Source organism: Bradyrhizobium sp. WBOS07, assembly GCF_024585165.1.
Taxonomy (GTDB): domain Bacteria; phylum Pseudomonadota; class Alphaproteobacteria; order Rhizobiales; family Xanthobacteraceae; genus Bradyrhizobium; species Bradyrhizobium japonicum_B.
In genome coordinates this window covers 4777383-4833717 of record NZ_CP029008.1, presented here as the reverse complement: position 1 = coordinate 4833717, position 56335 = coordinate 4777383, and the positions used below count along the sequence as shown (strand labels likewise).

Genomic DNA, 56335 nt, shown 5'->3' with positions numbered 1-56335 from the left:
GACGAGGACGACGACATGACCTTCGAAGAGAAGCTCATCGACAATCTGATGTCCGGCCTCGGCGCCAAGAGCATGGAGAAGCCCGGCATCGAATACCGTGAGCGTTCGCCGCTGGTCGTGCCGCCCAAGCTCGACCTGCCGCCGCCGGCCGCGGCGGAGGCCGCGGTTGCGCCGAACTGGCCGAAGGACCCCGACGAGAAGCGTCGCAAGGACGCCATTGCCGCGCGGAAGAAGGGGGGCGGCGACAAGGCAGCGGAGTATCTGAAGAATGCCCGGCCGCTCTCGCCCGCCGAGATGAACGCCCACAAGACGGCCGCCGCCGAGAAGACCAGCAATGATCCGGTTCAGCCGGGCACCACCGCCAATCCGACTCTCAGCCCCGCCCAGCTCGGATACACCGGTGGACTGTTCAAATTGTTCAAAGGCAACGAGCCCGAGTCGAAGCAGTTTACGTCGGAGCCGCCGCGCCAATCGCTGGTGGAGCCGCCGCCGGGATATCAGACGCCCTCGCCGAACTACGCCTACGGCTCCGGGCCGGACAACTCGAAGCGAACTTATTTCGACATCCTGTCCGGCAAGGAGAAGGTGCAATAGCACTCCTGTCCGAGCCCGAGCATTTTGGGCCGCGGAGCTGGCTGCCGGCCGTCGGCTTGGCTGCTCCCGCATTGATGGCGTTCTCTGCTTCGTGACGCGAAGCCTCAGCCGCACGGTGTAGCATGCGGTGCCTCCGAGCCGGCAATCCGGACCTCGGCGTTCCAGAAGGATCATGATGTCCGCTTCCCGATCGGCTGCCTGCCTCCTTGCCGCGCTGCTCTCGACCAGTGTCCTGACATCAGGTGCGGCCCCCGCCCAGACCACGGTCACATCGGCCCCGCCCGCCAGCTTCACGCTCAGCAACGGCATGCAGGTCGTGGTGATCCCGGATCACCGCACGCCCGTGGTCACGGAGATGATCTGGTACAAGGTCGGCTCGGCCGACGAGACGCCGGGAAAATCCGGGCTCGCGCATTTCCTCGAGCACCTGATGTTCAAGGGCACCTCGAAGCATCCCGCCGGCGAATTCTCCCAGACCGTGCTCCGCGTCGGCGGCAACGAGAACGCCTCGACCTCGGTCGACTACACCAATTACTACCAGCGTGTGCCGAAAGAGCAGCTGCCGACCATGATGGAGTTCGAGGCCGACCGCATGACCGGCCTGATCCTCAAGGACGAGAACGTGCTGCCCGAGCGCGACGTCGTGCTCGAAGAATACAACATGCGCGTCGCCAACAATCCCGACGCGCGGTTGAACGAGCAGATCATGGCAGCGCTCTATCTCAATCATCCCTACGGCCGGCCTGTGATCGGCTGGCATCAGGAGATTGAGAAGCTCGATCGCGAGGACGCGCTGGCCTTCTATCGCCGCTTCTACGCCCCGAACAACGCGATCCTGGTGATCGCCGGCGACGTCGACGCCGCCGAAATCCGCCCGCTGGTCGAGCGCAATTTCGGCTCGATCCCGGCGCAGCCTGCCATCCCAGCACGGCGCGTCCGTCCGCAGGAGCCAGAGCCCGCCGCCCCGCGCACGGTGACGCTGGCCGATCCGCGCGTCGAGCAGCCGAATATGCGGCGCTATTATCTCGTGCCCTCGGCAACCACCGCTGCGGCCGGCGAGAGCGCGGCCCTCGACGTGCTGGCGCAGCTGATGGGCAGCGGCAGCAATTCCTATCTCTACCGCGCCCTCGTCGTCGACAAGCCGCTCGCGGTCTCAGCCAACGCCAGCTATTCCAGCATCGCGCTCGACCCGACCCAGTTCGCGATCTCGGCCGCGCCGAAAGCCGGCGTCAGCTTCGCGGAGATCGAGCAGGCGGTCGACGGCGTCATCGCCAACGTGGCGCAGAACCCGATCCGCGCCGAGGATCTGGAGCGCGTGAAGACCCAGCTCATCGCGGAAGCGATCTACGCCCAGGACAACCAGGCAGTGCTGGCACGCTGGTATGGCGGCGCGCTGACCACCGGCCTGTCGATCGAGGACATCAGGAGCTGGCCCGACCGCATCCGCGCGGTCACCGCCGAGCAGGTCCGCGCCGTCGCGCAGAAATGGCTCGAGAAGAAGCGCTCGGTCACGGGCTATCTGATCAAGGACACCAGTGCTGCCAAGCGCGAGGAGAAGCGTTCGTGACCTATCCCTTCCTTCGACGCGTTGCAGTCTCGTTCGTCGCCGGGGCCGCACTCGCACTGGCTGCGGTGTCGCCATCGCTGGCCGCAGCAAAAATCCAGCGCCTAGTCTCGCCCGGCGGCATCGAGGCCTGGTTCGTGCAGGACGCGACCGTGCCGCTGATCGCCATGGAATATTCCTTTGCCGGCGGCTCGGCCCAGGATCCCAAGGACAAGCCTGGCGTCGCCAATCTGGTCGGCGACCTGCTCGACGAAGGCTCCGCCGATCTCGATTCCAAGACCTTCCACGAGCGGCTCGACCGCCGCGCCATCGAGCTGTCCTTCAACGCCACCCGCGACACCTTCCGCGGCAGCCTGCGCATGCTGCGCGACAACAAGGACGAGGCCTTCGATCTCTTGCGGGGCGCGCTGACCTCGCCGCATTTCAACCCCGCCGACGTCGAACGCATCCGCTCCCAGGTCATCTCGGGCCTGCGCCGCGAGACCACCAACCCGACCTCGCTGGCGAGCCGCAAATTCCTGGAGGTCGCCTTCGGCGATCATCCCTACGGGCGGCAGACCAACGGCAACCTCGACAGCGTGCCGACCATCACGGTCGACGACATGAAGGACTATGTCGGCCGCGTGCTGGCCAGGGATGGGCTGAAGATCGCAGTCGTCGGCGACGTCGATCCGGTGGCCCTCGGCAAGCTGCTCGATCACACCTTCGGCGCCCTGCCCGCCAAGGCCAACCTGACGCCGGTCCCCGACGTCGAGGCCGCAAAGCCGCCGCAACGCGCCTTCGTCACCCTCGACGTGCCGCAGACCGTGATCACCTTCGGCGGACCCGGGGTGAAGCGCAGCGATCCCAACTTCATGGCGGCCTATGTCGTCAACCACATCCTCGGCGGCGGCGGATTATCCTCGCGCCTCTATCGCGAGGTCCGCGAGAAGCGAGGCCTCGCTTATTCGGTGTTCGAATCGCTGCTCTGGATGGAGCATTCGGCGATCTTCATCGGCAATACCGGCACGCGCGCCGACCGCGCCGGCGACACCATCGATGCCATCGAGAAGGAAGTGCGCCGGATCGCCGAGGAGGGCCCGACGCAGAAGGAGCTCGACGAGGCCAAGTCCTACCTCAAAGGCTCGCAGATGCTGGCGCTCGACACCTCCTCCAAGCTGGCGCAAGCGCTGCTGCAGTACCAGCAGGACAAGCTGCCGATCGACTATATCGAGAAGCGCAACGCCATCGTCGATGCCGTGACGCTGGACGACGCCAAGGCGGCCGCCAGGCGGCTCTGGGGCCAGGGCCTGCTGACCGTCGTCGTCGGCCGCGCCCCGCAGGCCGCGGCGCAACCGGCGGCGGCACCGGCGACGAAGTCGAACTGACGTTGCTCTCCTGCCTTCCCAAGATGGCCGGGCCCGCCCGGCCATTTTGCGTTTCCGCAAGCACCATTGCCGAACGTAGACGTCCGCGATATGTCCGGACATCACGAATGGTGCCATCATGCTGCGGATATCCCGCGATCTCGTCATCGACGAGGACGACATCGAGATCGGCTTTGTCCGCGCCTCCGGCCCGGGCGGGCAAAACGTCAACAAGGTCGCGACCTCGGCCCAGCTCCGTTTCGACACGCGCAAGCTGACCTTGCCGGAGGATGCGGCGATTCGGCTCGCCCGCATCGCCGGCCAGCGCATGACCAAGGACGGCGTGATCGTGATCCACGCGCAGCGCTTCCGCACCCAGGAGCGCAACCGCCAGGATGCCATTGACCGGCTGGTCGAAATCCTCAGCGAGGCGATGGTGCGGCCAAAGCCGCGGCGCGCGACAAAACCGACCTTCGGCTCGAAGCAGCGCCGTCTCGAAGGCAAGAAGCGCCGCAGCGACATCAAGGCCGGACGGGGCCGGAGCTTCGACGATTAAAACGAACAGGCTGGTTTGATTGCTACGGCGCAGGTGCGCTCCCTCCCCCGCTCGCGGGGGAGGGTTGGGGAGAGGGTGTCTCCGCGACGGGACAATCCCGACGCGGAGAAAGCCCTCACCCCGCGCTCCGCGCCGTCCTCTCCCGCAAGCGGAAGAGGTGTACGATCCGCCGTGATGTCAGTAACGCTTGGACGGGGCGGCGCCGGTCGCGGCATCGTCGGCCGTCCCCTTGTGCGTCGCGCTGCCCGTGGTGCCGGCCGTGCCTCGGGTGCCCTTGGTCGACTTCATGCCGGTCTTCTCGCCCGCTGCGCCCGGCTGCGCATTCATCTCCTCGTCGCCGCTGCCCATCGTGCTGCCTTGCATGGGTTTGCTTTGCACGGTGCCGCCCGGCTTGGCGGTGGGGGTCGCGCTTTGCGCGAGAACGGGCGTCGCAATGAAAGCCGACAGCGCGCATGCGATCATCGAGGTCTTGACCAACTTCATCCATTTCTCCTGGATTTTCCGCGATGACAGTCCAATGGTTCCCAGCGCCGTTCGCCTGGATCGGACCGTGACATCGCGTCAAGCGTGCGAACGGCGCGGTGCTCATCCAAGCCGTATCGTGTGTTGATGGTTTAGGGATTTCGCGGCGGTTTCGCGGAATTGCACTCCTCATATGCGGCAACGCGCGAGCCCGCGCCGCATTCGCCAACGACCGGTAAATGCTGGAGATTCCCACATCTGGTATGTGGGAAGCGCAACCTTCCCCATGCATTTGTTGCGAGGTGGCGTTAGATTGGGACATTCGCCGAGTAAGCTCATGCCCGTCCGCCAACTTCCAGAGCAGATCGTCAACCGCATCGCCGCCGGCGAGGTGGTCGAGCGCCCCGCGAGCGTGGTCAAGGAGCTGGTCGAGAACGCGATCGATGCCGGCGCGAGCCGGATCGACGTCTTCACCGATGGTGGCGGGCGGCGGCGGATCGGCATCACCGATGACGGCGGCGGCATGACCGCGAAGGATCTCGCGCTCGCGGTCGAGCGCCATGCCACCTCCAAGCTCGACGACGAGGACCTGCTCCAGATTCGGACCCTCGGCTTCCGCGGCGAGGCGCTGCCCTCGATCGGCTCCGTCGCGCGGCTCTCCATCACCACGCGCCACGCCAGCGAGCCGCATGCCTGGGCACTGACGGTCGAAGGCGGCGAGAAATCCGAGATCATGCCGGCGGCGCTGGCGCACGGCACGCGCGTCGAGGTCGGCGACCTCTTCTATGCGACGCCGGCGCGGCTGAAATTCCTCAAGACCGACCGCACCGAAGCCGAGGCGATCCGCGAGGTGGTGCGGCGTCTCGCCATGGCGCGACCCGATATCGCCTTCACGCTGGCCGGCGAGGAGCGCGCGCCGGTGACCTGGGCCGCCGCGCTGCCCGGCGCGGCCGGACGGCTGACCCGGCTCGGCGACATCCTGGGCGCGGAGTTTCGCAGCCACGCCATCGAGGTGCATGCCGAGCGCGAGGGCATCGTCGTCGCCGGCTATGCGGCGGCGCCGGCGCTGACCAAGGCCAACGCACTCGGGCAATATCTCTTCGTCAACGGCCGTCCGGTGCGGGACAAGCTGATTCTCGGCGCGGTGCGCGCGGCCTATTCCGACTATCTGCCGCGTGACCGCCATCCGGTGCTGGCGCTGTTCGTCACGCTCGATCCGCGCGAGGTCGACGCCAACGTGCATCCGGCCAAGACCGAGGTGCGGTTCCGCAATGCCGGCCTCGTCCGCGCGCTGATCGTGCACGGATTGAAGGAGGCGCTGGCGCGCGAGGGACGCCGCACCGCCGCCAACAGCGGCGAGAGCGCCCTGTCCGCGTTCCGGCCCGCTTTCACGCCGCAGCGTCCGGCAAGCTGGGATTGGCGCGCCTCGCCCGCCGCCCCTGTCGCGCCGATGCCGCCGTTCGAGGGCTCCGCGGCGCCCGCTTTCGCCGAGCGCGCGCAGGCCGCGTTCGATGTCGGTGCGCCCAGCGCGGATGTGCGGTTCGAGACGCAGCCGGTGGCGGACCTCGTCGACCGGCCGCTCGGCGCGGCGCGCACGCAGATCCACGAGACCTATATCGTCTCGCAGACCCGCGACGGCCTCATCATCGTCGACCAGCACGCCGCGCATGAGCGCATCGTCTATGAGCGGTTGAAGGCCTCGCTGGCCGCCAACGGCGTGCAGCGGCAGATCCTGCTCATTCCCGAGATCGTCGAGATGGACGAGGCCACGGTCGAGCGCCTCCTTGAGCGCAGCGAGGAGCTCGCCTCGTTCGGCCTCGCCATCGAATCCTTCGGCCCCGGCGCGGTCGCGGTGCGCGAGACGCCCTCGCTGCTCGGCAAGACCAATGCCGGCGGCCTGTTGCGCGATCTCGCCGAGCACATGGCCGAGTGGGGCGAAGCGCTGCCGCTGGAGCGCCGCCTGATGCACGTCGCGGCGACCATGGCCTGCCACGGCTCGGTGCGCGCCGGCCGAAGGCTGCGGCCGGAAGAGATGAATGCCCTGCTGCGCGAGATGGAGGCGACGCCGAACTCCGGCCAGTGCAATCACGGAAGACCGACCTATGTCGAGCTGAAGCTGAGCGACGTGGAGAAGCTGTTCGGGCGGAGATGAAGGTGCCGTAGTCGAGCCGCCGTAGGGTGGGCAAAGCGAAGCGTGCCCACCACCTGTCTCAATCATGCAGAGATCGTGGGCACGGCGCGTTGCGCCTTTGCCCACCCTACGACAGCGGCGCTACGGCTTCCGCAAGAACACGAACTCGGTGTCGTCATACGCCCGCCGCTCTAGTTCTTCGAAGCCCTCCGGCGTCACGAACTGCGCGGCCTTGGCTTCCTCCACCACCAGCAGCGCGCCCGCCGTCAGCCAGCCGCCGTCGCGCAAGGACGCCAGTGCCTTCTCCGCAAAGCCCTTGCCGTAGGGCGGATCGAGGAACACCAGCGAGAACGGCTCGACGGGATGCGCGGGGCCCAGATCGGTCGCGTCGCGCCGATAGACCTTGGTGACGCCACCCAGGCCCAGCGTCTCGACATTGTTGCGCAGCAGCGCCCGCGCTTCGGCGCCATTGTCGACGAACAGCGTGAACTTCGCCCCGCGCGAGACCGCTTCGATGCCGAGCGCGCCGGTGCCGGCAAACAGATCGAGCACGCGCGCATCGGCAATCGGATCGTCATAGGCGTGCACGAGGATGTTGAACACGGACTCGCGCAAGCGGTCCGCCGTCGGGCGGATGTCGCGCGAGGACGGCGAGGCCAGATTGCGCCCCTTCAAGCGACCGCCGACGACGCGCAACCTCAATCCTCCCGCGGCGTCAGGTCGCGCTTGCCGTGATAGCCGCGCTTGGGACGGCGCGGCGGGCCGTAGCCGCTGGCCTGTTCCTCGTTGCGCTCGCGCGCCTCCTCGCTGCCGGTGCGCTGCACCAGCACGCGGCGGCCCTTGCGGTCGTTGATCACGGCGCGCTTGCTGGCGGGCTTCGTTTCGCGCGGCGCATCGTCCTCGCGCGCGGCCGGCTTCGCGGGCACGTCGAACTGCGCGCCCGACTTCTCGATCACCTTGTCGCCGAGCTGCTCGCGCAGCACCCGCGACTTGATCTCCTCGACCTGGCCTTCGGGGACCTCACCGAGTTGGAACGGGCCGTAGGAGACGCGGATCAGCCGGTTCACCTCGAGCCCGAGATGGGCGCAGACGTTGCGCACCTCGCGGTTCTTGCCTTCGCGGATCGCGAACACCAACCAGACATTGGCGCCCTGATCGCGCTCCAGCGTCGCCTCGATCGGACCGTATTTGACGCCCTCGATCTCGATGCCGTTCTTGAGCTCGTCAAGCTGCGCCTGGGTGACGTCGCCATGGGCGCGAACGCGGTAGCGGCGCAGCCAGCCGGTGTCGGGCAGCTCCAGCGTGCGGGCGAGGCCGCCGTCGTTGGTGAGCAGCAAGAGGCCCTCGGTATTGAAATCGAGCCGGCCGACGCTGATCAGCCGCGGCAGACCTTCCGGCAGATTGTCGAACACGGTGGGACGCCCCTCAGGATCGTCATGCGTGGTCATCAGCCCGCGCGGCTTGTGGTAGAGGAACAGCCGGGTGCGCTCGCGTTCCGGCAACGGCTTGCCGTCGACCATGACGACGTCGTTCTTGGTGATGTCCAGCGCGGGCGAGTTGATGACGCGGCCATTGACGGTGACGCGGCCCTGCGTGACCATCTCCTCGGCGTCGCGGCGCGAGGCGAGGCCCGCACGCGCCAGCACCTTGGCGATCCGCTCGCCGGCCTTCTTCGGCTTCGGCTCTTCGTCCCGGCGCGGCCGCCGGTCGGCATCACGATCGCGCTCGCGATAGGCACCGCGGCCGCCGAAGGCGGGACGTCTCTCGAAGATCCTGCTGTCGTCCTCGTTTTCGCGGCGCGGACGATCGCCGAAACGGCCTTCGCTGCGCGGATGCTCGTGCCAATCGGAACGGCCTTCCGACCGCTCGCGCGGACGATTGAATTTCGGCCGGTCGCCACCGCGCCCTCCGCGGTCGCCATCGCCGTCACGACGGGGCCGGTCGAACTTTGGACGATCCTCGCGCGGACGGTCGAATTTGGGCCGCTCGCGGAACGGGCGATCGCCCGAGGCGCGCTCGTCGCGTGAGCGCGAGAACCGCGGGCGATCCTCGCCGCGGCCGCCGTCGCGGCTTTCGTCGCGCTTCTGCCAGGGCTTGTCGTCGCTGCGGTCACGGCCGCCGAAATCCTTGCGCGGACCCTTGCTAAAATCCTTGCCAAAATCCTTGCGCGGCGGCCGATCGCCGCGCGGACGGTCGTCGCGCTTCTGCCAGGGCTTTGACTCGCCGCGATCGCCACGGTCGCGATCCGGACCGCCCCGCGAAAACTTCCGCTCGCCGTCGAACGAACGCTCCGGACGGTCGCCGCGCGGCGAATACGGCCGCTTGTCGCCGAACTTCTTGTCGCCGAACCGGCCGGCGGGACGCGACTCGTCGCGATCGCGGCTGCGCGGCGGACGGTCGTCACGGCCTTGGGACGGACGGTCGCCGCGCGGCTTAAAGGAGCGCTTGTCGCCATCGCGCGATCCACGATCGGAGAATGGCCGGTCGCCACGCGGCTTGAAGCTGCGCTCGCCGCGGCCCTCGCTGCTGCGATCGTCGCGCTTGAAGCGCGGACGGTCGGACGAATCCCGGCGCGGGGCGTCGCCCTCCTCGCGGCGGCGGAATGGACGGCTGTCGCGATCGCCACGGGGCGGGCGGCTGTCGCGGTCGCCCCTTCCTCCGCCTTTGCCCTCGCTCTTGCCCTCGAAGCCGCGCTTGGCGAACTTCTTCTCGGGGCCGCGCGCCTTGCCGCTGCGGCCGCCTTTGGGCGGGCCTCGCCGGCCGCGGGAATCGTTGTCTTTGTCGCTGTCGCGAGGCATGAATGATCTCACTTGGGGGTAGCGCGATGAGCATTGCGCGCGCTCGTTCCGAGCCGCATGCTCAGGCAAAATCGGTATCCACTCTTGCTGAAGGCGGAGCTACTAGCAGGTTTCTGGCGATGATACGAGGCTTGAAAGCCCCCTCTTTCATGGATTTGGCGCTCAAAACGGCCGAAAACGCCGGAAAGGCGGGCGAAGTTCCGATCGGATGCGTGGTGGTCCGCAATGACGAGGTCATTGCCACCGCGGCCAACCGGACGCTGACCGACCATGATCCGACCGCCCACGCCGAGATCGTCGCGCTGCGCGAAGCCGCCGCGAAGATCGGCAGCGAGCGCCTCGTCGACTGCGACCTCTACGTGACGCTGGAGCCCTGCACCATGTGTGCGGGCGCGATCTCGTTTGCAAGGGTCAGGCGGCTCTACTACGGCGCCGCCGACCCCAAGGGCGGCGCGGTGGAATCAGGCGTGCGATTCTTTGCCTCCCCGACCTGCCATCACGCGCCGGACGTCTATTCCGGCGTCGGCGAGACCGAAGCGGCGCGGCTGCTCAAGGAGTTCTTCCGGGAGCGGCGGTAGCGGCTCCACCCTCCGCTGTCATGCCCCGCGAAGGCGGGGCATCCAGTACGCCATGGCTTCTCGGATCAACCATTGCCGTCTCGGAGTACTGGATCGTCCGCCTTCGCGGACGATGACAGTTGAGTGCTTGGCGCGCGGTGTGGCTCAACCCGCGAAAAACTCGCGCAGCGTCTTTGCGGTCACCTCGGGATTCTCCTCGGTGAGGAAGTGGCCGGAATCCACCGGCATGCCCTCAACGTTGGTCGCCCATTGCTTCCACGTGTCCAGCGGCGTCGCGGCGGCTTGCGCCACGCCGGCATTGCCCCACAGTGCCAGCATGGGAATGGTGATCTTCTTGCCGGCCTCGAAATCCGCCTTGTCGAGGTCGTAGTCGAAATAGGCGCCGGCGCGATAATCCTCGCACATCGCGTGGATGCGGGCGGGATCGCGGAACGGGGCGAGGTAATGTTCGAGCGCGCGCTCATCGATCGCGTCGAGCGTTTTCGACTTGGTCTGGCTCGCCATCTTGAAGCGCAGGAAGAACTCGCCCTGGCCTGAGATCAGCGTCTCCGGCAGCGGATAGGGCTGCGCCAGGAAGGTCCAGTGATAGATCTTCAGCGCGTAGGCGCGGTTCATCCGCTCCCAGTAATTATAGGTCGGCAGGATATCGAGCACCGCGAGCTTCGACAGCCGGCCCGGGTGATCGAGCGCCAGCCGATACGACACCCGGCCGCCGCGGTCGTGGCCGGCGAGCGCGAAGTGCACGTGGCCGAGCCGCTCCATCATTTCGACCATGGCCTTCGCCATCGCGCGCTTGCTGTAGGGGATGTGCAGCGCGTCGCTCTCGGGCATGTCGGACCAGCCGTAGCCCGGCAGGTCGGCGATGATCAGCGTGAAGTGCTCGGCCAGCTCGGGCGCCACCTGGTGCCACATCACGTGGGTCTCGGAGAAGCCGTGCAGCAAGAGCAGCGGCGGTCCCTTGCCGCCGACGCGGGCGAAGACGCGGCCGAAGGAGGTATCGATCCATTCGGCGGCAAAGCCCGGATAGAGATCGGCGAGATCGGACATCTTGTTGCATCCTTGAGGGGTCAGTCGGGGTCGGCCCCCGACGCCAAAAAGTGCGAAAACAACCCCATGCACAGTACCGGTATCATCATCGGGGCCACTAAGCCCAATGACTGATTACACATTCTGGAGTGCGCATGTGGCGATCCGGTGACGGAGAGCCCGCAAAGCCAGGCCTTGGCGGCCCCTGTCAGCCGATTCTCAGCCTTTGGCCTTCTCCGCCTCCACCGCCTGCCAGCCGATGTCGCGGCGGCAGAAGCCCTCCGGCCAGCGGATGCGGTCGACGGCCTGGTAGGCGCGCGCCTGCGCTTCCGTCACGGTCGCTCCCAGCGCGCAGACATTGAGCACGCGGCCGCCATTGGCGAGGATCGCACCGTCCTTCGCCACCGTACCGGCGTGGAAGATCTCGACCTTGTCCACCTTGGCGGCGTCCTCGAGCCCCTCGATGCGCGTGCCCTTCCGGTAGTCGCCGGGATAGCCTTGTGCGGCCATCACCACGGTGAGCGCGCTTTCCTTGTGCCAGCGCAGGTCGAAATTCTTCAGCTGGCCATCACATGACGCAAGGAGCGCCGGCACGAGGTCGCTCATCATGCGCAGCATCAGCACCTGGCATTCAGGGTCGCCGAAGCGGACGTTGAACTCGAACAGCTTTGGCCCCTGCGTCGTCAGCATGATGCCGGCATAGAGCACGCCGCGGAACGGCGTGCCGCGCTGCTTCATGCCTGAGACCGTCGGCAGGATGATCTTGGCCATGATCGCGTCGTGGACGGCAGGCGTCACCAGCGGCGTCGGCGAATAGGCGCCCATGCCGCCGGTGTTCGGGCCGACGTCGTGGTCGAACACGCGCTTGTGGTCCTGCGCCGAGGCCAGCGGGATCGCGGTCTCGCCGTCGCACAGCGCGAAGAAGCTGATCTCGCGGCCGGGCAGGAATTCCTCGATCACGACCTCCGCGCCGGCCTCGCCAAAGGCGCCCTCGAACATCATTGCGATGGCATCCTCGGCCTCAGCCACGGTCTTGGCGACGACGACGCCCTTGCCGGCGGCGAGCCCGTCCGCCTTCACCACGATCGGCGCGCCCTGGCTCTGCACATAGGCGCGCGCGTCGGCGGCATTGGTGAATCGCTTGTAGGCGCCGGTGGGAATGCCGAACTCGGTGCACAGCGCCTTGGTGAACCCCTTGGAGCTTTCGAGCTGCGCCGCCGCCTTGCTCGGCCCGAACGCCTTGATGCCGCTAGCTGTGAGATCATCGACGATGCCGGCCGCCAGCGGCGTCTCCGGCCCGACCACCACCAGCTCGACATTGTTCTGCTTGCAGAAGTCGATCACCGCGGCGTGGTCCGCCACATCCAGCGCCACGCATTCGGCCTCCTTCGCGATCCCGGCATTGCCGGGCGCGCACCAGAATTTGGTCACCAGGGGAGAGGCCGCGATCTTCCACGCCAGAGCATGTTCGCGGCCGCCGGAACCGAGCAAGAGAATGTGCATAAGGGGCTCAGGTATGAGGGGGTTGGCTGGGGCGGAGGTCGCATGAATCGGGGTGTCGCATGAATCGGGGTGGGTGTGAAGGGGGCTTGCCCACGAATTTCCAGTCGTTCTGCGCTGCCCCTCGGGGCTGCGAACTTCGGATTTATCGCGCCGCGTCGCGCGCGCCGGTTGGCGGCACTCACGAATTATTCCGCTTTCGACGGAACGAACATTTCCGAAGCTGCTATAGCTGCCCGATCCTCAAAGCCTCTGGCCGTGCGGTGGCCGCAATGACCGTTCCACTGGTCAGGCAGGATCAAATCCCCGCCGCGGAAGCCTGCACCATCGCCGCCGAGTTGCGCAGGGCGGCCAGGTTGGGATCAGGCTCCAGCTCTACAACGATCGAGGTGCCCCCTCTCCCGCTGCGGACAAGGGCTGGAGAGAGGGTGCATCCTCAAAGAATCAATCCCCAATAGGAGGAAGCCCTTCCATCAAGGGTATACGCGTGTGGCGGCGTCGGGCGCCACCACAGTTGCGATCGCTTCGGTATGCACCGCCTATCGTGCGATCTTCAGCTGAAACCAACGGCTTTCTTGAGCGCCCCAGTAACGATATGTGAGCTTGTATCGTCCCTCCGACGCAAACTTCTTACCGTGGATCTTGACGCCGTGAGATTCAGGGCCTTCGCTTGGGTGGTGCGCACCCCGACGAAGCTCAAGATGCTCCATCCTGTTGATGACCATGTCATGAACTTCGTCGACCAACTCGCCGTCAGAGTTGTAGATCCACCAACGGTGAACCTCTCCTGCGGTCATGTCCGCATCCATGTTCTCCAGTCCGCGGTTATGTAGCCGAAGCTTGGCGGTCGCGAGAAGGACATCGTCCACTTCTGGTGGCATCCGAACCAATGTTACTTCTTCGGGGAAGTCTAAGGTAAATTCGATATCTGGCAAAATGGGCATCGGAAACTCCCTAAATAAGGAGCTCTTACTCCACCTTTGGTAGTTGTGGTTGTCAATAGAGTTCTTGGCAACTCGGTGCTCGCTCGCTTCAAGAGAGCGCCAAGGCAGCAGCAAAGTCCGCTTTCGGTCCAGGGGACTAAACCGCTCGCGGGGTAGGCTGCTGCGGCAAGCGGCGTTGCCAAGCCGATAGCGCCAAGGGGCGCCCTGTCTTGAGATTGAGGGGTTACCATCACCCGTGTCTCGGCACTAGAAAGCCCGTAGGATGGGTTGAGCCCTTGCGAAACCCATCACACAATAGCTAGCTGACCGAGCGCCACGAGCGATTAATCGTCACTTCAGATCGGATGATAGTCCCGAAGGCGGGAGCAAGATTGGGAAAGTGATGGGTTTCGCAAAGGCTCAACCCATCCTACGAGCTTGGTCGTGCAACTCGGCGTGCCGACTAAGAAGTTGAGCGCTGCCACCCCAATGACATTGTAAGTTCACATACATTTTGCGAGGCCGTTGACATATGTCCCAAAACGAAAAGAGCGAGGGCCGGGTCGCTGCCCTGATTGAGGTGAAAGACCTGTTTGGATTGTCCGGAGCCGCAAAGATCGTTGCGGAAGGCATTATCCGGGGTGTGGGCGAATGGGCACGGCCTTGGCAGACAAGCAGAATGGCCAAGTCGGAAGTGGCCGTCTACCAAAAATGGTCCGAAGCACTCGGACAAAACGGACTGCCAACAAACGTCGCTGATCTAACACTCGGAGAGCGGACTACACTTCGCCTGTCTGCGCAGCACGAAAGACACCAGCTTAATCGGGAGAGTGTAGCTCTCCAAATCATCGAGGATGTTCGCGCAAAGCCGGAGGACGTCAGTTCGACGGGCAAGCCCATGGACCCTGATTGGCTGGATCGGTTTTGGACACTGGCAGAGAACGTGAGCGACGTTGATTTCCAATCGATTTGGGCGCGAATTTTGGTTCGGCAGGCCACTGGGAAAGCATCATACAGTCCACGTACGCTGAACACTTTAAGCATGCTCACCCGAGATGAAGCTGAGGCTCTATCTCGACTAGCCCCGTTTTCGATCACGACCTTACTAGGAGGAGTCTCCACCTCGCTAGCCATTTGGTCTACGGTCGGATCGAGCCTCGGCTCCCACTACACGGCAAAGCCAAAAATGTCTCCGGATAGCTTAGATGCAGCTTTGAGAGAGGTGGTTGGGCCGGTTAGATCCGATGTCTTCGGCCCTGCGGGGATAATGGTCGAGGATGGCTGGGCTTACGAGGCTTATGCTAGCGTCCAAGAAGGAGTGGCGAAGATCAGGATTGCAAATAAGCCATACGACATCTCCGGCTTCCCCAACCCTCTGCCCCACAGCAGGTCCAAAAACGGTGAGGTGGTCATATTGGCCGCCGGAGTTCGCTTTAGTGCTGTCGGAGCCGAGATCATCGACCTTATAGCAGCGCAGCCTTCTGCGGATTATGTACACCTCCTCCAGCGAACATTTCAGTTATGGGGTCTCAGCCTTGCTGAAGGTATTGAAGCATAGCCCGTAGGATGGGTTGAGCCCTTGCGAAACCCATCGCACCTGTTTCGTGATAAGATCGCGTCATGACCGCGTACCGCCGCAACTTCGTTCCGGGTGGATGTTTCTTCTTCACCGTCAATCTGGCGAAGCGGAGACTGGCGCTGCTGACGGATCATATCGAGGTGTTGCGCGGAGCGTTTCGCGAAACGCATCGGCGCCATCCATTCACGATCGATGCCATCGTGGTTCTGCCTGACCACCTTCACACGGTGTGGACGTTACCGGAAGGTGATGCCGATTTTGCAATGCGCTGGCAGTTGATCAAATCCACCTTTTCGCGCGGTCTGGCGCGCAATGAGAGGATATCCCAAAGCCGCTCGGCCAAAGGTGAGAGGGGCATCTGGCAGCGCAGATATTGGGAGCATACCATTCGTGACAACGTCGATTTCGCGCGGCATGTCGACTATGTTCACATCAACCCAGTCAAGCACGGGCTCGTCGATCGGGTGCGTGACTGGGCGCCCTCCTCGTTTCATCGCCACGTCAGGCTTGGCAATTACCCCGTGGATTGGGCCGGCGATCAGTCGGATGACGGCCGCGATTACGGTGAGCGGGGATAGAGCAGTGATGGGTTTCGCAAGGGCTCAACCCATCCTACGAGCTTTCACCCTTTTTGTTTCTCTTCCGCGCTTTTTCCATCGGAGCTTTTCGAGCGCTCTTCGAAACGATCAGCCCCCTTGGCCAGATCGTGGCCCATCTTGCTCTCGTTCTTCGCTTCGTCCTTGGACGTTGCTTCACGCAAGCCTTCAGCGGCCCGCGCGCCCTTTGATGATTTTCGTTCGTCATCCATTGGTGGCTCCTCCCTGATAAAAGACGCCTCCCAGGAAATTCGCTGGTTGATCCCGGATTGGACGTACCAACGTTCCAATCAGATCGCCTGGACATTGTTCCAGCCCGTAGGATGGGTTGAGTCCTGGCGAAACCCATCACACTTGTTTGTCGAAACATCAAAAGGCTGGCCGGCGGACGCCATCGAAGCTTCGCCATCGCTTGCCGTCGGGACGACGGTCGTGATGACAAGAGCCCGAAGAGGAAGGTGATGGATTTCGCCAGGGCTCAACCCATCCTACGAACCGTCATTCCGGGGGGCGCAGCGCGCGAGCCCGAAATCCCATTGGGCCACAGCGTCGGCGGAGGGATGGATTCTCAGGTGCGCAAGTGCGCCCCATAGCTCGCGCCCAGGAGGGCGCGCCCCGGAATGACGGCGGAGGCTGGCGCTGGCTGGCGAAAATCCCTAACGTCGGGCCTGATCCCAAAAGACCCCGAATCGTTTGCTCAATGCCGCCTGCGGAACAACTGAACAACGCCTTTGAATTCACCGTCTCCGAGCTCTCCCAGTCCCTGAAGCGGACGGTGGAGGACACCTTTGGCCATGTCCGGGTTCGCGGCGAGATCTCCGGATTCCGCGGCGCCCACTCTTCCGGCCATTGCTATTTCGCGCTCAAGGACGAGAGCGCCAAGATCGAGGCGGTGATCTGGAAGGGCGTGCACGGCCGCATGCGCTTCAAGCCCCAGGAGGGGCTCGAGGTCATCGCCACCGGCAAGCTCACGACCTATCCGGGCTCCTCGAAATACCAGATCGTGATCGAGGCGCTGGAGCCGGCCGGCATCGGCGCGCTGATGGCGCTGATGGAGGAGCGCAAGAAGAAGCTCGCCGCCGAGGGCCTGTTCGACGAGGCGCGCAAGCAGCTCTTGCCCTGGCTGCCGGAGGTGATCGGCGTCGTGACCTCGCCGACCGGCGCCGTGATCCGCGACATCCTGCATCGGCTGGAGGACCGCTTCCCCCGCCGCGTGCTGGTGTGGCCGGTCAAGGTGCAGGGCGAGGGCTCGGCCGAGCAGGTCGCGGCCGCGATCCGCGGCTTCAACGCGCTGCCGGAGGGCGGCAGGATTCCGCGGCCCGACGTGCTGATCGTCGCGCGCGGCGGCGGCTCGCTGGAGGATCTCTGGTCGTTCAACGAGGAGATCGTGGTGCGCGCCGCAGCCGAGAGCATGATCCCGCTGATCTCGGCGGTGGGGCACGAGACCGACATCACGCTGATCGACTTCGTCGCCGACAAGCGCGCGCCGACGCCGACGGCCGCGGCCGAAATGGCGGTGCCGGTGCGCAGCGATCTGTTCGTCGAGGTCGCCGATCTCGGCCGCCGCACCCGCGCCCATTGGCAGCGCGCCCAGGAAAGCCGCCGCAGCGAGCTGCGCGCCGCCGCGCGCGCGCTGCCGGCGGCCGGCGATCTGCTCGCCATTCCCCGGCAGCGGCTGGATTCGGCCGGCGCCTCCCTGCCCCGCTGCCTCAAGGCCAACACGCACGCGCATTTCCGCAGGTTCACCGCGGCCAGCTCAAAGCTGACGCTGCGGGTGCTGCACGGCCAGATCGCGCAGGCCGATCATCGCCTGACGGTGTGCGGCGAACGGCTCGGCCTGTCCGCGCGCTCGCTGCTGCGGCAGCGGCGCGACCGCTTCGCCGGGCTCGAGATCCGCCTGCGCGCCTCGAAGCTTTCGAACGCGCAGGCGCAGCGCAACGCCATTGCCCGCCAGCGCGAGCGCACGCATCGCCTTAGCGAGCGGGCACAGCGCGCGCTCGCGACGCTGCTGCACCGGTTAGAGGCCCGCGTCGAGAACAGCGGCAAGCTGCTGTCGGCGCTGTCCTATCGCAGCGTGCTCGCGCGCGGCTTTGCGCTGGTGCGCGACGAGGCCGGCCATCCCGTGCATGCGGCGGATGCGATCGGTCCCGGCGCGCGCGTCGAGATCGAGTTCGCCGACGGCCGCGTCGGCGCGACCGCGGATGCGGACCGGCCGGCGCCGGCGGCAAAGCGCGCGCAGGCGCCGCCAAAGCAAACCGCGCAGGAGACCAAGCCCGCGCCGAAGCGCGCGGCCAAGCCGGTGGATCAGGGCAGCCTGTTCTGAGGACGTAAGCCGAGCAACGACTGGCGACGTGTTGCGGCCCTATAGCACAAACTCGTCATTGCGAGCGCAGCGAAGCAATCCAGAATCCCTCCGCGGAAAGATTCTGGATTGCTTCGTCGCAAGAGCTCCTCGCAATGACGGAGTCCGCGGAGACGGCGTGCCCTACCGGCAGGACAATCCCGCGTCGATCGTGGTCCAGAAGCCGCAATGGTCCGGCGCGCGCAAGGGAGCGCCGGCGTGGGCTTCGTAGAGGCAGAGCGCGACGGTGAAGACGGCGAATGCCGAGAGCAGGGTGATGCGGTTGCGCATGGGATTGCGTTGAATCGATATCGTGGCCGAACCAAGGCGCCGTCGCGGGCTGAAGCCGGTTTGGCGCGCGCCCCGTGGATTCACGGGCGGCCCCGATTCATGTGGGACGTGTAGCCCGGATGGAGCGCAGCGTAATCCGGGATCGTGCCACACGCTGCGACCTTCCCGGATTGCGCTGCGCTCCATCCGGGCTACGGGACCATCATCACCGCGCCAGCCACTTCACGACGTCCTTCTGCGACTCCGCGCGCGCCTGCGCATCCATGCCGGGATGGCCGCGCCCGATTGCTTCGGCATCGTTGCTGGCGTGCAGCGGCGTGGTGGCGCGGTCGAAATCGTGATCGGCGCCGGGATAGACCACGATGCGCGCGAGCGCGCTGCGGCCGTGCGCGCCTTCGACCATCTGGCGGCAGGCGGGCGGGGACGAGACGTCGTCATCGGCGCCGATCAGCACCAGGGTGGGCACCCGCGTGCTCCAGCCGAGGCCGGCGGAAATCCGGCAGTCGGGATAGAACGCGATCGCGGCGCGGAAATCCGGACCCAAATCCGGACCCAGGTCCCGCGCGGCACTCTGCGGACGCACGGCCCAGAGCAGCGCGCTGGCGCCATTGGCCCAGCCCATCAGGCTGACGCGGTCGCGCGCCACCCAGCTCTGCTTCATCAGCCAGGCCCGCGCCGCCGCGATGTCGCCGACGCGCTCGCGTCGCGCCTTGACGTGGATCTCCTTGACGCGGCATTGCGGCCCGAGCTCGCGCGAGCCGTAGCTGTCGGGCCACAGCACGGCATTACCGGCCTTGAGCAGGCGCTCGGCCCAGTCGCGATAGTGCGGCAGGATGGAATCGGAATGGCCGCCGAGCCCGCCACAGCCATGCAGCGCGATCACGGTCGGAAACGGGCCTGTGCCGTCGGGCTTGTAGAGCTGCGCATGGAGGACGCCCGACGCCAGCGGAATCTCGACTGCTAGCGGCGCCGGCGCGGCACGTGCGGCCGACACCAGTAGCATCGCGAACAGGGCGGTCAATCGAAGGCGCATCGGACTCTGCCGTCGGAGGTGCCGGAACCAGCGATGCTTCGCGGAAGGCATGATCACGCGGGAGCGGCGGCAAAACATCACAAGCCGGTGGGTTTACCGGGCGGACAAGCCGCCCTATCTATGCTACATCCCGGCCAACACATCGTGCCCTCCAGGGGTTTCCTTGCGAGCGGCCTTCCACGGAGACTTTCGACCGTGCTGAACAAGTTCGGCCCCTCGGGCCATGGCGAAGCGCAGGTGCAATATCTCGACGGCGATTTCCGCGTGATCTCGCCGGGGACCTTCGTGCGCTGCGCGATCACGGACGTCCGGATCCCGCTCGACGAGCTGAAGTACTGGAGCGTGGACCTGCAGGAGGCCTACGCCACACCCGCCGCCGTCCTGCAGCGGCATTTTCCCGGCGCGCCGAAACCGCAGGAATGATCCCGCAGGGTGGGCAAAGGCGCAACGCGCCGTGCCCACCATCTCTGCACGATCGCGACGAAGCACGTGGGCACGCTTCGCTTTGCCCACCCTACAAGATCGAGCTCTTGGCATGGTTCGGCTATTGCGGCTCGGGAGCATCGCGCGCGGACTGCAATTTCATCTGACCTCTCCTGGACGCAGCTCTATCGATAGGAGCCTGGCCATGAATGCCGGCTGAATGTCCGTTCGGCGTCGCCATCTACCTGCCAACGGCCAACCTCAGCTCCGGCGGCGGCAACGGCACGAGCACATCCTGCACCAAGATCATCTCCGCCACGCCGCTCCGCGTTGCATCGAACAGTGCGTGCACTCAGTGGTCATTCATTTCGCGCTGTGGTTGGATTCTTCGTTGCGATTCGGCGCCCTTAAGTTGTTCGACGAAGTCTTGGTGAAACAGAGGGCTGCTATAGTACATGTTAGGTAACTGGCCCTGCTCCTTTTATCGCGCAGACAATCAAGCCAACCAAACGACCATCGAGCTTTGGAATTGGCGCAGTCTGTGAACGGGCTCATATCGAAGAGTCATCTGGACGGCTACGTTCACCAGGAAAGTTCGCGGCGGAATATAAAGCCAAACGATGGGGGTGATCATGCCCGCCATATTAGAGTTGCTCTATCGAGAATATTGTCGCGCCCGTCTTGCTGAAATGCGGAAACAGCTTCTGATCGCGACTGAACGCGCTCAGGCGCTGGACGCGGATCATCATCCTGCGGATCGGGGTGACGACGACAAGACGGACATACATCGCCAACCCGATTACCGCGCGCCGCATTGAAGCGGCCCGACGACGGACAACCTCTCCCGCGTAGCAATGACCAAGCAACTGGCAACAGTTTGGGAGCCTGCAATGAATACACCCGAATATTATGCTGTCATGGTGGCCTGCCTCTCGTGCCTGACCATTGTCGGAATGATGGCCGCTGGGACGTGGTGAGCATAACTGACTGCTGAAGCACGATCGCCGCGGGGAACCGAGGCTGCTGGCAAGCACGTCCATCCGACCCATGGCACCGGACGCAGCACGCACCGCATTGCATCGTCCGTCGACGGACGCGAGACCTTCGGCTCGCCTCGGCTTGCAGAATTGATTGTTCTGCGATGTGAGCGTTGCCGCCGCCTGCAACGCCTGCGGCGGCAACGCTCGAGATCCGGATGTCAGCCTCCGGGCGGAGTATATGAGGAGCGCAGCTTCGCCGCGTTCTGGCGGACCTGCTTGATCTCGTCCTGCGTGAACAACCGGGTCAGCTTCACGTTCTGCAGGGTGCCTGCCGTAACGGTCAGTCCGGAAATGGCCGGAGCCGCACTGGGATCAGGCACATCGAAAATCACCAGGACGCCTGGGCCGTCGGCCGCAACGCTGTACATCGACATCAGCTTTCCGCCGGCCGCCTCGATGAGTTTCCTGGCCGCTTCCTGGCGATTGGTCGTGGGATTTTCCAAGATCGCGTTGAGCGCGCGTGGTGTGTATTGTCCGGTGAGGCAAAAATGCATGGCATGTTCTCCTCTGAACTCTTAGCAATACCTCTTCGTGCCGTTCCGAGCTGGTCGTTACGGCCATCGCACCTGAAATGATGAAGATACACTGCCCGCCGTGGGCATAAACGCCGCCGATAATTTCCGGGAGTTCGGCACGTCCCGGTGACGGCTCTCATGAAAGGCTACATCAACTCCCGGACGTGCGGAAGAGATTTTGCCGCTCGCGACATGACAGCTCGGTTCACACATCGCATCGCGCCAATCAATTCGCCATCGCACGTTGCGTTCGCGCAGGAAAGCGCGAGGCGCAATTTTCGCGGAATAGCCTTGCCTCTCTACGAGATCATCGCCTGCCGAATCTTCGCTCGCGCGCCTTGTAGAGCTGATCGCTGATCAGCTGACGCAGCTTGGCGGGATCGTCGAACTCGAGATGGACGGCGAACGGCACGATGTCGTCGGGCACGCCCTCGCTGCCGCACAGGCGTGCGAGGTCCTTCTCCGTCGTCACCAGCGTGAGCTGCTCGCGCAGGGCCTCCGCCGCGAGGGCTGCGATCTCCTCGCGCGAGAACATGTGATGATCGGCGAAGGCGCGGGTGCGCACGACCTCGATGCCGCAGGCGCGGAGGGTGCGGAAGAAGCGTTCGGGATCGCCGATGCCGGCGAAGGCGAACACCTTGCGGCCGACCAGCCGCGCGAGGGAAGCCGCATCCGGCTTCAGCCGCGCGCGCAGCTCGGGCTTGTTGCGCTTGGCGAGCTCGGCGGCGACGTCGTTGGCGGCGCGGCCGTCGCCGATCAGCACCAGCGCGTCGGTGCGCGCAAGCTGGGCCTGCAGCGGCGCGCGCAAGGGACCGGCGGGAAACACCTCGCCATTGCCGAGGCCGCGCTCGCTGTCGATCACGATCAGCGAGGCGTCCTTGAGCAGGCGCGGATTCTGAAAACCGTCGTCCATCACGATCATGGTGGCGCCTTGCGACTTCGCCAGCGCGACGCCGTCGAGACGGTCGCGCGCCACCGCGACCGGGACGTCGCGCGCCATCATCAGGGGCTCGTCGCCGACATCGGCCGCGGTATGGCGTGCGCAGTCGACCATGACCGGGCCTTTCAGGCGCCCGCCATAGCCGCGGCTGAGCACCACCGGCGTCTCGCCGAGCGCGCGCAGCAGCTTCGTCAGCGCCAGCACGGTCGGGGTCTTGCCGGCGCCGCCGACATGGTAATTGCCGACGCAGATCACGGGAATGCCGGCGTCGGTGCCCTGGCGCAGCATGCGCCATTCGGCAATCGCGCCGTAGAGCGCTCCGAGCGGCCATAACGCATATGAGGCAAGAGAACGTGGCCGGTACCAGAAGGCCGGCTCACGCATTGGCGGCCCCCATCTCGATCCGCAATTGCAGCAGATAGGGCTCGAGCGCCGTCATGGTGCGATCCAGCGCGCCGCCGAGCTGTTCGACCACACCGGCACCTGCGCGCTGCATCTTCTCGCGGACGGTCGGTTCGGCCAGCAGCAGGCCGAGCTGCTTGACCAGCGCCTCCTGTGTATCGGCCTGCCGCGCCGCGCCGCTCGCATCGAGCGCCTCGAACACTTCGGCGAAGTTGAAGACGTGCGGCCCGTGGACGATGGCGGCACCGAGCTTGATCGCCTCGATCGGATTCTGGCCGCCGTGGCGGATCAGCGATCCGCCCATGAACACGATTCCCGAGAGGCGGTAGAACAGGCCGAGCTCGCCCATGGTGTCGGCGACATAGATGTCGGTGGTCGCGGTCGGCAGCTCCTCGCGCGAGCGCAACGCCGGCGTCAGGCCCGAGGCCGTGATCAGGCCGGCGATCGAAGAGCCGCGATCGGGATGCCGCGGCACGATCACGGTGAGGAGCTGCGGGAAGAAGCCGACCAGGCTGCGATGCGCCGCGACCAGCATCTCGTCCTCGCCCGGATGGGTCGAGGCCGCGACGATGATCGGCCGGCCGCGCGTCATCGCCATCAGCCGCTCGAGCCTGGCGGGATCGGCCGGCGGCGCCGGCACGTCGAGCTTGAGATTGCCCGTGGTGACGACATCGCGGCCGCCCAGCGCGGAGAAGCGCTCGGCATCGATCTTCGACTGCGCCAGGCAAATGTCGAACCGCGACAGCAGCGCCGAGATGGTGCCGTGCATGCGCTGCCAGCGCGGGAAGGAGCGCGGCGACATTCGCCCGTTGATCAGCACCATCGGCACGCGGCGCGCCGCTCCGGCCAGGATCAGGTTCGGCCACAGATCGGATTCGATGAACAAAGCCAGCGAGGGCTCCCAATGGTCGAGGAAGCGCGCGACGTAGCGCGGCGAATCGTACGGCACGTATTGATGGATGACGTCGGGCGGAAAGCGCTTTGCGACCACCGCGGCCGAGGTGACGGTGCCCGAGGTGAGCAGGATGCGCAGGTTGAGATCGCGCAAGCGCTCGATCAGCGCCGCCGCGGCCAGCACCTCGCCGACGCTGGCACCGTGGATCCAGACCAGCGGGCCATGCGGCCGCACGTCGCGTGAGATGCCGCGCCGCTCGCCGACGCGCGCGGGGTCTTCCTTGCCCTGCCTCAGCCGCCGCTTGATCAGCGCAGGCGCAAGCGGCACCAGGCCCGCGGCCAGGCGCCGATACATCCGCAACGTGATCGGCAGCGCAATGGGCAGCGATTTAGCCATCTTGCGGCCCCGGACGGCCGAGCTGCGCGTAGGCGCGGCGGGTCGCCTCGTTCAACGTCTCTTCCAGCTCCAGCCGCAACGCTTCCATCGTGGCGGCGTCGGCATCTGCGGGAACGTGGATTTCCTTGATGCCGACCAGGGCGCCCCGCCCGAACGGCAGATTGATGGTGGTGCGGTCCCAATTCTTCAGCCGGATGAAGCGGCTGGTCGCCATCGCGAAAGGCATGATCGGCCGCCCGGATTCCCGTGCCAACATGATGATGCCGAGCCCGGCCACGCGCGCGCGCTTGGGGACATCGGCAGTCAGCGCGACATTACAACCGTCCTGAAGCGTCCGCACCATTTCCTTGAAGGCGCCGACTCCGCCCTTGCGGTGGAAGGCGCCGCCATGATCGCCGGAACCGCGGATCAGGCCGATGCCGAGCCGCTCCACCGCGATGGCGTTGAACTCGCCGTCGCGGTGACGGGAGATCAGGACCTTGGCCCGATAGGAGGGCTTGTTCTGGTTCTTGATGAAGGGCGTGAGGAAATGCTGGCCGTGCCAGAAGGCGAAGATCGCCGGGAGCTGCGGCTCGACGCGTTCATAGACGTCGGGCGGATCGAGCGTGAACTTGTTGGTCCGCCAGACCAGGCGCAGATATTCGGCCGCCAGAACCCCGACGGCACGCTGAAACCAGCTGCTCCGCAGCGTATTGCGAAGCAGTCTCTTCAACGTGCCGGTTCTTGATTCGGGTCGAGCAGCCGATGGAGATGGACGATGAAATAGCGCATCTGCGCGTTGTCGACCGTCGACTGCGCCTTGGCCCGCCAGGCGGCGTGGGCGGTGGCGTAATTCGGATAGAGGCCGACGATCTCGACGTCGTCGAGATTCTTGAAGACATTCTGCTCGAGATCGACGAGCTCGCCGCCAATGACGAGGTGAAGCAATTGTTGCGGGGCACTATCTGGCATCAGTTCTGTTCCTAACGGGCTGCCCGGCAAAGCAGTGTTCGACAAGCACAGTGTTTGACAGGCACGACGACGAGCGCTTCAGGCCAGGGGACGGTTTCGAAAATGCGCGACAATGCCCGCATGACGATCGCGTCCCGCTGCCACCAGCACCCCGTGCGCCACTTCCCGGCGGTTATAGAGGATGGGTTCTCCGGAGAGGTCGCTCATCCTACCATCGGCTTCCTGCACGATCAAATCGGCCGCCGCAAGGTCCCAATCGTGGCTGTTGCCCCCCGCAAAAGCCGCATCCAGCGCGCCATGGGCGACCCGGCACAGCCGCAGCGCCAGCGAGCCGATTCGCGGATGCAGCTTGATGTCGCCGAGTGACGGCTTCAGGCGCTCGACCAGCGGCTTCGGCCCGGCGACGCGGGCGAAATCCAGCTCGGCCCCGGAGGTCGCCCGCACCGGCTTGTCGTTGAGCGTGGTGCCCTGACCTCGCACGGCGAAGAAGAACTCGTCGGTCGTCGGCGCGAACACCGCGGCCAGCACCGGCGCGGCATCCGCGACCAGTGCGACGCTGACGCACCATTCGTCATGGCCGCCGAGATAGTTGCGGGTGCCGTCGATGGGATCGACGATCCAGGTCAGCCGTCGCGACAGCCGGTCAGCGTCATCGGCGCTCTCCTCGGACAGCCAGCCATAGTCCGGCGTCGCGCTGCGCAAGCGCGTTTCAAGCAGATCGTTGACGGCGATGTCGGCTTCCGACACCGGCGAGGAGGCGCCCTTGGTCCACTTCTTCAGCTCGGTCCGGAACATCGACTGCGCCAGCGCGCCCGCCTCCCGCACCGTGTCCTGCAGCAGCGCCGCGTCGCGCGCCAGGATCGTGTCGTTCGCGTCAGCGTCCGCCAAGCGTCAAACCCTCGATGCGCACCGTCGGCGCATTGATGCCGTAGCGGAATTCGAGATTGTTCGCGGGCTGCATCGACTTGAAGATCTCGAACAGATGGCCGGCGATGGTGACTTCGCTGACGGGATAGGTGATCTCGCCGTTCTCGATCCAGAAGCCGGAGGCGCCGCGGCTGTAATCGCCGGTCACGCCGTTGACGCCGGAGCCGATCAGATCGGTGACGTAGAAACCTTGGCTGATGTCGGAGATCAGCTCAGCCGGGCTCGGCGTGCCGGGCTCCAGATGCAGATTGTACGGCCCCGGCGAGGGCGAGGAGGACACGCCGCGATGGGCGTGGCCGGTGGTGATGAGGCCGAGTTCGCGCGCGGTGGCGCAATCGAGCAGCCAGGTCGTCAGCACGCCCTCGTCGACCAGCGCGGTTCTCTTCACCGCGACGCCCTCGGCATCGAAGGTCTGCGAGCGCAGGCCGCGCTTGCGCAGGGGATCGTCAACGATGCGGATGTTGTTCGCGAACAGCTGCTGGCCGAGCTTGTCCTTCAGGAAGCTGGTCTTGCGCGCGATCGAGGCGCCGTTGATGGCGCCGACGAGATGACCGACCAGCGAGCCGGCAACGCGCGGATCGAACACGACGGGGACCTTGCAGGTTTCGACCTTGCGCGGATTGGAGCGCGCCACGGTGCGCTCGCCGGCGGAACGGCCGACGGCTTCCGGCGACAACAGATCGGCGGCATGCGGCGCCGAGGTGAAGTCGTAGTCGCGCTCCATGCCGGTGCCCTCGCCCGAGATGGCGGTGGCCGAGATGCCCTGGCTGGAGCGCAGGTAGGAGCCGTGGAAGCCGGTCGAGGTGACGAGCACCATGCCGCCGATGCCGGCGGAAGCCGAGGCGCCGCCGGATTTTGTCACGCCCTTCACCGCGAGCGCCGCGGCTTCGGCCTCGAGCGCGCGGCGCTCGAGCTCGCTGGTTGCGGGCACGCCGGGATCGAGCAGGTCGAGATCGGGGAAATCGCGCGCGAGCAGCGCGGGATCGGCGAGGCCGACATATTTGTCGTCGGGCGCGACGCGCGCCATCGCGACCGCGCGTTCGGCAAGCTTGGTCACGGCATCGCCGCTGACGTCGTTGGTCGAGACCACCGCCTGGCGCTGGCCGACCAGCACCCGCAGGCCGACATCGTCGCCCTCCGACCGCTCGGATTCCTCGACGCGTCCGTCGCGCACCTCGACACCTTGCGAGACGCCGCGCACCGCGACCGCATCGGCCGCGTCCGCGCCCGCGCGCCTGGCCGCCTCGACCAGCCGCTGCGCGAGATCGGAGAGCGCGGACTGATCGAACAGGTCGCGATTGGCTGTGGTCGAGCTTGTGGACGGTGAAGAGTTCACGAACGAAATCCTGTTGGGGCGGGGTGCGGGGACCGGAACCCACAGATGTGCCCTGATCGCGCGGACTTCAAGCATTTTCAGCCCGCCAAAAGCTCAGATTCGCACCGTCGGCGCAACGTCTCGTCAATCATGCGCGCCAAGGTCTTGTCAATCATGAGGAGCAGTGACGGTGGGTTAACCAGCCTTTTTAAGCGGTTTCGGAAGGGCGCGCGCTAAGGTCCTCGCATCGACCGGGAACATAATCCCGGCGGGGAGAACGAAAGCCGTGAGGCGTCAAACAGCAACATGCGGGGCCCACCCCGCCGGGTCGAGCCGCTCGCTGCGGCTCGACCCTCTTTCCCTTCCGGTCCGCTTCGATGCGCACGATCCGCGCGCCGACGGATATACGAGGCAGATCGAGCTTCATCGCGAACGTGTCGTGCTGCGCCGTGCCGTCCGCGGCATGCAGATGGCGATCAACGTCCGCGTCAGCGACTTCACCGGCGTCGCGCTGCGCGGCAATGACGAGGCCCAAGCCCTCGTGCTGGTGCATCGCGACCCCTCGCTGTCCGTGCCGCTGCTGGTCGGCGCCGATAGCGAAGAACTCGCGGAAGCCTGGGCGGTCTGGAGCGAGCTCTTCGCACTGCCGCAGCTCGACGAGGGTGCGCGCAAGCCCGCAGCCCGCCGCCGCCGCGCCAACGCGATCCGCGCCCGCCGCCCGAAATTCCTGATGCGCCGCCGTGTTGCGATGGCGCGCGAGCTGCCCGTGCACCGCGAAGAACGTGAGATTATCGCGAGGAACTAGAGGTGGCGTAGGGTGGGTTAGCCGTAGGCGTAACCCACCTCTTATATTTCCACGGCAACAGAAGTGGTGGATTACGCTTCGCTAATCCACCCTACGAGAGCTACGCCGACCGCATCACGGCGTCCGCGAGCAATCCCGCAAACAGCAGCAACCCCGCATGCTTGTTCGACTTGAACAGGCGCAGGCACAGCTCGGGATCGTCGATCCGCAGGCGCACGATCTGCCACGCCAGATGGGCGGCGAAGGCGGCGAGGCCGAGCCAGGCCGGCCAGAGCGCATCGGCCGAGGCGAGCGCGACGCCGATCAGCATCACCGACAGCCCGTAGAACAGGATCAGCGCCTGGTGCGTATGCGCGCCGAACAGGCGTGCGGTCGACTTGATGCCGATCAGCGCGTCGTCTTCGGCGTCCTGATGCGCGTAGACCGTGTCATAGCCGATCACCCAGGAAATCGCGGCGGCATAGAGCACCAGCGCAGTGACGTCGATGCGGCCGAAGGTGACGGCAAACCCCATCAGCGCGCCCCAGGAGAAGGCAAGCCCGAGCACGATCTGCGGCCACCAGGTGATCCGCTTCATGAAGGGATAGATCGCGACGATCAGGAGCGATGCGATGCCGGTCGCGATCGCGAAGCGGTTGAACTGCAGCAGCACCACGAGACCGACCAGCGCCTGCGCGACCATGAAGGCCAGCGCCTGCTTCGTGCTCACCTGCCCCGACGGCAGCGGCCGCGAGCGGGTGCGCTCGACCTTGTCGTCGAGATCGCGGTCGGTGATGTCATTCCAGGTGCAGCCCGCGCCGCGCATCACGAAGGCGCCGATGAAGAACAGCACGATGGTGAGCGGCAGTCCGCGGACGTCATGCGCCATGCCGCTCGCGAGCGCCGCCGACCACCAGCATGGCATCAGCAGCAGCCAGGAGCCGATCGGACGATCGAAGCGGGACAAGCGGAGGTAAGGCCGTGCCCATGGCGGCGCGAGCGTATCGACCCAGTTGCCGGTGGAATCGGCAACGCGGGCGGACGCGTCGCTCATCGGGTGAGGACGTTGCCGTTGAGCGTGTCGAAGGTGCTGCCGCCCTTCTTGCCGGCATTGGCCTCAGGCGCCGAGGCCGACCCCAGCACCTCGCTCAGCGACGGGCCTGAGGGGCGCGCCTGCTGTTGCTGCGCGACGTTGCAGACCTTGTTGGCCATGGCCTCGGTGTTCTTGTGGCCGTCCTTCATCTGCGCGCCGACCTGCGCCGGAATTCCGCATTTGGCGGCGTGAGTCTCGATGTACTTGATCATCTTGCTCTCGGCCTGGCTGAAATTGCGGATCAGCTTGCAGGCCTCGTCAGGCGGCGCGTGACGGTCGCTCGCGGCCTTGATCAGCTTGCCGCGCTTCTCGGCTTCTTCGCGCAGGGGCATGAACGCCTTCATGCAATCCTCGCCGGGACCGGCTTGCGTGGGGGGAGCCGCGCCGAAGGCACCGGCCCCACCGATCGGCGCCGCGCCGTTCACGGGAAATGACGATTGCGGAGTCGTACCGACCGACGCGGTCGGCGCCGCACCGTTCACCGGCGGAAACGGCGAACTGGCGGGGGCCTGATTGGGCAGGGGAGCCGGGAACGCGCTTTGCGCATAGGCACAAGAGGCGCCCATGGTGACCATGGCGGCTGCGATCGGAACCATCAAATGACGGATCATCAAGAAAATCTCTCCGGCAGGAGCTTACGGGGTCCAGCGTCTTCCAATCGAAGCGCAACCAGCGTGCTCGCGATTTTACGATTCCCGCCGGCGCTTAACAACCCGCCGAATAGGGCAAGAGCGCGGCGCACCGACGCGGCGGCTTGGCAATATTTACCCCCGAAATGGCCGCTTTCGGTTAATAACGGCGCCAAATTGGACTTTTGACCGATGCCCTCCCACGACTTTCGTGCCCCCCGCCTGTTCGTCGATGCCCCCCTTGCCCAGGACGCCAGGGTCGCGCTCGACCGCGACCAGAGCAACTATCTCGGCAACGTGCTGCGGCTTTCCGCCGGGGCCGAGGTCTTGGCGTTCAACGGCCGGGACGGCGAGTGGCAGGCCGCCATTGAAGGCCGCAAGCGGCCGGACGGCCTCGTCGTCCTCCAGCAGACCCGGCCCCAGGACCGGCTTGCCGACCTCGCCTACGTCTTCGCCCCGCTGAAGCATGCCCGGCTCGACTACATGGTCCAGAAGGCCATCGAGATGGGCGCCGCCGCGCTGCATCCGGTTCTGACCCGGTTCACCCAAGCCTCCCGCGTCAATACCGAGCGGATGCGGGCCAATGTCGTCGAGGCAGCCGAGCAGTGCGGCATCTTGAGCATCGCCAGCGTCGCCGAACCGGTGGCCCTGGAGCGCTTCCTCAGCCAGCGCCCGGCCGACCGGCTGCTGATCTTCTGCGACGAGGCAGCGGAGGTCGAAAACCCGATTCAGAGCCTGCAAGCCGCGCGCGCGGCCGGACAAGGTATCGACGTCCTGATCGGCCCCGAAGGCGGTTTTGCCGAGGACGAGCGGGCCCTGCTGCTGCGGCAGCCCAAGATCCTCCGGCTCGCCCTGGGCCCCCGGATCATGCGGGCCGACACCGCCGCCGTGGCGGCGCTGGCGCTGGTCCAGGCGGTATTGGGCGATTGGGGCAGTAAAGGGGGTTAACCTAGATCGTGTCCCGCACGGCGCGGCGCAGGGTCTCGGATGGCAGCTCTCCGAAGGCCGCCTTGTAGCTCGCCGCGAACTCGCCCAGATGCCCGAAGCCGTGCGCAATCGCGCAGGCCTTCACACTGCGGTGCCCCCCGCCGTTGCCCAGCTGCTTGCGCACCGACCAGAGGCGCAGAACCCGGCTATAGCGATGCGGGCTGAGGCCACAGATGGCCTGGGTCGCGCTCTGGAGCGTGCGGACGGAGACGCCCACCTGCTCCGCGAGCTCGGGCGTCTTGTGCCAGATCGTCAGATCCTGCCGGATCAGCCGTTCCATGTCTGCGACGATGCGCCGATAGCCATCCATTGTGGACGAAACGGGTCTGTCCTTTGCGCTGCTGCCCAGCGCAGCTTCCAACGTGCTGAGCAGAGATTGCTCGACGGCGGTCAGCGACATCGGCTCGTTGAGAAAGTCCGGATCATGCGCTGCGATCTCGAGCGTGACGCAGACCAGACGGCGCAACGAGGCAAGGACGTCCGAGGCCGGGTTCACCAGATGGTAGCCGTCACCCAGTTGCGTCCAGGGCTCGCGCCGGGGCGGGGTAAAAGACACGACGGCTATCAGCCGGCCCTCCGGCTCGTGCACCAGGCAATCGGAGACGCCTCTCAGAACCACGACGGAATGCCCTATCGATTGCCCGTTGATGCGGGCCGAGGTGACGTGATCCATCGGCACCACGACGACGGCGGCATTCGTCAATTGATAGCCGCGAATGATCCGCGGAAAGGTCCTCACCAGGGACAGGGTCAGGCTCGGCAGGTCGAGCCGCGCACGCATGATGGCCGTCGCTCCCGGCGACAAGGGCATGCTGGACGCGCCGGCATATCTCTCCGTCTCGCCGAAATGGTCGATGTCATAGGCTCGGAGCTCGAGCGCCGACGAGGGCTTGAGACGCTGGAAGGATGTCGAGCGGCTGTCCGCCGGCGTTTCCGCTCCTTTGCGCGCGATATCGATATCGCCCTGATTCATGTTGTGCCGCTTACTTTGCTTTCCTTGCCGCGGCCGCCTTGGAAGCGCGCAGATCATCCGGCCCGTTGATGCCGGCACGCCTGAGATCGCGCAGCAGCTTGGTCAGCAGCAGCATGTTGGTCTTCTGCAGTTCGTGGTTGTTTCCGAACCTGAACGCGTTCTGCTCGGTCACGATGAGTCCGGCCTTGGTCTCTTCGAGGATCTTTCGCCGCTTCAATCCCGTCACGCGGCGGCGAACCGTCTCGAGCGGCAGGCTGAGGAAGCGAGACAGTGCCGCCCGGGAGACGCCCTGCTTGATCACGTCCGGCTCGACCGCGTGGATGCTGGAGAACCTCTCGTCCAGCACCGGATCGTTCATCACATGAATGACGTTCGCGTTCAGGACCGCATGAATGATCAGAAGGTCGAGCGGATCGAATTCGTCATAGTGCCGGAACAGCTCGCTCATCGAGAACAGCATGTAGGCCAGCGTGTGTCGCGAGACCGTCCGGATGATATCTGAAGTATTGCGCATGAATCGGAAACCAGCATTTGTCTTGTAAACGATGGCCGGAGCGAGCGGATCACCCGCCATACCCAAAATGAGTATGCGGCGGCTTGCCAGCGGTTCTCAGTTTCTCAATGTGACGCCGGAGCGTCGGCCGCATCGACCCGTCGTGCGTCGATGCGTTCGCGAAGAGCGCGGGTCACATCGAGGTGACGATCGCGATGGAAGAGAGATGGCGATGAATGACGATGTCGTGCCGGATGCGAGCCGGTACGAGGAGCTCCGCCTCATCAGGGCCTTTCTCCGCCTCACCGACCCCGGCCGACGACAGAAGGTACTCGAATGCGCAGAGCGGCTGGCTCAGGAAGCCGCGTCCGCCGCGGCCACGCCGGCCCTTGTCGCGACCGATGCCTCGGAGCCGGTCAGAGACGTCGCTCGGCCGACCGAATGACGCCGGCTCGCCAGCCGCAACAAAGAAACCACGGTATTATATTACTCAAGCCGAGTTGTAGGCCGACCTTCGTTGCGAACCTGACCGACCGGCCTGCTTCGCGCCAAACTCGTTAAGCGATTGATCCTTTGGAGGTCGAAACCGTGCATCGGCCATGCTAAGGGCTGCGCAATTCCTGTCCTTACCTGCCCTGCCCGGTTCCACCGGGACGATGGACCTCCGTCATGACCGCGACTGCCACCTCGAATGCTGCCGGCTCCGCCGCCTGGGCGGATACGCTGCTCTTGTCGTTCGCGCAGGCCGGCTATGTCAGGGCCGAGCCGGCGATCCTGCAACCGGCCGAGCCGTTCCTCGACCTCTCCGGCGAGGACATTCGCAAGAGCCTGTACCTGACCACCGACCTCACGGGCGAGGAGCTGTGCCTGCGTCCGGACCTGACCATTCCGGTCGCCCGCGACTACCTCGCCTCCAGCCGCGCCGGCCAGCCGGCCGGGTTCAGCTATCTCGGCCCGGTGTTTCGCTACCGCAGCGGCCAGGCCAGCGAATTCCTGCAGGCCGGCATCGAATCGTTCGGCCGCCAGGACCGTGCCGCGGCCGACGCCGAGACGCTGGCGCTGGCGCTGGAGGCGACCGCAGCCTTCGGCGTCCGCGACGTCGAGATCCGCACCGGCGACGTCGCGCTGTTCAACGCGCTGCTCGACGCGCTCGACCTCTATCCGGTCTGGCGCCGCCGCCTGGTCAAGGATTTCAACCGCAAGATCAGCCTGGAGCAGGACCTGGAGCGGCTGGCGGCCGCGACCACCGCGAGCCCAAGCGAATATCAGGGCGTGCTCGCCGCGCTCGCCGGCTCCGACCGCAAGGCCGCGCTCGCCTTCGTCACCGACCTGATGTCGATCGCCGGCACCACCAATGTCGGGGGACGCACCACCGCCGAGATCGCCGATCGCTTCCTCGAGCAGTCGACGCTGAAGGGCGGCGCGCTGCCGCGCGAGGCGATCACCGTGCTCAAGCGCTTCCTGTCGATATCAGGCAATCCCGACGATTCCATCGCCGCGCTGCGCGCACTCACCGCCGATGCAAAGCTCGACCTTGCTGCGGCCATCGACCAGTTCGAAAGCCGGGTCGGCTTCATGGCCGCGCGCGGCATCGACGTGAAGCAGACGCGCTTCTCGACCGCGTTCGGACGCGGCCTCGACTATTACACCGGCTTCGAATTCGAGCTGCATCACCGGAGCAACGGCGCCGAGCCGTTGGTCGCCGGCGGCCGCTATGACGGGCTGATGACCCAGCTCGGGTCGGCTGAACCCATTGCCGCGGTCGGCTTCTCGGTCTGGGTGGATGCGCTGACCAGGATCGGCCGCAAGGTGGAGGCCTGATCATGAGCGCGCCGTTCGTTCTGGCCGTTCCCTCCAAGGGACGCCTGCAGGAAAACACCGAGGCCTTCTTCGCCCGCGCGGGCCTGAAGCTGTCGAAGGCTGGCGGCGCCCGCGACTATCGCGGTACCATCGCCGGCCTCGACGATGTCGAGGTCGCCTATCTCTCGGCGAGCGAGATCGCATCGCAATTGTCGCGCGGCTTCGCGCATCTCGGCGTCACCGGCGAGGATCTGGTGCGCGAGAACATCGCCGATGCCGACAAGCGCGTGTCGCTGATCGACGGGCTCGGCTTCGGCTTTGCCGACGTCGTCGTCGCGGTACCGCAGGCCTGGATCGACGTCCGCACCATGGCCGACCTCGACGACGTCACCACCGGCTTCCGCGAGCAGCATCATATGCGGATGCGGGTCGCGACCAAGTTCGTCAATCTCACCCGCGCGTTCTTCCAGAGCCACGGCATCACCGATTACCGCATCGTCGAAAGCGCCGGCGCGACCGAAGGCGCTCCTGCGGCCGGCAGCGCCGAGCTGATCGTCGACATCACCACGACCGGCGCGACGCTCGCCGCCAACGGCTTGCGGGTGCTCGACGACGGCGTGATCCTGCGCAGCCAGGCCAATCTGGTCGCCTCGAAGGAAGCCGACTGGTCGCCGCAGGCGCGAGAGACCGCGCGCATCATCCTCGATCACATCGCCGCAAGGGCGCGGGCCAACAAATACCGCGAGGTCCGCACCCGCTTCCGGCAATGCGACGCCGCCCTGCTCGGCGAAGCCCATAGCCGGTTCGGCGTCGAGGCTCCGTTCGGCGGGCCGACCTCGTCAGGCATGCTGACGTTGCACTGCCCGCCGGGGCAGCTCTATGCGCTGGCGAGCTTCCTGCGCGAGCATGGCGCCGAGACCGTCTCGGTGGTCTCGCTGGACTACGTGTTCGACCGGGAGAACCCGCTGTTCGCGAAGCTCGAGGCGTTCCTGCGGCAGTGAGCCCCAGGGGGCCGGTTCGGCTTTTCCGTTCAGCTTTGCGACAGCAAGCGGCAGCTACCATATGCTGTTGAGATGACTTTGAAGGCCTCTGGAACCTCGACCGATGATGCTGGGCTCTGACGTATCAGGCATGACGACCACCGCGAGCACCGCCGCCGCGAAGGGGCTGTCGATTGTCGTTCCCGTCTACAACGAGGCGGCGGGCCTCGCCGGCCTGCATCAGCGCATCTGCGATCTCGCGAAAACCCTGCGGGAGCGTTATCGGCTGTCTTGCGAGATCGTTTATGTCGACGACGGCAGCAAGGATGCGACCTTGGCGATCGCCCGTAGCCTGCCGGCCGATGCGATCGACGTCCAGGTGGTGTCGCTGTCGCGCAATTTCGGCAAGGAGGCGGCGCTGATGGCCGGCCTCGACCATGCCAGGCTCGGCGCCGTCATGTTCATGGACGGTGACGGCCAGCATCCGCCGGCCCTGATCGAGCAGCTGGTGCGGCACTGGATCGAAGACGGCTATGACGTCGTCTACACCGCCAAGGCGCATCGCGACAACGAGACCTTCCTGCGCCGCCTCGCCGTGCACGGCTTCTACGCGCTGATCAATTGGGGCGCACGGCAGAAGATTCCCGAGGACGCCGGCGACTTCCGCCTGCTCTCCCCGCGCGCTGTCGCCGCGCTCAGGCAATTGCCCGAGCGCAACCGCTTCTTCAAAGGCCTCGCCAGCTGGATCGGATTCCGCCAGATCCGGGTCGATTACGAGCCCGCGGCGCGCGCCCATGGCGTCACCACCTTCAACGCCGCAAGCCTGCTCGGCCTGTCGATCGAGGGCCTGACCTCGTTTTCGGTGGCGCCGTTGCGCTTCGCCAGCCTGTTCGGCGTCATTCTCGCCGGTGGCGCCTTCCTGTTCGGCCTTTCGATCCTCTGGGAGGTGCTCACGACCGGCAAGCAGGTGCCCGGCTATCCTTCGCTCGTGATCGGCCTGATGACGATCGGCGGCGTGCAGCTCATCATGATCGGCATCGTCGGAGAATATATCGGCAAGATCCTCTCCGAGCTGAAGGCGCGCCCGATCTACTTCGTCGCCGAGCACAGCGAGAAGCACTTCGAGGCGGGCAAGGCCGACGACGATGCCAAGAGGACGGCGGCCGAATGAGCGCGGCCGCGCCGGCGCGACAGATCTGGCTCTGCGCCGACGATTACGGCATCAGCCCCGGCGTCAACCGCGCCATCCGCGACCTGATCGAACGCGGGCGCCTCAACGCCACCTCTGTGATGATGGTGGGACCTGCGATCGCGCGCAGCGAGGTCGCAGCGCTCCAGGCCGCCGCGACTGCGAGCCCGCGCTGCGGGATCGGATTGCACGTGACGCTGTCGGCGCCGTTCCGGCCGCTCACCATGCATTTCCGACCGCTCGACGGCGACATGTTCATGCCGTTTCCGAAGCTGTTGCGCGCGGGCGTCTTACGGCGGCTCGACCGCGAATTCGTCCGCAACGAGGTGAAGGCGCAGCTGGCCGCCTTCATGGACGCGTTCGGCCGCGCCCCCGACTTCGTCGACGGTCACCAGCATGTGCAGCTCTTTCCGCAGGTGCGCGACGGCTTCGTCGATGCGGTGGCCGAGGCTGCGCCAAACGCCTGGGTCCGCCAGGGCGGCCGCAATCTTCCGCTGAGGCAGCGGCTGGCCACGCCAAAGGCCATGGTGCTCGACCGTCTCAGCGCGCAATTCCGCCGCCGCGCCGACAACGCCGGCCTCAGCTTCAATCCCGCCTTTGCCGGCGCCTATGATTTCACGCGGGCGGCCGATTTCGGCGCGCTGATGCGGCAATTCCTGCAAGGCCTCCCCGACGGCGGCCTCATAATGTGCCATCCCGGCTTCGTCGACGATGTCCTTGCCGGCCTCGACCCGATGACGGATGTCCGCGAGCGGGAGCACGCTTATCTCGCCAGCGACGCCTTCGCGCGCCTGCTGGCGGACAGCCGCGCCACGCTGGGGTGAAAACGGCGGAAGGCAGGCCGCGGGGCAGCTTGTCGCATACCGAAATTTAATCCGGCCGGCACTGTTGGGGCCACAATGGAACCCTACATCTGGCTCGCGCTTGTTTTGCGCGAGGGAGACTGATCATGACGCCGCAGGAACGCCAGCTCGTCGACGACCTTTTCGACCGGCTCTCAAAGCTGGAAAATGCACCCCGCGATCCCGATGCGATCGCCGCGATCTCCGATGGCCTGCGCAAGGCGCCCGGCGCGATCTACGCGCTGGTGCAGACCACGCTGGTGCAGGACGAGGCATTGAAGCGCGCGAATGCCCGCATCCAGGAGCTGGAAGCGGCGCATGCGCCCGAGCAGGCACAGTCCGGCGGCTTCCTCGACACCATGCGTGACACGCTGTTCGGCGGCGGCCCCTCGCGCGGCTCGGTTCCGAACGTGCCGCCGCGCGACTCGCGGCCGGCGTGGAACACCGGACAGGCGATGCAGACCCAACCGGGCTACGGCGCGCCGCCTTACGGACAAGGTCCGGGGCAAGGTTACGGTGCCCCGCCCGTGGGCGGCGGTGGCGGCGGCTCGTTCCTGGGCACCGCCGCGGCGGCCGCAGCTGGCGTCGTTGGTGGCTCGCTTTTGCTCTCCAGCATCCGCGGCATGATGGGCGGCGGATCGCACCAGCAGGGCTTCGGCGACGGCAATTCGCTCGGCGACCGCAACGCCGGTGGAAGTCCTTGGGGCGGCAGCGACCAGTCCGGCGGATCGCTCTCGCGCGATGCCGGCCTCAACGACATCGGCTCGAACCGGGATTCCCGCCAGGGCTTCTTCGACCAGGCGTCGAACGACGACCGGAGCAATGACAACGACCGGAATTACGACAACGGCGGCGACAACATGGACATGGCCGACGACAGCGACTTCGGCGACGACGACGATGGCGGCAGCGACTACGCGTGACGTCGTCCGATAGCCGCACAAGCAAAAACGGCCGCCCGGGTGGCGGCCGTTTTCATTTCGCACCTCAGGCGATCACAACACCACGACCTTGGTGCCGACATTGACGCGGCCATAGAGGTCGATGACGTCCTCGTTGCGCATGCGGATGCAGCCGGAGGAGACGTTGGTGCCGATGGTCCAGGGCTCGTTGGAGCCGTGGATGCGGTAGAGCGTCGAGCCCAGATACATCGCGCGGGCGCCGAGCGGATTTTCCGGCCCGCCTTCCATGTGCCGGGGCAGATCTGGCCGGCGCGCCAGCATCTCGGCCGGCGGCGTCCAGTCCGGCCATTCGCGCTTGGCCGTGATCGACTTCACGCCCGACCAAGTGAAGCCGGGACGCCCGACGCCGATGCCGTAGCGCATCGCCCGGCCGTTGCCCTCGACGAGGTAGAGGAACTTGTTCGGGGTATCGACCACGATCGTGCCGGGACTTTCCTTGCCGCTATAGTCAACGAGTTGTTTCTCGAATTTCGGATCGAGCTGGCGCTGCCGCGGGTCGACCGCCTCCTGCTGGAGCGCACTTTGCTGATAACCCCCTGGCTGATATCCGCCCTGATATCCACCCTGCATCTGCGGCTCGCCCATCGGCGGCAGGCGGCGCTGATCGTAATAGGCCGGCTGCTGCTGATACACCGGCCGCTCCGGAGCGTAGGCCGGACCGCGGCCGGGACCGTCGCCGAACAGGAATTCGATGAACCCGCCGCCCATGTTCGAATTGGAGGCGACGCGCACCGGCGCCGGCGCCGGCGGCACCTGCCGCGCATAGAGCACCGCGGGCGGATCGTTCGGCACGCTGTTGTCGAAGGCGCTGGCGTCGTTCGCGCCGGCCATGAAGGTGCAGGCGCTGCCGAGCAGCGCGACAGACATTTTCTTGAACATCGACGTACTCTGTACTGTTTCGTCTAGATCACATGCGTCGTGGGAAGCCGGTGGCTGATCCGCGCCCTTCGACGTGGTCAATAAAAGGCAAAAGCCGTTTTGTTTGGTAAACGGAAGGCGCGTTTGGATTCACCACGTCGCGAGCGCAGCGGCAATTTGGCGATCAGCGTTTATTTTCGATGAACGCGGCGCAGCCATGGTTAATCGCTTCTTTGCAACGCGGCGCGCGACGCCGCACAACAGTTCCGGCTGTGAACTTCGTGTTAAATCGCTTCTGCCTACAAAGACGCGTGTGTGAGGTGGGGGGAGTATCCTGATGGCTGTTCACCGCAAACGTTTTCGCGTCGAGGATATCGCTGGTGGCGAGATGCCGATTTTGGACGTAACCGAAGAGGCAATCCCGATGCATAGCGAGATCATGGCCGAGCTACGCGCGATCCGCGCGCAGATGGCGAAGGGCGTCACGGCGGCCCCGCTGTCCGGCAGCGCGGCCATGGCGGCGATCGACGCCTCCACCGCCCACGAGCTTTCCGAGGCGCGCACGATGCTCGAGACCTATCGGGCCCAGATCGAGCAGTGCGAGAAGCTGAAGGTCGAGCTCGACCTCATCCACGACGCCATCGACCGCACCAAGCGCGAAATCGCGACCCTGCACGGCAAGAGCTTCGACGGCGGCGAGATGGCCAAGGTCAATGGCGAGCTCGGCGCGGTGGTCGGCGGCACCGAGCAGGCGACGCAGCAGATCCTCGAAGCCGCGGAATCGATCGACCAGGCCGCCAGCGCGATGTCCAAGGTGGACTCGATCGACCAGCAGAAGCGGCTCGCCGACGACATCCAGGAACGCGTCATCTCGATCTTCGAAGCCTGCAACTTCCAGGACCTGACCGGCCAGCGCATCAGCAAGGTCATGACCACGATGAAGTTCATCGAGCAGCACATCAATGCGATGATGGACATCTGGGGCGGCGTCGACGCGATCAAGTCCCACGTGCCGGCGCATGTGGACAATCGCAGCGAGGACGAAAAGCTTCTCAACGGCCCGAAGCTCAACGGCGACGTCGGTCACGCCTCGCAGGACGACATCGACGCGCTGTTCGACTGAACGGACGCGGACTACGGAAGAGCAAAACGCCGGCCCTGGGGCCGGCGTCTTTTTTTGCTTTTGGCCATACACTCCGCTGTCATCGTCCGCGAAGGCGGACGATCCAGTATTCCAGAGACAGCGAGGCTCGAGCCGAGAAGCCGCGGCGTACTGGATGCCCGCCTGCGCGGGCATGACAAAGTGAGGTGACTACGCCCTCGGTGCGCAGCGGACGTAGACCATGTTGCCGTAACGGGTGGCGGCGTCCTTGTCGATGAAGCGGGTGATCAGGACGCGGCCGTCGAAGGAGATGATTTCGCGGTCCTGGTCGCCCGGGGTCGGCCCCGCCGGTCCGATGTAGTTCTTGCCGCTCGGCGAGCCCTTCAGCCGCAGCTCCTGGGGAGTCGCCTGGTCGGCCAGATGCATGATCACGCCGCCGGAGGAACCAGCGGTGATCACGTAGGGATTCTTGCACTGGGCCCGGGCGGCCGCCTCGGTGCGGGCGCGGTCGGCCGGGTTCTGGAACGAGGCCAGACCCCAGCGGCCCACGATCTCGTCGGCGCGAATGGTCGCAGGCATTTCCGGGGCGACGCCCGGCTCCGCTTCGGGCGGCGGCGGGGACGACGAGAAGGACGGCAGGCTCAAACCGCCGCCACAGGCGCCCAGCAACAGCGCCAGACAAGAGGCGGCCGCCAGATTGGCAACCGCGCGCGCGTGAGCTGAACTGATCATGGCATTCCCCCGAGCAAGACCATGGCCGCACCCCTCCTGCAGCCAAGCGCAAAAAAGCTGCCGGAGCAATGACGTCCTTTGACAGGTCGGCGCCCCGAACAAGTTTCCAATGCCACCATCCTATATCCGCCTCACCAATCGCTTAACCACCTTTGCTTGACAGGATCGCGGCCAAGCCATATTTCCGAGCCCACTATTAGCACTCGGAAAGCCCGATTGCTAAGCGCGCCGTTCGATCTTCGGGATAGGGGATGGACGGAAGCGCCGCCGCACCCACTTCCACTACTTCCGAAGCGAGCCTCCAAAGGGAAACGTCATGGCTAAATCCAAATTTCGTCCGCTGCATGACCGTGTCGTGGTCAAACGTATCGACGCCGAGGAAAAGACCAAGGGCGGCATCATCATTCCGGACACCGCCAAGGAAAAGCCGTCCCAGGGCGAGGTCGTCGCCGTCGGCCCGGGCGGCCGCGACGAGACCGGCAAGCTGACCCCGATCGACCTCAAGGTCGGCGACCGCGTGCTGTTCGGCAAGTGGTCGGGCACCGAGGTCAAGATCGACAACGAAGAGCTCCTGATCATGAAGGAGTCGGACATCATGGGCGTGCTGGCCTAAGGCCATCCGCCTGAACAGCCGCTGAATGTCGTGCCCGGGTCAACGCGATCCGGGCATCCATCATTCCGCCGGGTTTGATCTCCGGATCCCGGAAGCGATGCGACGAACGAGCGGCCAGACACATCACGAAACACGAGGATTGCAGAAATGGCTGCCAAAGAGGTCAAGTTTTCCGGAGACGCGCGCGATCGCATGCTGCGCGGCGTCGACATTCTCGCCAACGCCGTCAAGGTGACGCTCGGCCCGAAGGGCCGCAACGTCGTCATCGAGAAGTCATTCGGCGCGCCCCGCATCACCAAGGACGGCGTCACCGTCGCCAAGGAGATCGAGCTCGAGGACAAGTTCGAGAACATGGGCGCCCAGATGGTGCGCGAGGTCGCTTCCAAGACCAACGACCTTGCCGGCGACGGCACCACCACCGCGACCGTGCTGGCCCAGGCCATCGTGCGCGAAGGCGCCAAGGCGGTTGCCGCCGGCATGAACCCGATGGACCTCAAGCGCGGCATCGACAGCGCCGTGGCGGCCGTCGTCAAGGACATCGAGAAACGCGCCAAGCCCGTCGCCGCCTCCTCCGAGGTCGCCCAGGTCGGCACCATCTCGGCCAACGGCGATGCCGCCATCGGCAAGATGATCGCCCAGGCGATGCAGAAGGTCGGCAATGAGGGCGTCATCACCGTCGAGGAGAACAAGTCGCTCGACACCGAAGTCGACATCGTCGAGGGCATGAAGTTCGACCGCGGCTATCTCAGCCCCTACTTCGTCACCAACCCCGAGAAGATGACCGCCGAGCTCGAGGACGCCTACATCCTCCTGCACGAGAAGAAGCTCTCGGGCCTGCAGGCCATGCTGCCGGTGCTGGAAGCGGTGGTGCAGTCGGGCAAGCCGCTCGTCATCATCGCGGAGGACGTCGAGGGCGAGGCGCTGGCCACCCTGGTCGTCAACCGTCTGCGCGGCGGCCTCAAGGTTGCCGCCGTCAAGGCGCCGGGCTTCGGCGACCGCCGCAAGGCCATGCTCGAGGATATCGCGATCCTGACCGGCGGCCAGCTGATCTCCGAAGACCTCGGCATGAAGCTCGAGAACGTCACGGTCAAGATGCTGGGCCGCGCCAAGAAGGTGGTGATCGACAAGGAGAACACCACCATCGTGAACGGCGCCGGCAAGAAGCCCGACATCGAGGCCCGCGTCGGCCAGATCAAGGCCCAGATCGAGGAGACCACCTCGGACTACGACCGCGAGAAGCTCCAGGAGCGCCTCGCCAAGCTCGCGGGCGGCGTCGCGGTGATCCGCGTCGGCGGCGCGACCGAGATCGAGGTCAAGGAGAAGAAGGACCGCGTCGAGGACGCCCTCAACGCCACCCGCGCCGCGGTGCAGGAAGGCATCGTCCCCGGCGGCGGCGTCGCGCTGCTCCGCGCCAAGAAGGCCGTCGGCCGCCTCTCCAACGACAATGACGACGTCCAGGCCGGCATCAACATCGTGCTGAAGGCGCTCGAAGCCCCGATCCGCCAGATCGCCGAGAATGCCGGTGTGGAAGGCTCGATCGTGGTCGGCAAGATCCTGGAGAACAAGTCCGAGACCTTCGGCTTCGACGCCCAGAACGAGGATTATGTCGACATGGTCGAGAAGGGCATCATCGATCCCGCCAAGGTGGTGCGCACCGCGCTGCAGGACGCCTCCTCCGTGGCCGGCCTGCTGGTGACCACCGAGGCCATGGTCGCCGAGACGCCGAAGAAGGAAGCCCCGCCCGCGATGCCCGCCGGCGGCGGCATGGGCGGCTTCTAACTCCGTCCTTCCATTACAGTGTTGTGAAGGCCGCCTCCGGGCGGCCTTCTTTTTTGCCGATCCTGCCTTCAGCTTTCCGATTCAACCGACGGCCAAAACCCACTACGGTGACGCGCCGATTCTTGATCAGGGATTTTCGCGATGCGCGCGCTTCCGGTTTGTCTGACGATTGTCCTGACGGCTCTGCTGGCGGCCCTGCTTGCGGCTGCGCCTGAGGTCGCTTCCGCCCAGATGAAGCTTTCGCCCAAGGCCACGGCGCCCGGCGGCGTGGAGACGCGCTATTTCACCTCCCTCGACGGGTTGATGGACGGCAATGCCGACGTGATCCTGAAGGAGACGCGCCAGGGCAAGACGGTCACCGCGGCCGTGCTCGACGTCTGTTACCCGATCGCGAAGAATTCCGACCGCAAGGACCGCTTCGTCGTCAATCTCCAGGTCGCGGGCCAGACGCTGACCGGAACCACGCAGAGCGTCAATGAGAAGGCGCCCGTCAGCGTCAAGCTGCTGCGCAAGCAGAGCGGAGACACCTTCGAGTTTCGCGGCCAGATCAGCATCGGCCAGGCGGTGACCGAGGTCACATCGCCCGACAATTCCGATCTCAGCGAGAGGGAATTCCTGGAGAACCAGACCTCCGACGACGGCATCACGCCGCAGCCGAAGGATTTCACCGACGTTTCGCCGGAGGCGATCGCGGTCAAGGTCAAGCTCGAGGCCGCGACCGACTTCCTGAAGAGCCTGAAGGGCCAGGAGGTCGAGGTGACGCTGGCCAGCCTCAATGTCGGCTGCGACGCGCTGCGCGCGGGCGAGCAGACCCTCAACATGTCGGTCGATCCCGAGCGCGCCGCCGCGCTGCTGGCGAAGTTCAAGGCGATGCCCGGCGTCACGGCCGCAGGCTGGACCGCCGGCATGACCGAGATGGACCGCACCATCCGCTTTCCCGCGGCCGACTGGCGCGAGGGCGACAGGATCAACCGCACCAAGCTGGCGGCGGCCGTCTCGAACGTCTTGAGCCGGACACTGGCGGCAAAGCCGGTCTCGCAGAGCTTCAACTCCGCCACGGGCAAGCTCATGCTGGTCTTCAAGCGGCCGAACCAGGATTTTCCGGCGCTCGAGCTGACCGACACGATCGAGGTCGCCGGGCTCGTTTCGCCGGACAAGCCGGGCACCACCGACAAGCTCATGCTCTGGATCGGCAGCCCCGCGACGACGACGGCCGACGAGAGCAGCGGGCCTAAGCTCAAGCTCTCCGATGATGCGAGCCTGGACGAGGAAGGCGATCTGCCCGACGACAACGGCTCGATCGAGGCGCTCGCCAAGGAGCTGAAGGGCCAGCGCTGGGACGCCGACCAGTCGGTGTGGAAGTAAGCGGCGCTATCGTGCCCCGGACGCAGCGCGAGCGCTGCGAGCCGGGGCCCAGAGTCCACGAGCGAAGTCACGGATGAAGAACTGGGTCCCGGCTCTGCGGCGCATCGCTTGCGCGACGCGCCTTGTCCGGGACACGAGAACTCTAATTCCCCGTCGTACGGAAGCGCAGCGGCTTGGGGCCGATCAGGGTCAGCACATCGCCTTGGCGCTTCCAGGTCTCTACGCTGGAGAGCGCTGCGACGAGCTCGTCGTCGGCCTGGGCTCTTGCCGGCGGGCAGGAGCGATCCTGGATCTGTCCGGGAACGAAGATCACGGTATTGCCGGCGACCGAGAACTGGCCCTTGCCGCCCTTGCACCAGAGCTCCAGCACGACCTCGCCGTGGTCGCCGATCTCGATGTTCGGAATCCGCTTGGAGCCCGCTTGCGGCAACGCTTCCAGCGTCATCTCGCTGCCGAACGGAAAACCGTCCTCGGCACGCGCGGGCGTGGACATCGCGAGCATGGCAACCGCCGCACACACCAACCGCCTGAACCCAACCATGAGACCTCTCGTCCGACCTGATTTGCCGCACCTTCTATAAGACGGCGGCGCCATTGAGAAGGTTCGTGCAATCCGGATGCAAAGATCCCCGCGAGGACGAACCTCGCGGGGATCTGCGTCGAAAGCCGGACGTGGCCGGCTACTTCAGGACCATCGCCGTGAACGGCCAGACATAGGCCTGCAACGTCACGAGCACGCCGACGAGGCACGCCAGCACGATCGAGTGCCAGAACACGAAGCGCAGGATGGTGCCCTCATGCCCGTACCAATTGGTCGCGGTGGAGGCGACCACGATCGACTGGGCGTCGATCATCTTGCCCATCACGCCGCCGGACGAGTTCGCCGCGCTCATCAGGATCGGCGACAGGCCGAGCTGCTCGGAGGTGATCTTCTGCAGGTTGCCGAACAGGATATTGGACGACGTATCCGATCCCGTCAGCGCCACGCCGAGCCAGCCGAGCAGCGTGCCGAAGAAGGGATAGAGCACGCCGGTGGCCGCGAAGGCGAGACCGAGCGTCGCGTCGACGCCCGACAGGCGCGTCAGCGTGCCGATCGCGAGCATCGCCGAGATCGTCACCAGCGAGATCGCGCAGAGCCGGATGGTCCGGCCGTATTCGGTCAGGAGCCGGCCGGGACCGACCCCCATCAGGACGCCGGAGATGATCGCCGCGATCAGCATGCCCGTGCCGGTGAAGGAGAGATAGGTGAAGGCGAACACCGCGCTCTCTTTGGTCGGCCCCGGCGCGACCGGCGGCATCTTGTTGATCATCTGATGCAGCTCGGGGACGGGATAGTTCCAGACGAAAATCGAATTCGCCCAGCCCTTGAAGGCGCCGTTGCCCCAGATCAGCATCACGATGCAGACGATGGCCCACGGCAACAGCGCGCTGAACAGCTCGCTCTGCGTCAGCGGCGTCCGGTCGAGCGGCTTTGCGGCCGCCATGGTCGCTGCCGATTCGTCGCGGCCGCGCAGCGCCGGCGACAGCCAGAGCTCCCTCGGCCGCCAGACCTTCAGGAACAGGATCAGCGCCCCCATCGAGATCAGCGATGCGCCGATATCGACGATCCACGGATTGATGTAGTTCGAGATCACGAATTGCGGGATTGCGAACGACACGCCGGTGACGAGGATCGCCGGCCAGACGTCCTTCATGCCCTTCCAGCCCGCGAACGCCCACACCACCCAGAACGGCACCAGCAGCGAGAAGAACGGCAATTGCCGTCCCACCATCGCGCCGAGGATGTAGGGATCGAGTCCGGTGACCGAGGCAAGGCCCTGGATCGGCGTGCCCAGCGCGCCATAGGCGACCGGCGCGGTATTGGCGATCAGGGACAGGCCGGAGGCCGCGAGCGGCGAGAAGCCGAGCCCGATCAGCACGGCGCCGGTGATCGCGACCGGCGTGCCGAAGCCGGAGGCGCCCTCGAAGAACGCCCCGAACGAGAACGCGATCAGCAGCAATTGCAGCCGCCGGTCCTCGGTGACGCCGCCGACCGCGCGCTTGAGCAATTCGAAGCGGCCGGTGCTCACCGTCACCTGGTAGAGGAAGATGACGTTGAGGACGATCCAGCCGATCGGGAAGAACCCGGTGACGATGCCCAGCACCGAGGCGCGGATCGACATGTTCGCCGGCATGGTGAAAACGAAGATCGTGATCAGGTTGGTCACGATCACGGCGATGATGGCCGCGATATGGGCCTGGACGCGGCCGCTCGCGATCAGCACCAGCAGCGTGACGACGGGCACTGCCGCCGCAATCGTCGACAGTACCGGGCTGTGCAATGGATCATAGATTTGATTCCACATGGTCTTCTCCCCACGCATGTTGCGACAGGCGGCCCGCGTGGAGAGCCGATCCTGCTTGATGTTCGAAGCGATACACCCGCGCTGGAGGCGAATGCCTCGCGAATGCAGCGGTTCCCGTCCGCTCACAAGGTCGCGAAATCCCCGAGCGCCTCTGGCCCGCGCCGTCGAAGGCCATGCTAGGGTTGCGGGGTGCGACAAGACAACGCAAATTGCAGAACCTGCGACTTTAGTCTAGGCGCGCCGCTTTCCGCCATGGTTTCAAGTCCTTGGCTCCGGCCATTTGTCCACATTCCCCGAGGAGACCCCGCTCTGTGAAGAACATCAGCGCCACGCTCGCGATCGTTTGGCGAATCGCCGCTCCCTATTTCCGGTCGGAGGACAAATGGGCCGGCCGCGGCCTGCTCGCCGTCATCGTCGCGATGGAGCTGGTGCTGGTCGCGATCAACGTGCTGCTCAATCAATGGCAGAACCGGTTTTACAGCGCGCTGCAGGCCTACGATCTGCCCGAGTTCGTCAAGGAGGTCTGGATCTTCCTGGGCCTTGCCTTCACCTTCGTCGCGCTGGCCGTCTACAAGCTCTACCTGAACCAATGGCTGCAGATCCGCTGGCGGCAATGGCTGACGCGACATTATCTCGGCGAATGGCTCGACGGCGCCACGCATTACCGCATGCAGCTCAAGGGCGACGCCGCCGACAACCCCGACCAGCGCATCACCGAGGACGTCAAGACCTTCGTCGAACAGACGCTGAGCATCGGCCTCGGCCTGTTGTCCTCCATCGTGACGCTGGCCTCGTTCATCGTCATCCTCTGGGGCCTGTCCTACAAGGCGCCCTTGTACATTTACGGCACCGACATCGTCGTCCCCGGTTTTCTGGTCTGGTGCGCGGTGGCCTACGCGATCGCGGGCACCGCGCTGACGCATTGGATCGGTGCCCCCCTCATCAACCTGAATTTCGAGCAGCAGCGCTTCGAGGCCGATTTTCGCTTCAACCTGATCCGCGTGCGCGAGAATTCCGAGCAGATCGCCCTGTTGAAGGGCGAGAACGCCGAGCGGGGGCGGCTGCTGCAACGCTTCGGCTTCGTCATCGGCAATTGGTACGAGATCATGAGCCGGACCAAGCGGCTGACCGCGTTCACGGCCAGCTACGGCCAGGCCGCGACGCTGTTTCCCTATGTGGTGGTGGCGCCTGCCTATTTCGCCAAGCGCATCCAGCTCGGCGACATGATGCAAACCGGCTCGGCGTTCGGCAGCGTGCAGGACGCGCTGTCGTTCTTCGTCACGGCCTACCGCTCGCTCGCCGAGTGGCGCGCCGTGATCGCCCGCCTCGACGGCTTCGAGATGTCGGTCAGCGCCGCCGCCCGCGGCGCGACGCTCGAACCGGCGATCGACGTCGTGCCATCGAGGGCCGAGGCCATCACGCTCGAGCAATTGCTCGTCAAACTGCCGAACGGCGCGCCTCTGGTCGCAGCCGGCGCCTTCACGATCCAGCCGTCGGAGCGCGTGCTGGTGACCGGCGCGTCTGGCTCCGGCAAATCGACATTGTTCCGGGCCATGGCCGGCATCTGGCCGTTCGGCACCGGCACGATCGCGATCCCTGAGAAGGCGAAGCTGATGATGCTGCCGCAGCGGCCGTATTTCCCGATCGGCCCGCTCGGCGACGCCGTCATCTACCCGGCCGAGCGTGGCTCGATCCCGCCCGAGAAGATCCGCGATGCCCTGGTTGCGGTCGGCATGCCGCGCCTGGCGGACCGGCTCGACGAGGACGCGCACTGGAACCGGACATTGTCGCTGGGCGAGCAGCAGCGCCTCGGCCTTGCCCGCGCGTTGCTGCACGTGCCCGATTATCTCTTCCTCGACGAGGCGACCGCATCGCTGGACGAGCCGTCCGAGGACCGGCTCTACCGGCTGCTGACGGAGAAGCTGCCACAGGCCACCATCGTCTCGATCGGCCACCGCTCGACGCTGGACGCCTTCCATACCCGCAAGGTGGCGCTGGTGCCGGACGGCGATATCCACGTGCTCGGGACGCGCGGCCAGGCGGCGCCGGAGCCGACCACGGCGCGCTGAGGGCCGGCCGGAAAGGGAGCAGCTCGCTCCGGCGTCCGTCGTTGCGAGCGGACCCCGGCAGCCTCCGGCGCCCCTCGCGTTTGGCGCCTCGCGTTGTCTCAGGCCCTCAAAGCAAAAGGGCGGCAGGTTGCCCTGCCGCCCTCGCTAAGTCGTTCCGGGAAGAAACTTACTTCAGGTTGGTCATCGCCGTCAGGTCGAACGAGAGCTTGGCAATGCCGGTCGCGCCGCACCACTTGGAGCCGACGCCGGTCGGATTGATCGGGGTCACGTTGGTCGTGCCGCCGGCGGTGAAGTCGCTGGTGAAGGCGTTACAGTCACCCTTGCTCAAGTCGGTGTCGGAGTAACGCAGGTCCAGCGTCATCACCTTGTAAGTGAAGCCGACACCGATGTTCCAGGTGTTGTAGTCGGCGTACTTGATGCCGTTCGGGAAGGCCGGGACGCCGTAGAAGCTGTCGGAGGTGCCGAACCACTGACGGCCGAATTCGCCCGACACATACATGCCGACACCGCTCGCACCGAAGGTCGCGCTCGGCGCCGTCCACTTGCCCGTGATCGAGGTGTAGTTGCCCCAGGCGCCGGTGTTGAGGAAGTTCGGCGAGTAGTACTCGTTGATGCCGAACGCCCAATTGTCGTTCACCGTGTAGAGCATCTTGCCGTAGACTTCGAAGAAGCTGACGTCCCTCTTCATCACGTTGCCATTCGGCAAGGCGTTCGCGGCGCACTCGGCGCCGTGGAAGACTCCGATATTATCAACGCCGGTGCCACCGTAATAGCAGGTCCCGCCGGGATAGAGGTAACCCCAGACGCCGATGTCGAAGGCGAAGGCGCCGAAGGTCGGGCGGATACCGCCGTAGATGTCGATTTCGGCCGCGGCGCGGTTCGGGAAGGAGATGCTCTCACCGGCAACGCCGATATAGAGCTGGAGGTCCTTGGTGACGTTGTAGCGCGGCTCGAAATACGCGGCGACCGACGGCTTGTTGTTCGACTGCGTGATACCGCGGAAGACGTAGTTGCTCATGATCGCGCCGCCGAAGGCGATATCCCACGGATCGAAGGCCGGCGGCGGCGGGGCCCTCAGCGCCTTCACGTGCATGTCCGCCGCGAAAGCCGAACCCGTCGTCACCAATGCCAGCGCCGTTGCTAACAAAGCCACTTTCTTCATTTCGATCCCCATCGCCAGTTCTACGCAGTCGGATCCCGGAAGCCCCCCGGCGAACGACCTGTGTGCAAAATCACGTTACTGCGACAATCTGGATGGTGGGACGGGGCCCGTGAAGCAAAAATCACGGGCATCTGCCGCCTTTTTGGGCGTTTTGACGATTCCACGAAAGGTTGTCGGCCTGTGTGTCTTCTTGATCACATCATTTGCATTGCAAGGTGCACCGAGCAGCCCGTGCAAGTACGGAGAAGGCGGCCAGCGTGACAATCCGGCTACGAATCAGCCGCCCCAGAGGAGAACGCCTTGCCGGAGATGCTGGTCGCGATGCAAAAAGGCCGCAGCGTCACCGCAGCGGCCTTCATTGGCAGCACTTGTCCGGATCGTGCTCTAGCGTTGCTCCTCGGCCGGCGCCGCTTCCGCAGAAGACGAAGGCATCGCCCAACTCGTCTCCGCTGCCGGCTCGGGAGCCGGAGCGGCCGGCGGTGCTGACGGCTTCGGCGCGGGAGCTGCCTTCGCCTTCTTCGGTGCCGCTTTCTTCGCGGCTTTCTTCGGTGCAGCCTTCTTGGCGGCCTTCTTCACAGCCTTCTTGGCCGACGTCTTCGCAGCCTTCTTCCCGGCCTTCCTGGGAGCGGCCTTCTTCGATTTCTTGGCAGATTTCTTGGTAGACTTCTTGGTAGACTTCTTGGCCGACTTCTTCGCGGACTTCTTGGTTGCCTTCCTGGCGGACTTCTTCGCCGCTACAACCTTCTTGGCCTTTTTGGCCTTCTTGCTTTTCTTCTTCTTCGCTTTCGCCATCGTGGTCCTCCTGTTGCCGCCGAACAATGGTGATCGGGCGTCTTCAGTCGTCACCTCGGGAGGAAAGTTCAGGCTCTGAAAGCTCAAACTGACGCGTTCAGTGCCGGCCGCGACCCGCCCGTCGCCCAATCGAGAAGCTCAATCGTGTGTACGACCGGAACTGACGTGCCACTGGCAATCTGCACCATGCAGCCGATATTGCCCGCGGCAATCATGTCCGGCTTGATGCTCGCGATGTTGGCGACCTTGCGATCGCGCAACCGGCCCGCAAGCTCGGGTTGGAGAATGTTGTAAGTCCCCGCCGAACCGCAACACAAATGGCTCTCCGGCACATCTTTCACCACGAATCCATTCTTGGAAAGCAATTCTTTCGGAAGGGCCGTGATTTTCTGCCCGTGCTGCAACGAACATGCGGAGTGATAGGCGACGACGATGTTGTCCTGGCGCGCAGTCGGTTCGAGTCCGAGGCCGGCAATATATTCGGTGATGTCCTTGGCGAGCGCAGACACCTTCGCCGCATCGGCAGCGAACGCCTTGTCTTCCCGCAGCAGATAGCCGTAGTCCTTGATCACGGTGCCGCAGCCGGAGGCCGTCACCAGGATGGCGTCGAGTCCCTCGCCTGCCGCTTCCTTCTGCCAGGCAGTGACATTGGCGCGGGCGCGGGCCAAGGCGTCGCGGTCGTCGCCGAGATGATGGGTCAGCGCCCCGCAACACTGCTCGTCCTTGACAAGGACGACCTCGATGCCGTGACGGGTGAGCAGGCTGATGGCGGCCTGGTTGATGCGCGGCGCCAGCACCTGCTGCGCGCAGCCCTGCAGCAGCGCGACGCGGCCGCGCTTCTTGCCGAGCGCGGCGAACACGCTGCCCGGCAGAGGTCCCGGTGACGGCAGCCGGTGCGGGGCCAGCGCCAGCATCGCCTTGAGGCGCTGGACCAAGCCGGGCGTGGCCGAGGGGCGCGGCGTCGGCAGGAACACGGCCAGCGGACGGGCCAGCCGTGCCAGCACCATGCTGATGCGAAATCGCTGCGGGTCCGGCAGGACGAAGGCCAGCACCCGGCGCAGCAGCCGCTCAGTCAGGGGCCGCTGATAGCGCTGCTCGATCCTGACCCGGGCCTGGTCGACGAGGTGCATGTAGTTCACGCCGGAGGGGCAGGTCGTCATGCAGGCCAGACACGACAGGCAGCGGTCGACGTGCTTGACCACCTCCGCGGTCGGCGCCTGGTCCTTCTCCAGCATCTCCTTGATCAGATAGATGCGCCCGCGCGGACTATCGAGCTCGTCACCGAGCAGCACATAGGTCGGACAGGTTGCCGTGCAGAAGCCGCAATGGACGCAGGCGCGCAGGATCTTGTCGGCTTCGGCGATGTCGGGGTCGGCGAGCTGCGCCAGGGAAAATTCGGTCTTCATTCGGCAGCGCTCCGCGTGAGCCGTCCCCGGTTCAGGATGGTCTTCGGATCGAAGCTGGCGCGGACCCGCTCGCTCAGGGCGGCGATGCCTGATGCCTGCGGATGGAACACGTCGACATTGCGCCTGATCTCCTCGGCCGCCCGGATCAGCGTGGCGTGCCCGCCGAGCGCGTTGGCACGCGCGCGCACCGCCGGGCCGTGTGCGTCGTCCTTCGGCGGCAGCGCCGCCCAGATCAGGCCGCCGCCCCAATCGTAGATCACCTCGCCGCCGGTCTCGCGCGCCAATTGCGTGCCAAGCGCGGCACCCGAGGCGGGCGGGCAGACGATCCGCCACACCGGCCAGGCGCCGAGCGCGCCGCTAGCCGCGAACGGCAGCACGTCGCGGATCGTGGTCCACAGCGCCGCGGAAGCGACGTCCTCGATCAGCGTCGCGGTTCCAAACGGCGCCAGCAATTCGCGCAGCGAACCGGCGCGGTGGGCGGCGGAGGCGGTGATGCCCTCCAGCCGCAGCAGGGTCAGCGCCTCGCCCTCGCCGGCGAGATCGCCGAGCCCGTCGGCCTTGGCGCGGAACGCCTGAGACGGCAGATGCGCGGCGGCGGAGACGTCGAAGGGCGAGCCGAGCGCCGCGGTCATGGCCTTGTTCGCCGTGGCATCGTCGAGGCCGCGGAACAACAGCGTCCGCTCCGCCTCGGGTTTCGGCATCACCTTCAGCGTGACCTCGGTCATGACCGACAGCGTGCCCCAGGATCCCGCCAGCAGCTTGCAGAGGTCGTAGCCGGTGACGTTCTTCACCACCTTGCCGCCGGTCTTGAAGCTGTCGCCGAAGCCGGAGACGGCGTGCGCCCCGAGCAGGTGATCACGCGCCCCGCCGGCCCTGATGCGGCGCGGACCGGCGAGCCCGGCCGCGATCATGCCGCCGATGGTGCCGCCTGGGGGCGTGCCGAGCAGCGGGGCGGTATCCATCGGCTCGAAGGCGAATTGCTGGTTCTTGGCGTCGATCAGCGCCAGCACGTCGGCGAGCGGCGCGCCGGCCTGAAGCGTGATGATGAGCTCGTTGGGCTCGTAGGAGGTGACGGCATTCAGCGCGGAGACGTCGAGCACCGCATTGGTCGTCATCGCATGACCGATGTTGCGCTTGCTGCCATGACCGACGATCTCGAGCGGCTGCTCGTTCGCGATCGCCGCGCGCACGACTTCTTCGACGTCTTTGGCGTCTCTGACTTTGAGCGTATCCACGGGAAAAGGCGGTATCCAAGTTTACAACGAAAAGCAATTCGACGCTTGCCACGATCGCGCTAGAACCGCGGGATGTCGGGGAACGCCAGCTTGCCGGCATGCACATGCATGCGGCCGAGCTCGGCGCAGCGGTGCAGGGTCGGGAACACTTTTCCGGGATTGAGCAGGCCCTGGGAATCGAACGCGCATTTCAGCCGCTGCTGCTGGTTGAGGTCGATCTCGCTGAACATGTCAGGCATCAGGTCGCGCTTCTCGATGCCGACGCCATGCTCGCCGGTGAGCACGCCGCCGAATTCGACACAGGCGCGCAGGATGTCGGCACCGAAGGCTTCGGCGCGCTCGATCTCGCCGGGCTTGTTGGCATCGTAGAGGATGAGGGGGTGCAGATTGCCGTCGCCGGCGTGGAACACGTTGGCGCAGCCGAGCTGGTATTTTTCGCCGAGCTCGCGGATGCGCGCTAGCGCCTTCGGCAGCGCGCCGCGCGGAATGGTGCCGTCCATGCAGAGATAATCGGGCGAGATGCGCCCCACCGCCGGGAATGCGGCCTTGCGGCCGGCCCAGAACAGATTGCGCTCGGCCTCCGAATTGGAGATCTGCAGCGTCACCGAGCCGCAGCCTCTTGCGATGCTTTCGACACGAACGATCAGCTCGTCGACCTCGATCTTGGGACCGTCGAGCTCGATGATGAGCAGCGCCTCGACGTCGAGCGGATAGCCGGCGTGGACGAAGGCTTCCGCGGCGTGGATCGCCGGCTTGTCCATCATCTCCATGCCGCCGGGGATGATGCCGGCGCCGATGATGCGCGCCACGCATTCGCCGGCGGCCTCGACCTCGGCAAAGCCGACCATCAGCGCGCGCGCCGTCTCCGGCTTCTGCAGGATGCGCACCGTGATCTCGGTGATGACGCCGAGCAGGCCTTCGGAGCCGGTGATGACGCCCATCAGGTCGTAGCCGGGGTTCTCGCACCCCTTGCCGCCGATGCGCAATATCTCGCCGCTCATCAGCACGATCTCGCAGCCGAGCACGTTGTTGGTGGTCATGCCGTATTTCAGGCAGTGCACGCCGCCGGAATTTTCCGCGACGTTGCCGCCGATCGAGCAGGCGATCTGCGAGGACGGGTCGGGCGCGTAATAGAAGCCGGCATGCGCCACCGCCTGGCTGATGGCGAGATTGGTGACGCCGGGCTCGGTGACGACGACGCGGTTGTCGAAATCGATCTCGCGGATGCGCTTGAACTTGCCGAGGCCGAGCAGCACGCCGTCCTCGAGCGGCAGCGCGCCGCCGGACAGCGACGTGCCGGAGCCGCGCGGCACCACCTTGATGCCTTGCCCTGCACAATATTTCAGGATGAGCGAGACCTGCTCGGTCGTGTCGGGCAGGACGACGACCATCGGCGGCTGCCGATAGGCCGTGAGCCCGTCGGACTCATAGGCCCGCATTTCGGCAGGCGTATCGATCACGCCCTCGCCGGGCACGATGGCGCGCAGTGCAGCAACGATCTCGGCGCGGCGTGCGAGCACGGCCTGGTCGCTTGCGGGCATCATGATGGCCATTTTCAGAAGCTCTCGTCCGCCAGATGGAAAAGTCGCAGCAAATCAATCATGTCTTGCCCGCTTTGGGTAGGTCCTCCGAAGGTCGCATTGCTTTGTTGCAGCGCAAGTTCTCTCTGGGACAAGCCTGCTAGCATGAAACCTGTCAAGGTTTCGCGGCTTGTCCAATTGCATCGGACCTGCCAAAACACGGCCCTCCATCTGACCCGGGAAGAGACGAAGAGCACACTTATGACAAAACTGACCTTTGGCGCACTGACGATCCTCACAATGATTGCCACCGCACCCGCCGCGATGGCGCAGGATGTCGCGGCCGGCAAGACATCGTTCAACAAATGCCTGGCCTGCCACGCGATCGGCGAGGGCGCCAAGAACAAGGTCGGCCCCGAGCTCAACGGCCTCAAGGGCCGCAAGTCGGGCACGGTCGAGGGTTATAATTACTCGGATGCGAACAAGAATTCCGGCATCACCTGGGACGAGGCCGTGTTCAAGGAATACATCAAGGACCCCAAGGCCAAGATCCCCGGCACCAAGATGGCGTTCGCCGGCATCAAGAACGAGACCGAGATCAACAATCTCTGGGCCTTCATTGCCCAATACGACAAGGACGGGAAGATCAAGCAGTAAGCACGCCTGAAGCGGCCGCTGCAGCTCCGGTTCCGATCGCATCAGAACCGGAGCTGTCGCTTGTTGTTGCGACGCGTTTTCTGCATGGCATTGCGATACTCCACTGCACATCCCAGGCGGCGGTGTCGTAGGGTGGGCAAAGGCGCACTGGCGCCGTGCCCACGACCTTTCAAATGCGGAGATAGACGCGTGGGCACGCTGCGCTTTGCCCACCCTACGAGATCGAGGTTGTGACACGCAGCTCGACTCACAGACACGCCTCTTCGACCTCGCGGCGCAATTCGCCCGAGCTTTGCTTGCGTCGCCACCCTCAAAGCCAAGAGGGTGCAGGGAAGGCCGGGTGCTGACAACGCACCCGCGGTCCGCTGCGCGAAAATGCACACGCAGAAGAACCGCACAGCAGCATACAGGTGGTGCCGATCACTCGGCCTTCCCTGCGCGATGGTCGGACGGCTTATGCCGTGCTCTCCCGGGAGCCGAACTTTCCTTCTGGCCTCCCTCGCCCCGCGGATTGGATGATGCAGTCTGCCCGGTTGGGCTCGCTCGCACCTCCGCGATAGGCTTGACCGTAGCAACGACGGCCAGGACCACACGGTTTTGCCGTACGCACATTCGTGAGCGCCACAGGGTCGACGGCATCGTGCACGTAGCCGTCGAATGTTGGCGCGACGAACTGAACAGCGCCGTTCGTCCGCACGCGGCCACGGGCTCACAGGGACTACCCGCCCTGCCCGCACCTCTCATGCCGACGCTGCCGCGTCCACCGCAAGCCCGGCTCGGGATCAAGACGACCTCGAGATCGCCCCTCCTGGTTGAGCCGGGATGGGCGACACATACGTCATTTCC

At 65.6% G+C, this 56335-nt stretch carries 53 protein-coding genes (1 of these 53 running past the window's edge); 24 read left to right on the top strand and 29 right to left on the bottom strand.

Annotation, left to right across the window (positions count from 1 at the left end):
- From DCM79_RS22995 to arfB, 4 genes are all read left to right on the top strand, one after another.
- On the top strand, window positions 1-594 hold the 3' portion of the coding sequence (locus DCM79_RS22995) for a hypothetical protein (protein ID WP_257176482.1). The gene continues 135 nt to the left of window position 1, outside the view; 594 of the gene's 729 nt are visible here — the last part of the coding sequence; its start codon lies off the left edge, out of view; it ends in the stop codon at window positions 592-594.
- A gap of 175 nt (window positions 595-769) precedes the next feature.
- On the top strand, window positions 770-2161 hold the full coding sequence (locus tag DCM79_RS22990) for a M16 family metallopeptidase (RefSeq protein WP_373568124.1): 1392 nt from the start codon (window positions 770-772) through the stop codon (window positions 2159-2161).
- The gene (locus tag DCM79_RS22985; RefSeq protein WP_257176480.1) at window positions 2158-3525 is read left to right on the top strand and encodes a pitrilysin family protein; all 1368 of its coding nucleotides are present in this window, start codon (window positions 2158-2160) and stop codon (window positions 3523-3525) included. The genes DCM79_RS22990 and DCM79_RS22985 overlap by 4 nt, the downstream gene beginning before the upstream one ends.
- A 118-nt stretch (window positions 3526-3643) precedes the next feature.
- Complete coding sequence (gene arfB / locus DCM79_RS22980; protein ID WP_257176479.1) at window positions 3644-4060, top strand: alternative ribosome rescue aminoacyl-tRNA hydrolase ArfB; 417 nt, start codon at window positions 3644-3646, stop codon at window positions 4058-4060.
- A 177-nt stretch (window positions 4061-4237) separates the two neighbouring features.
- On the opposite strand, the gene DCM79_RS22975 is transcribed toward arfB, so the two are convergent.
- Window positions 4238-4543: a hypothetical protein gene (locus DCM79_RS22975; protein ID WP_257176478.1), complete on the bottom strand. Its 306-nt coding sequence runs from the start codon at window positions 4541-4543 to the stop codon at window positions 4238-4240.
- Window positions 4544-4859: 316 nt separating this feature from the next.
- On the opposite strand from DCM79_RS22975, the gene mutL reads away from it, so the two are divergent.
- Window positions 4860-6674, top strand: a complete 1815-nt coding sequence (gene mutL / locus DCM79_RS22970) for a DNA mismatch repair endonuclease MutL (RefSeq protein WP_257176477.1) — start codon at window positions 4860-4862, stop codon at window positions 6672-6674.
- Between the two features lie 120 nt (window positions 6675-6794).
- Here mutL and rsmD read toward each other — a convergent pair whose 3' ends face one another.
- On the bottom strand, window positions 6795-7349 hold the full coding sequence (gene rsmD, locus DCM79_RS22965; RefSeq protein WP_257176476.1) for a 16S rRNA (guanine(966)-N(2))-methyltransferase RsmD: 555 nt from the start codon (window positions 7347-7349) through the stop codon (window positions 6795-6797).
- Between the two features lie 2 nt (window positions 7350-7351).
- On the bottom strand, window positions 7352-9451 hold the full coding sequence (locus DCM79_RS22960) for a pseudouridine synthase (protein WP_257176475.1): 2100 nt from the start codon (window positions 9449-9451) through the stop codon (window positions 7352-7354).
- A 119-nt stretch (window positions 9452-9570) separates the two neighbouring features.
- Between DCM79_RS22960 and DCM79_RS22955 the strand changes: the two genes are divergently transcribed.
- On the top strand, window positions 9571-10029 hold the full coding sequence (locus DCM79_RS22955; protein WP_257180826.1) for a nucleoside deaminase: 459 nt from the start codon (window positions 9571-9573) through the stop codon (window positions 10027-10029).
- Window positions 10030-10173: 144 nt separating this feature from the next.
- Here DCM79_RS22955 and DCM79_RS22950 read toward each other — a convergent pair whose 3' ends face one another.
- From DCM79_RS22950 to DCM79_RS22940, 3 genes are all read right to left on the bottom strand, one after another.
- Window positions 10174-11076 carry an alpha/beta fold hydrolase gene (locus DCM79_RS22950; RefSeq protein WP_257176474.1) on the bottom strand — a complete coding sequence of 301 codons (903 nt, stop codon included), beginning with the start codon at window positions 11074-11076 and terminating at the stop codon, window positions 10174-10176.
- A gap of 198 nt (window positions 11077-11274) precedes the next feature.
- Window positions 11275-12558, bottom strand: coding sequence for a phosphoribosylamine--glycine ligase (gene purD, locus DCM79_RS22945; protein ID WP_257176473.1), 1284 nt, complete (start codon window positions 12556-12558; stop codon window positions 11275-11277).
- 536 nt (window positions 12559-13094) lie between these two features.
- A complete protein-coding gene (locus tag DCM79_RS22940) occupies window positions 13095-13499 on the bottom strand; it encodes a hypothetical protein (RefSeq protein WP_257176472.1) in 405 nt (134 codons plus the stop codon).
- Window positions 13500-14010: 511 nt separating this feature from the next.
- Here DCM79_RS22940 and DCM79_RS22935 point away from each other — a divergent pair.
- Both DCM79_RS22935 and DCM79_RS22930 read left to right on the top strand, forming a co-directional pair.
- The gene (locus DCM79_RS22935) at window positions 14011-15036 is read left to right on the top strand and encodes a DUF2806 domain-containing protein (RefSeq protein WP_257176471.1); all 1026 of its coding nucleotides are present in this window, start codon (window positions 14011-14013) and stop codon (window positions 15034-15036) included.
- A 62-nt stretch (window positions 15037-15098) separates the two neighbouring features.
- Window positions 15099-15635, top strand: coding sequence for a transposase (locus DCM79_RS22930; RefSeq protein WP_257176470.1), 537 nt, complete (start codon window positions 15099-15101; stop codon window positions 15633-15635).
- Between the two features lie 44 nt (window positions 15636-15679).
- On the opposite strand, the gene DCM79_RS22925 is transcribed toward DCM79_RS22930, so the two are convergent.
- Window positions 15680-15865 (bottom strand): hypothetical protein, encoded by a 186-nt coding sequence (locus DCM79_RS22925; protein WP_257176469.1) that lies wholly within the window; start codon window positions 15863-15865, stop codon window positions 15680-15682.
- A gap of 488 nt (window positions 15866-16353) precedes the next feature.
- Here DCM79_RS22925 and xseA point away from each other — a divergent pair, with 488 nt between their 5' ends.
- Window positions 16354-17976 (top strand): exodeoxyribonuclease VII large subunit, encoded by a 1623-nt coding sequence (gene xseA / locus DCM79_RS22920; RefSeq protein ID WP_257176468.1) that lies wholly within the window; start codon window positions 16354-16356, stop codon window positions 17974-17976.
- Window positions 17977-18138: 162 nt separating this feature from the next.
- On the opposite strand, the gene DCM79_RS22915 is transcribed toward xseA, so the two are convergent.
- Both DCM79_RS22915 and DCM79_RS22910 read right to left on the bottom strand, forming a co-directional pair.
- Window positions 18139-18285: a hypothetical protein gene (locus tag DCM79_RS22915; protein WP_257176467.1), complete on the bottom strand. Its 147-nt coding sequence runs from the start codon at window positions 18283-18285 to the stop codon at window positions 18139-18141.
- Window positions 18286-18490: 205 nt separating this feature from the next.
- Entirely contained in the window at window positions 18491-19318 is an 828-nt protein-coding gene (locus tag DCM79_RS22910; RefSeq protein WP_257176466.1) for a dienelactone hydrolase family protein, read from the bottom strand.
- Window positions 19319-19513: 195 nt separating this feature from the next.
- On the opposite strand from DCM79_RS22910, the gene DCM79_RS22905 reads away from it, so the two are divergent.
- On the top strand, window positions 19514-19741 hold the full coding sequence (locus DCM79_RS22905) for a DUF2093 domain-containing protein (protein ID WP_257176465.1): 228 nt from the start codon (window positions 19514-19516) through the stop codon (window positions 19739-19741).
- 1198 nt (window positions 19742-20939) lie between these two features.
- On the opposite strand, the gene DCM79_RS22900 is transcribed toward DCM79_RS22905, so the two are convergent.
- From DCM79_RS22900 to DCM79_RS22870, 7 genes are all read right to left on the bottom strand, one after another.
- Window positions 20940-21275, bottom strand: a complete 336-nt coding sequence (locus DCM79_RS22900) for a GYD domain-containing protein (protein WP_257176464.1) — start codon at window positions 21273-21275, stop codon at window positions 20940-20942.
- A 328-nt stretch (window positions 21276-21603) separates the two neighbouring features.
- Window positions 21604-22620, bottom strand: coding sequence for a tetraacyldisaccharide 4'-kinase (gene lpxK, locus DCM79_RS22895; RefSeq protein WP_257176463.1), 1017 nt, complete (start codon window positions 22618-22620; stop codon window positions 21604-21606).
- Window positions 22613-23929 (bottom strand): 3-deoxy-D-manno-octulosonic acid transferase, encoded by a 1317-nt coding sequence (locus tag DCM79_RS22890; protein WP_257176462.1) that lies wholly within the window; start codon window positions 23927-23929, stop codon window positions 22613-22615. Before DCM79_RS22890 ends, lpxK begins: the two co-directional genes overlap by 8 nt.
- On the bottom strand, window positions 23922-24641 hold the full coding sequence (locus tag DCM79_RS22885; RefSeq protein ID WP_257176461.1) for a lysophospholipid acyltransferase family protein: 720 nt from the start codon (window positions 24639-24641) through the stop codon (window positions 23922-23924). Before DCM79_RS22885 ends, DCM79_RS22890 begins: the two co-directional genes overlap by 8 nt.
- Entirely contained in the window at window positions 24638-24880 is a 243-nt protein-coding gene (locus DCM79_RS22880; protein WP_028134338.1) for a DUF4170 domain-containing protein, read from the bottom strand. Before DCM79_RS22880 ends, DCM79_RS22885 begins: the two co-directional genes overlap by 4 nt.
- A 78-nt stretch (window positions 24881-24958) precedes the next feature.
- A complete protein-coding gene (locus DCM79_RS22875) occupies window positions 24959-25768 on the bottom strand; it encodes a 3'(2'),5'-bisphosphate nucleotidase CysQ (protein WP_257176460.1) in 810 nt (269 codons plus the stop codon).
- Window positions 25755-27143, bottom strand: coding sequence for a TldD/PmbA family protein (locus DCM79_RS22870; protein WP_257176459.1), 1389 nt, complete (start codon window positions 27141-27143; stop codon window positions 25755-25757). Before DCM79_RS22870 ends, DCM79_RS22875 begins: the two co-directional genes overlap by 14 nt.
- 265 nt (window positions 27144-27408) lie before the next feature.
- Here DCM79_RS22870 and DCM79_RS22865 point away from each other — a divergent pair, with 265 nt between their 5' ends.
- The gene (locus tag DCM79_RS22865) at window positions 27409-27927 is read left to right on the top strand and encodes a DUF6101 family protein (RefSeq protein WP_257176458.1); all 519 of its coding nucleotides are present in this window, start codon (window positions 27409-27411) and stop codon (window positions 27925-27927) included.
- A 100-nt stretch (window positions 27928-28027) separates the two neighbouring features.
- Here DCM79_RS22865 and ubiA read toward each other — a convergent pair whose 3' ends face one another.
- On the bottom strand, window positions 28028-28960 hold the full coding sequence (gene ubiA, locus DCM79_RS22860; RefSeq protein ID WP_257176457.1) for a 4-hydroxybenzoate octaprenyltransferase: 933 nt from the start codon (window positions 28958-28960) through the stop codon (window positions 28028-28030).
- Entirely contained in the window at window positions 28957-29610 is a 654-nt protein-coding gene (locus DCM79_RS22855; protein ID WP_257176456.1) for a hypothetical protein, read from the bottom strand. The genes ubiA and DCM79_RS22855 overlap by 4 nt, the downstream gene beginning before the upstream one ends.
- Before the next feature lie 210 nt (window positions 29611-29820).
- On the opposite strand from DCM79_RS22855, the gene DCM79_RS22850 reads away from it, so the two are divergent.
- Window positions 29821-30576, top strand: coding sequence for a 16S rRNA (uracil(1498)-N(3))-methyltransferase (locus DCM79_RS22850; RefSeq protein ID WP_257176455.1), 756 nt, complete (start codon window positions 29821-29823; stop codon window positions 30574-30576).
- Between the two features lies 1 nt (window position 30577).
- On the opposite strand, the gene DCM79_RS22845 is transcribed toward DCM79_RS22850, so the two are convergent.
- Window positions 30578-31588: an AraC family transcriptional regulator gene (locus DCM79_RS22845; protein WP_257176454.1), complete on the bottom strand. Its 1011-nt coding sequence runs from the start codon at window positions 31586-31588 to the stop codon at window positions 30578-30580.
- Between the two features lie 10 nt (window positions 31589-31598).
- Window positions 31599-32102, bottom strand: a complete 504-nt coding sequence (locus DCM79_RS22840; RefSeq protein WP_257176453.1) for a hypothetical protein — start codon at window positions 32100-32102, stop codon at window positions 31599-31601.
- A gap of 211 nt (window positions 32103-32313) precedes the next feature.
- Here DCM79_RS22840 and DCM79_RS22835 point away from each other — a divergent pair, with 211 nt between their 5' ends.
- The 6 genes from DCM79_RS22835 to DCM79_RS22810 all read left to right on the top strand — a co-directional run bounded on the left by DCM79_RS22835 (window position 32314) and on the right by DCM79_RS22810 (window position 37815).
- On the top strand, window positions 32314-32526 hold the full coding sequence (locus tag DCM79_RS22835) for a hypothetical protein (protein WP_257176452.1): 213 nt from the start codon (window positions 32314-32316) through the stop codon (window positions 32524-32526).
- A 224-nt stretch (window positions 32527-32750) separates the two neighbouring features.
- Window positions 32751-33902: an ATP phosphoribosyltransferase regulatory subunit gene (locus DCM79_RS22830; protein ID WP_257176451.1), complete on the top strand. Its 1152-nt coding sequence runs from the start codon at window positions 32751-32753 to the stop codon at window positions 33900-33902.
- A gap of 2 nt (window positions 33903-33904) precedes the next feature.
- Window positions 33905-34882, top strand: a complete 978-nt coding sequence (hisG, locus tag DCM79_RS22825) for an ATP phosphoribosyltransferase (RefSeq protein ID WP_257176450.1) — start codon at window positions 33905-33907, stop codon at window positions 34880-34882.
- Window positions 34883-34985: 103 nt separating this feature from the next.
- Window positions 34986-36032 (top strand): glycosyltransferase family 2 protein, encoded by a 1047-nt coding sequence (locus DCM79_RS22820; protein ID WP_257176449.1) that lies wholly within the window; start codon window positions 34986-34988, stop codon window positions 36030-36032.
- Entirely contained in the window at window positions 36029-36874 is an 846-nt protein-coding gene (locus DCM79_RS22815) for a ChbG/HpnK family deacetylase (RefSeq protein WP_257176448.1), read from the top strand. Before DCM79_RS22820 ends, DCM79_RS22815 begins: the two co-directional genes overlap by 4 nt.
- A gap of 125 nt (window positions 36875-36999) precedes the next feature.
- Complete coding sequence (locus DCM79_RS22810) at window positions 37000-37815, top strand: DUF2076 domain-containing protein (RefSeq protein WP_257176447.1); 816 nt, start codon at window positions 37000-37002, stop codon at window positions 37813-37815.
- 72 nt (window positions 37816-37887) lie between these two features.
- Here DCM79_RS22810 and DCM79_RS22805 read toward each other — a convergent pair whose 3' ends face one another.
- Window positions 37888-38733, bottom strand: a complete 846-nt coding sequence (locus tag DCM79_RS22805; protein WP_257176446.1) for a L,D-transpeptidase — start codon at window positions 38731-38733, stop codon at window positions 37888-37890.
- A 316-nt stretch (window positions 38734-39049) separates the two neighbouring features.
- On the opposite strand from DCM79_RS22805, the gene DCM79_RS22800 reads away from it, so the two are divergent.
- On the top strand, window positions 39050-39835 hold the full coding sequence (locus DCM79_RS22800; RefSeq protein WP_028134322.1) for a protein phosphatase CheZ: 786 nt from the start codon (window positions 39050-39052) through the stop codon (window positions 39833-39835).
- Between the two features lie 189 nt (window positions 39836-40024).
- Here DCM79_RS22800 and DCM79_RS22795 read toward each other — a convergent pair whose 3' ends face one another.
- A complete protein-coding gene (locus tag DCM79_RS22795; protein ID WP_028134321.1) occupies window positions 40025-40546 on the bottom strand; it encodes a hypothetical protein in 522 nt (173 codons plus the stop codon).
- Window positions 40547-40862: 316 nt separating this feature from the next.
- Here DCM79_RS22795 and groES point away from each other — a divergent pair, with 316 nt between their 5' ends.
- The 3 genes from groES to DCM79_RS22780 all read left to right on the top strand — a co-directional run bounded on the left by groES (window position 40863) and on the right by DCM79_RS22780 (window position 44303).
- Window positions 40863-41159: a co-chaperone GroES gene (gene groES, locus DCM79_RS22790; RefSeq protein ID WP_028134320.1), complete on the top strand. Its 297-nt coding sequence runs from the start codon at window positions 40863-40865 to the stop codon at window positions 41157-41159.
- A 147-nt stretch (window positions 41160-41306) separates the two neighbouring features.
- Entirely contained in the window at window positions 41307-42938 is a 1632-nt protein-coding gene (gene groL, locus DCM79_RS22785; protein WP_028134319.1) for a chaperonin GroEL, read from the top strand.
- A gap of 141 nt (window positions 42939-43079) precedes the next feature.
- Entirely contained in the window at window positions 43080-44303 is a 1224-nt protein-coding gene (locus tag DCM79_RS22780; RefSeq protein ID WP_257176445.1) for a hypothetical protein, read from the top strand.
- A 142-nt stretch (window positions 44304-44445) separates the two neighbouring features.
- On the opposite strand, the gene DCM79_RS22775 is transcribed toward DCM79_RS22780, so the two are convergent.
- Together DCM79_RS22775 and DCM79_RS22770 are read right to left on the bottom strand one after the other, a co-directional pair.
- On the bottom strand, window positions 44446-44844 hold the full coding sequence (locus DCM79_RS22775) for an META domain-containing protein (protein ID WP_257176444.1): 399 nt from the start codon (window positions 44842-44844) through the stop codon (window positions 44446-44448).
- A 139-nt stretch (window positions 44845-44983) separates the two neighbouring features.
- Window positions 44984-46648 (bottom strand): L-lactate permease, encoded by a 1665-nt coding sequence (locus DCM79_RS22770; RefSeq protein WP_257176443.1) that lies wholly within the window; start codon window positions 46646-46648, stop codon window positions 44984-44986.
- A 311-nt stretch (window positions 46649-46959) separates the two neighbouring features.
- Here DCM79_RS22770 and DCM79_RS22765 point away from each other — a divergent pair, with 311 nt between their 5' ends.
- Window positions 46960-48717, top strand: coding sequence for an ABC transporter ATP-binding protein/permease (locus DCM79_RS22765; protein ID WP_257176442.1), 1758 nt, complete (start codon window positions 46960-46962; stop codon window positions 48715-48717).
- Between the two features lie 166 nt (window positions 48718-48883).
- On the opposite strand, the gene DCM79_RS22760 is transcribed toward DCM79_RS22765, so the two are convergent.
- From DCM79_RS22760 to DCM79_RS22740, 5 genes are all read right to left on the bottom strand, one after another.
- The gene (locus tag DCM79_RS22760; RefSeq protein WP_257176441.1) at window positions 48884-49879 is read right to left on the bottom strand and encodes a TorF family putative porin; all 996 of its coding nucleotides are present in this window, start codon (window positions 49877-49879) and stop codon (window positions 48884-48886) included.
- 384 nt (window positions 49880-50263) lie between these two features.
- Entirely contained in the window at window positions 50264-50671 is a 408-nt protein-coding gene (locus DCM79_RS22755) for a hypothetical protein (protein WP_257176440.1), read from the bottom strand.
- Window positions 50672-50754: 83 nt separating this feature from the next.
- A complete protein-coding gene (gene glcF, locus DCM79_RS22750) occupies window positions 50755-52077 on the bottom strand; it encodes a glycolate oxidase subunit GlcF (RefSeq protein ID WP_257176439.1) in 1323 nt (440 codons plus the stop codon).
- Entirely contained in the window at window positions 52074-53312 is a 1239-nt protein-coding gene (locus tag DCM79_RS22745; protein ID WP_257176438.1) for an FAD-binding protein, read from the bottom strand. Before DCM79_RS22745 ends, glcF begins: the two co-directional genes overlap by 4 nt.
- A 59-nt stretch (window positions 53313-53371) precedes the next feature.
- A complete protein-coding gene (locus DCM79_RS22740) occupies window positions 53372-54865 on the bottom strand; it encodes an FAD-linked oxidase C-terminal domain-containing protein (protein ID WP_257176437.1) in 1494 nt (497 codons plus the stop codon).
- A 228-nt stretch (window positions 54866-55093) separates the two neighbouring features.
- Here DCM79_RS22740 and cycA point away from each other — a divergent pair, with 228 nt between their 5' ends.
- Window positions 55094-55489 carry a cytochrome c-550 CycA gene (gene cycA, locus DCM79_RS22735; protein WP_257176436.1) on the top strand — a complete coding sequence of 132 codons (396 nt, stop codon included), beginning with the start codon at window positions 55094-55096 and terminating at the stop codon, window positions 55487-55489.
- The last annotated feature ends 846 nt before the right edge of the window (window positions 55490-56335 follow it).

Bases quoted from the DNA above. Each gene is read 5' to 3' on its own strand.
- DCM79_RS22990 (WP_373568124.1), top strand. From the start codon at position 770: ATGTCCGCTTCCCGATCGGCTGCCTGCCTCCTTGCCGCGCTGCTCTCG.
- arfB (WP_257176479.1), top strand. From the start codon at position 3,644: ATGCTGCGGATATCCCGCGATCTCGTCATCGACGAGGACGACATCGAG.
- DCM79_RS22975 (WP_257176478.1), bottom strand. From the start codon at position 4,543: ATGAAGTTGGTCAAGACCTCGATGATCGCATGCGCGCTGTCGGCTTTC.
- mutL (WP_257176477.1), top strand. From the start codon at position 4,860: ATGCCCGTCCGCCAACTTCCAGAGCAGATCGTCAACCGCATCGCCGCC.
- DCM79_RS22960 (WP_257176475.1), bottom strand. From the start codon at position 9,451: ATGCCTCGCGACAGCGACAAAGACAACGATTCCCGCGGCCGGCGAGGC.
- DCM79_RS22955 (WP_257180826.1), top strand. From the start codon at position 9,571: ATGATACGAGGCTTGAAAGCCCCCTCTTTCATGGATTTGGCGCTCAAA.
- DCM79_RS22950 (WP_257176474.1), bottom strand. From the start codon at position 11,076: ATGTCCGATCTCGCCGATCTCTATCCGGGCTTTGCCGCCGAATGGATC.
- purD (WP_257176473.1), bottom strand. From the start codon at position 12,558: ATGCACATTCTCTTGCTCGGTTCCGGCGGCCGCGAACATGCTCTGGCG.
- DCM79_RS22940 (WP_257176472.1), bottom strand. From the start codon at position 13,499: ATGCCCATTTTGCCAGATATCGAATTTACCTTAGACTTCCCCGAAGAA.
- DCM79_RS22935 (WP_257176471.1), top strand. From the start codon at position 14,011: ATGTCCCAAAACGAAAAGAGCGAGGGCCGGGTCGCTGCCCTGATTGAG.
- DCM79_RS22930 (WP_257176470.1), top strand. From the start codon at position 15,099: ATGACCGCGTACCGCCGCAACTTCGTTCCGGGTGGATGTTTCTTCTTC.
- DCM79_RS22925 (WP_257176469.1), bottom strand. From the start codon at position 15,865: ATGGATGACGAACGAAAATCATCAAAGGGCGCGCGGGCCGCTGAAGGC.
- xseA (WP_257176468.1), top strand. From the start codon at position 16,354: ATGCCGCCTGCGGAACAACTGAACAACGCCTTTGAATTCACCGTCTCC.
- DCM79_RS22915 (WP_257176467.1), bottom strand. From the start codon at position 18,285: ATGCGCAACCGCATCACCCTGCTCTCGGCATTCGCCGTCTTCACCGTC.
- DCM79_RS22910 (WP_257176466.1), bottom strand. From the start codon at position 19,318: ATGCGCCTTCGATTGACCGCCCTGTTCGCGATGCTACTGGTGTCGGCC.
- DCM79_RS22900 (WP_257176464.1), bottom strand. From the start codon at position 21,275: ATGCATTTTTGCCTCACCGGACAATACACACCACGCGCGCTCAACGCG.
- lpxK (WP_257176463.1), bottom strand. From the start codon at position 22,620: ATGCGTGAGCCGGCCTTCTGGTACCGGCCACGTTCTCTTGCCTCATAT.
- DCM79_RS22890 (WP_257176462.1), bottom strand. From the start codon at position 23,929: ATGGCTAAATCGCTGCCCATTGCGCTGCCGATCACGTTGCGGATGTAT.
- DCM79_RS22880 (WP_028134338.1), bottom strand. From the start codon at position 24,880: ATGCCAGATAGTGCCCCGCAACAATTGCTTCACCTCGTCATTGGCGGC.
- ubiA (WP_257176457.1), bottom strand. From the start codon at position 28,960: ATGAGCGACGCGTCCGCCCGCGTTGCCGATTCCACCGGCAACTGGGTC.
- DCM79_RS22855 (WP_257176456.1), bottom strand. From the start codon at position 29,610: ATGATCCGTCATTTGATGGTTCCGATCGCAGCCGCCATGGTCACCATG.
- DCM79_RS22850 (WP_257176455.1), top strand. From the start codon at position 29,821: ATGCCCTCCCACGACTTTCGTGCCCCCCGCCTGTTCGTCGATGCCCCC.
- DCM79_RS22845 (WP_257176454.1), bottom strand. From the start codon at position 31,588: ATGAATCAGGGCGATATCGATATCGCGCGCAAAGGAGCGGAAACGCCG.
- DCM79_RS22840 (WP_257176453.1), bottom strand. From the start codon at position 32,102: ATGCGCAATACTTCAGATATCATCCGGACGGTCTCGCGACACACGCTG.
- DCM79_RS22835 (WP_257176452.1), top strand. From the start codon at position 32,314: ATGAATGACGATGTCGTGCCGGATGCGAGCCGGTACGAGGAGCTCCGC.
- DCM79_RS22830 (WP_257176451.1), top strand. From the start codon at position 32,751: ATGACCGCGACTGCCACCTCGAATGCTGCCGGCTCCGCCGCCTGGGCG.
- hisG (WP_257176450.1), top strand. From the start codon at position 33,905: ATGAGCGCGCCGTTCGTTCTGGCCGTTCCCTCCAAGGGACGCCTGCAG.
- DCM79_RS22820 (WP_257176449.1), top strand. From the start codon at position 34,986: ATGATGCTGGGCTCTGACGTATCAGGCATGACGACCACCGCGAGCACC.
- DCM79_RS22815 (WP_257176448.1), top strand. From the start codon at position 36,029: ATGAGCGCGGCCGCGCCGGCGCGACAGATCTGGCTCTGCGCCGACGAT.
- DCM79_RS22810 (WP_257176447.1), top strand. From the start codon at position 37,000: ATGACGCCGCAGGAACGCCAGCTCGTCGACGACCTTTTCGACCGGCTC.
- DCM79_RS22805 (WP_257176446.1), bottom strand. From the start codon at position 38,733: ATGTTCAAGAAAATGTCTGTCGCGCTGCTCGGCAGCGCCTGCACCTTC.
- DCM79_RS22800 (WP_028134322.1), top strand. From the start codon at position 39,050: ATGGCTGTTCACCGCAAACGTTTTCGCGTCGAGGATATCGCTGGTGGC.
- DCM79_RS22795 (WP_028134321.1), bottom strand. From the start codon at position 40,546: ATGATCAGTTCAGCTCACGCGCGCGCGGTTGCCAATCTGGCGGCCGCC.
- groES (WP_028134320.1), top strand. From the start codon at position 40,863: ATGGCTAAATCCAAATTTCGTCCGCTGCATGACCGTGTCGTGGTCAAA.
- groL (WP_028134319.1), top strand. From the start codon at position 41,307: ATGGCTGCCAAAGAGGTCAAGTTTTCCGGAGACGCGCGCGATCGCATG.
- DCM79_RS22780 (WP_257176445.1), top strand. From the start codon at position 43,080: ATGCGCGCGCTTCCGGTTTGTCTGACGATTGTCCTGACGGCTCTGCTG.
- DCM79_RS22775 (WP_257176444.1), bottom strand. From the start codon at position 44,844: ATGGTTGGGTTCAGGCGGTTGGTGTGTGCGGCGGTTGCCATGCTCGCG.
- DCM79_RS22770 (WP_257176443.1), bottom strand. From the start codon at position 46,648: ATGTGGAATCAAATCTATGATCCATTGCACAGCCCGGTACTGTCGACG.
- DCM79_RS22760 (WP_257176441.1), bottom strand. From the start codon at position 49,879: ATGAAGAAAGTGGCTTTGTTAGCAACGGCGCTGGCATTGGTGACGACG.
- DCM79_RS22755 (WP_257176440.1), bottom strand. From the start codon at position 50,671: ATGGCGAAAGCGAAGAAGAAGAAAAGCAAGAAGGCCAAAAAGGCCAAG.
- glcF (WP_257176439.1), bottom strand. From the start codon at position 52,077: ATGAAGACCGAATTTTCCCTGGCGCAGCTCGCCGACCCCGACATCGCC.
- DCM79_RS22740 (WP_257176437.1), bottom strand. From the start codon at position 54,865: ATGGCCATCATGATGCCCGCAAGCGACCAGGCCGTGCTCGCACGCCGC.
- cycA (WP_257176436.1), top strand. From the start codon at position 55,094: ATGACAAAACTGACCTTTGGCGCACTGACGATCCTCACAATGATTGCC.